The organism is Nocardioides carbamazepini (assembly GCF_024614185.1).
GTDB classification, from domain to species: Bacteria; Actinomycetota; Actinomycetes; order Propionibacteriales; family Nocardioidaceae; genus Nocardioides; species Nocardioides carbamazepini.
Window position 1 is genome coordinate 112,512 of record NZ_JAHTLF010000013.1, and the last position, 55,999, is coordinate 168,510.

Annotated in this window: 54 protein-coding genes and 1 tRNA gene (2 of these 55 only partly in view); 6 read left to right on the forward strand and 49 right to left on the reverse strand. The window is 71.1% G+C overall.

The features are described from left to right. The 7 genes in view from KVF89_RS07445 to KVF89_RS07475 are tightly spaced (at most 48 nt apart) and all read right to left on the reverse strand, a layout consistent with a single transcriptional unit that may run on beyond the window. Positions 1–491: the start of an FAD-binding oxidoreductase gene (locus KVF89_RS07445; RefSeq protein WP_257424600.1), read on the reverse strand. The gene continues 883 nt to the left of window position 1, outside the view; 491 of the gene's 1,374 nt are visible here — the first part of the coding sequence; its start codon is at positions 489–491; its stop codon lies off the left edge, out of view. Then, positions 478–1,359 (reverse strand): fumarylacetoacetate hydrolase family protein, encoded by an 882-nt coding sequence (locus KVF89_RS07450; protein ID WP_257424601.1) that lies wholly within the window; start codon positions 1,357–1,359, stop codon positions 478–480. The genes KVF89_RS07445 and KVF89_RS07450 overlap by 14 nt, the downstream gene beginning before the upstream one ends. Positions 1,360–1,397: 38 nt before the next feature. After that, positions 1,398–2,423 carry a Gfo/Idh/MocA family protein gene (locus tag KVF89_RS07455; RefSeq protein ID WP_257424602.1) on the reverse strand — a complete coding sequence of 342 codons (1,026 nt, stop codon included), beginning with the start codon at positions 2,421–2,423 and terminating at the stop codon, positions 1,398–1,400. Further along, the gene (locus KVF89_RS07460) at positions 2,416–3,174 is read right to left on the reverse strand and encodes an SDR family NAD(P)-dependent oxidoreductase (protein WP_257424603.1); all 759 of its coding nucleotides are present in this window, start codon (positions 3,172–3,174) and stop codon (positions 2,416–2,418) included. Before KVF89_RS07460 ends, KVF89_RS07455 begins: the two co-directional genes overlap by 8 nt. Next, positions 3,171–4,268 carry a cupin domain-containing protein gene (locus KVF89_RS07465; protein WP_257424604.1) on the reverse strand — a complete coding sequence of 366 codons (1,098 nt, stop codon included), beginning with the start codon at positions 4,266–4,268 and terminating at the stop codon, positions 3,171–3,173. The genes KVF89_RS07460 and KVF89_RS07465 overlap by 4 nt, the downstream gene beginning before the upstream one ends. A gap of 48 nt (positions 4,269–4,316) precedes the next feature. Next, a complete protein-coding gene (locus tag KVF89_RS07470; protein WP_257424605.1) occupies positions 4,317–5,069 on the reverse strand; it encodes a sugar isomerase domain-containing protein in 753 nt (250 codons plus the stop codon). Continuing rightward, entirely contained in the window at positions 5,069–6,532 is a 1,464-nt protein-coding gene (locus tag KVF89_RS07475) for an aldehyde dehydrogenase family protein (RefSeq protein ID WP_257424606.1), read from the reverse strand. The genes KVF89_RS07470 and KVF89_RS07475 overlap by 1 nt, the downstream gene beginning before the upstream one ends. Before the next feature lie 73 nt (positions 6,533–6,605). Here KVF89_RS07475 and KVF89_RS07480 point away from each other — a divergent pair, with 73 nt between their 5' ends. Further along, the gene (locus KVF89_RS07480; RefSeq protein WP_257424607.1) at positions 6,606–7,916 is read left to right on the forward strand and encodes an amidohydrolase; all 1,311 of its coding nucleotides are present in this window, start codon (positions 6,606–6,608) and stop codon (positions 7,914–7,916) included. On the opposite strand, the gene KVF89_RS07485 is transcribed toward KVF89_RS07480, so the two are convergent. Genes KVF89_RS07485 through KVF89_RS07500 form a run of 4 tightly spaced genes read right to left on the reverse strand, consistent with a single transcriptional unit; the run spans position 7,913 to position 12,175 of the window. Beyond that, positions 7,913–9,007 (reverse strand): serine hydrolase domain-containing protein, encoded by a 1,095-nt coding sequence (locus KVF89_RS07485; RefSeq protein WP_257424608.1) that lies wholly within the window; start codon positions 9,005–9,007, stop codon positions 7,913–7,915. The genes KVF89_RS07480 and KVF89_RS07485 overlap by 4 nt on opposite strands. 3 nt (positions 9,008–9,010) lie before the next feature. Beyond that, a complete protein-coding gene (locus tag KVF89_RS07490) occupies positions 9,011–9,835 on the reverse strand; it encodes a carbohydrate ABC transporter permease (protein WP_257424609.1) in 825 nt (274 codons plus the stop codon). 8 nt (positions 9,836–9,843) lie between these two features. Beyond that, complete coding sequence (locus KVF89_RS07495; protein WP_257424610.1) at positions 9,844–10,782, reverse strand: carbohydrate ABC transporter permease; 939 nt, start codon at positions 10,780–10,782, stop codon at positions 9,844–9,846. Positions 10,783–10,828: 46 nt separating this feature from the next. After that, positions 10,829–12,175, reverse strand: coding sequence for an ABC transporter substrate-binding protein (locus KVF89_RS07500; protein WP_257424611.1), 1,347 nt, complete (start codon positions 12,173–12,175; stop codon positions 10,829–10,831). Positions 12,176–12,295: 120 nt separating this feature from the next. On the opposite strand from KVF89_RS07500, the gene KVF89_RS07505 reads away from it, so the two are divergent. Continuing rightward, positions 12,296–13,441 (forward strand): iron-containing alcohol dehydrogenase, encoded by a 1,146-nt coding sequence (locus tag KVF89_RS07505; protein WP_257424612.1) that lies wholly within the window; start codon positions 12,296–12,298, stop codon positions 13,439–13,441. Positions 13,442–13,448: 7 nt separating this feature from the next. Here the strand turns inward: KVF89_RS07505 and KVF89_RS07510 are convergent, their stop codons facing one another. From KVF89_RS07510 to KVF89_RS07575, 14 genes are all read right to left on the reverse strand, one after another. Then, positions 13,449–14,195, reverse strand: a complete 747-nt coding sequence (locus KVF89_RS07510; protein ID WP_257424613.1) for a FadR/GntR family transcriptional regulator — start codon at positions 14,193–14,195, stop codon at positions 13,449–13,451. A gap of 62 nt (positions 14,196–14,257) precedes the next feature. Further along, positions 14,258–15,265 (reverse strand): ketopantoate reductase family protein, encoded by a 1,008-nt coding sequence (locus tag KVF89_RS07515; RefSeq protein WP_257424614.1) that lies wholly within the window; start codon positions 15,263–15,265, stop codon positions 14,258–14,260. 140 nt (positions 15,266–15,405) lie between these two features. Next, positions 15,406–16,785 carry an NAD(P)/FAD-dependent oxidoreductase gene (locus KVF89_RS07520; protein WP_257424615.1) on the reverse strand — a complete coding sequence of 460 codons (1,380 nt, stop codon included), beginning with the start codon at positions 16,783–16,785 and terminating at the stop codon, positions 15,406–15,408. Between the two features lie 17 nt (positions 16,786–16,802). Then, complete coding sequence (locus KVF89_RS07525; RefSeq protein ID WP_257425247.1) at positions 16,803–17,288, reverse strand: DUF1877 family protein; 486 nt, start codon at positions 17,286–17,288, stop codon at positions 16,803–16,805. Positions 17,289–17,355: 67 nt separating this feature from the next. Continuing rightward, entirely contained in the window at positions 17,356–17,868 is a 513-nt protein-coding gene (locus KVF89_RS07530) for an Lrp/AsnC family transcriptional regulator (protein ID WP_257424616.1), read from the reverse strand. A gap of 123 nt (positions 17,869–17,991) precedes the next feature. Then, a complete protein-coding gene (locus KVF89_RS07535) occupies positions 17,992–18,963 on the reverse strand; it encodes an ABC transporter ATP-binding protein (RefSeq protein WP_257424617.1) in 972 nt (323 codons plus the stop codon). Next, positions 18,963–19,970 carry an ABC transporter ATP-binding protein gene (locus tag KVF89_RS07540; RefSeq protein WP_257424618.1) on the reverse strand — a complete coding sequence of 336 codons (1,008 nt, stop codon included), beginning with the start codon at positions 19,968–19,970 and terminating at the stop codon, positions 18,963–18,965. The genes KVF89_RS07535 and KVF89_RS07540 overlap by 1 nt, the downstream gene beginning before the upstream one ends. Further along, the gene (locus KVF89_RS07545; protein WP_257424619.1) at positions 19,963–21,258 is read right to left on the reverse strand and encodes an amidohydrolase family protein; all 1,296 of its coding nucleotides are present in this window, start codon (positions 21,256–21,258) and stop codon (positions 19,963–19,965) included. The genes KVF89_RS07540 and KVF89_RS07545 overlap by 8 nt, the downstream gene beginning before the upstream one ends. Next, complete coding sequence (locus KVF89_RS07550) at positions 21,258–22,835, reverse strand: ABC transporter substrate-binding protein (RefSeq protein WP_257424620.1); 1,578 nt, start codon at positions 22,833–22,835, stop codon at positions 21,258–21,260. The genes KVF89_RS07545 and KVF89_RS07550 overlap by 1 nt, the downstream gene beginning before the upstream one ends. A gap of 70 nt (positions 22,836–22,905) precedes the next feature. Further along, positions 22,906–23,790: an ABC transporter permease gene (locus KVF89_RS07555; protein WP_257424621.1), complete on the reverse strand. Its 885-nt coding sequence runs from the start codon at positions 23,788–23,790 to the stop codon at positions 22,906–22,908. 8 nt (positions 23,791–23,798) lie between these two features. Then, the gene (locus KVF89_RS07560; RefSeq protein WP_257424622.1) at positions 23,799–24,728 is read right to left on the reverse strand and encodes an ABC transporter permease; all 930 of its coding nucleotides are present in this window, start codon (positions 24,726–24,728) and stop codon (positions 23,799–23,801) included. Continuing rightward, positions 24,725–25,618, reverse strand: coding sequence for a carbon-nitrogen hydrolase family protein (locus KVF89_RS07565; RefSeq protein ID WP_257424623.1), 894 nt, complete (start codon positions 25,616–25,618; stop codon positions 24,725–24,727). Before KVF89_RS07565 ends, KVF89_RS07560 begins: the two co-directional genes overlap by 4 nt. A 96-nt stretch (positions 25,619–25,714) precedes the next feature. Further along, positions 25,715–26,500: an SDR family NAD(P)-dependent oxidoreductase gene (locus KVF89_RS07570; RefSeq protein ID WP_257424624.1), complete on the reverse strand. Its 786-nt coding sequence runs from the start codon at positions 26,498–26,500 to the stop codon at positions 25,715–25,717. Further along, positions 26,491–26,916, reverse strand: a complete 426-nt coding sequence (locus KVF89_RS07575; protein WP_257424625.1) for a cupin domain-containing protein — start codon at positions 26,914–26,916, stop codon at positions 26,491–26,493. The genes KVF89_RS07570 and KVF89_RS07575 overlap by 10 nt, the downstream gene beginning before the upstream one ends. 217 nt (positions 26,917–27,133) lie before the next feature. On the opposite strand from KVF89_RS07575, the gene KVF89_RS07580 reads away from it, so the two are divergent. After that, positions 27,134–28,162 carry a Leu/Phe/Val dehydrogenase gene (locus KVF89_RS07580; RefSeq protein ID WP_257424626.1) on the forward strand — a complete coding sequence of 343 codons (1,029 nt, stop codon included), beginning with the start codon at positions 27,134–27,136 and terminating at the stop codon, positions 28,160–28,162. Between the two features lie 66 nt (positions 28,163–28,228). On the opposite strand, the gene KVF89_RS07585 is transcribed toward KVF89_RS07580, so the two are convergent. The 14 genes from KVF89_RS07585 to KVF89_RS07650 form a co-directional block, all read right to left on the reverse strand. Beyond that, positions 28,229–29,386, reverse strand: a complete 1,158-nt coding sequence (locus KVF89_RS07585) for a metal-dependent hydrolase family protein (protein ID WP_257424627.1) — start codon at positions 29,384–29,386, stop codon at positions 28,229–28,231. Positions 29,387–29,701: 315 nt separating this feature from the next. Continuing rightward, a tRNA-Ala gene (locus tag KVF89_RS07590) sits at positions 29,702–29,774 on the reverse strand. A gap of 82 nt (positions 29,775–29,856) precedes the next feature. Further along, on the reverse strand, positions 29,857–30,456 hold the full coding sequence (locus KVF89_RS07595) for a histidine phosphatase family protein (RefSeq protein ID WP_257424628.1): 600 nt from the start codon (positions 30,454–30,456) through the stop codon (positions 29,857–29,859). Positions 30,457–30,464: 8 nt separating this feature from the next. Beyond that, positions 30,465–30,857 (reverse strand): ribosome silencing factor, encoded by a 393-nt coding sequence (rsfS, locus tag KVF89_RS07600; protein WP_257424629.1) that lies wholly within the window; start codon positions 30,855–30,857, stop codon positions 30,465–30,467. After that, a complete protein-coding gene (gene nadD / locus KVF89_RS07605; protein ID WP_257424630.1) occupies positions 30,854–31,483 on the reverse strand; it encodes a nicotinate-nucleotide adenylyltransferase in 630 nt (209 codons plus the stop codon). Before nadD ends, rsfS begins: the two co-directional genes overlap by 4 nt. Before the next feature lie 25 nt (positions 31,484–31,508). Beyond that, complete coding sequence (locus tag KVF89_RS07610; protein WP_257424631.1) at positions 31,509–31,676, reverse strand: hypothetical protein; 168 nt, start codon at positions 31,674–31,676, stop codon at positions 31,509–31,511. A gap of 52 nt (positions 31,677–31,728) precedes the next feature. After that, positions 31,729–32,190, reverse strand: a complete 462-nt coding sequence (locus tag KVF89_RS07615) for a hypothetical protein (RefSeq protein ID WP_257424632.1) — start codon at positions 32,188–32,190, stop codon at positions 31,729–31,731. Beyond that, a complete protein-coding gene (locus tag KVF89_RS07620; RefSeq protein ID WP_257424633.1) occupies positions 32,187–32,834 on the reverse strand; it encodes a CDP-alcohol phosphatidyltransferase family protein in 648 nt (215 codons plus the stop codon). Before KVF89_RS07620 ends, KVF89_RS07615 begins: the two co-directional genes overlap by 4 nt. Positions 32,835–32,908: 74 nt before the next feature. Continuing rightward, positions 32,909–34,159 carry a glutamate-5-semialdehyde dehydrogenase gene (locus KVF89_RS07625; protein WP_257424634.1) on the reverse strand — a complete coding sequence of 417 codons (1,251 nt, stop codon included), beginning with the start codon at positions 34,157–34,159 and terminating at the stop codon, positions 32,909–32,911. Between the two features lie 26 nt (positions 34,160–34,185). Beyond that, a complete protein-coding gene (locus tag KVF89_RS07630) occupies positions 34,186–35,430 on the reverse strand; it encodes a phospholipase D-like domain-containing protein (protein WP_257424635.1) in 1,245 nt (414 codons plus the stop codon). 216 nt (positions 35,431–35,646) lie between these two features. After that, positions 35,647–36,609 (reverse strand): electron transfer flavoprotein subunit alpha/FixB family protein, encoded by a 963-nt coding sequence (locus KVF89_RS07635; protein ID WP_257424636.1) that lies wholly within the window; start codon positions 36,607–36,609, stop codon positions 35,647–35,649. Positions 36,610–36,621: 12 nt separating this feature from the next. Beyond that, positions 36,622–37,395, reverse strand: a complete 774-nt coding sequence (locus KVF89_RS07640) for an electron transfer flavoprotein subunit beta/FixA family protein (protein ID WP_443689995.1) — start codon at positions 37,393–37,395, stop codon at positions 36,622–36,624. 193 nt (positions 37,396–37,588) lie between these two features. After that, complete coding sequence (locus tag KVF89_RS07645) at positions 37,589–37,975, reverse strand: hypothetical protein (RefSeq protein ID WP_257424638.1); 387 nt, start codon at positions 37,973–37,975, stop codon at positions 37,589–37,591. A 6-nt stretch (positions 37,976–37,981) separates the two neighbouring features. Next, a complete protein-coding gene (locus KVF89_RS07650) occupies positions 37,982–38,767 on the reverse strand; it encodes an enoyl-CoA hydratase/isomerase family protein (protein WP_257424639.1) in 786 nt (261 codons plus the stop codon). 142 nt (positions 38,768–38,909) lie between these two features. Between KVF89_RS07650 and glgX the strand changes: the two genes are divergently transcribed. Further along, the gene (gene glgX / locus KVF89_RS07655) at positions 38,910–41,024 is read left to right on the forward strand and encodes a glycogen debranching protein GlgX (protein ID WP_257424640.1); all 2,115 of its coding nucleotides are present in this window, start codon (positions 38,910–38,912) and stop codon (positions 41,022–41,024) included. A 15-nt stretch (positions 41,025–41,039) separates the two neighbouring features. On the opposite strand, the gene KVF89_RS07660 is transcribed toward glgX, so the two are convergent. The 10 genes from KVF89_RS07660 to KVF89_RS07705 form a co-directional block, all read right to left on the reverse strand. Further along, positions 41,040–42,689, reverse strand: a complete 1,650-nt coding sequence (locus KVF89_RS07660) for a transketolase-like TK C-terminal-containing protein (RefSeq protein WP_257424641.1) — start codon at positions 42,687–42,689, stop codon at positions 41,040–41,042. Between the two features lie 6 nt (positions 42,690–42,695). After that, on the reverse strand, positions 42,696–43,394 hold the full coding sequence (locus KVF89_RS07665; protein ID WP_257424642.1) for a thiamine pyrophosphate-binding protein: 699 nt from the start codon (positions 43,392–43,394) through the stop codon (positions 42,696–42,698). Positions 43,395–43,398: 4 nt separating this feature from the next. After that, complete coding sequence (locus KVF89_RS07670) at positions 43,399–44,553, reverse strand: trans-sulfuration enzyme family protein (protein WP_257424643.1); 1,155 nt, start codon at positions 44,551–44,553, stop codon at positions 43,399–43,401. Between the two features lie 49 nt (positions 44,554–44,602). Next, positions 44,603–45,385, reverse strand: a complete 783-nt coding sequence (locus KVF89_RS07675) for an amino acid ABC transporter ATP-binding protein (protein ID WP_257424644.1) — start codon at positions 45,383–45,385, stop codon at positions 44,603–44,605. Beyond that, positions 45,382–46,338 (reverse strand): amino acid ABC transporter permease, encoded by a 957-nt coding sequence (locus KVF89_RS07680; protein ID WP_257424645.1) that lies wholly within the window; start codon positions 46,336–46,338, stop codon positions 45,382–45,384. The genes KVF89_RS07675 and KVF89_RS07680 overlap by 4 nt, the downstream gene beginning before the upstream one ends. Position 46,339: 1 nt before the next feature. Next, a complete protein-coding gene (locus KVF89_RS07685) occupies positions 46,340–47,230 on the reverse strand; it encodes an ABC transporter substrate-binding protein (protein ID WP_257424646.1) in 891 nt (296 codons plus the stop codon). Continuing rightward, on the reverse strand, positions 47,227–48,006 hold the full coding sequence (locus tag KVF89_RS07690; protein WP_257424647.1) for an IclR family transcriptional regulator: 780 nt from the start codon (positions 48,004–48,006) through the stop codon (positions 47,227–47,229). The genes KVF89_RS07685 and KVF89_RS07690 overlap by 4 nt, the downstream gene beginning before the upstream one ends. Before the next feature lie 4 nt (positions 48,007–48,010). Next, positions 48,011–48,484, reverse strand: coding sequence for a DUF3830 family protein (locus KVF89_RS07695; protein ID WP_257424648.1), 474 nt, complete (start codon positions 48,482–48,484; stop codon positions 48,011–48,013). Between the two features lie 284 nt (positions 48,485–48,768). Beyond that, positions 48,769–51,363, reverse strand: a complete 2,595-nt coding sequence (gene glgP / locus KVF89_RS07700; RefSeq protein WP_257424649.1) for an alpha-glucan family phosphorylase — start codon at positions 51,361–51,363, stop codon at positions 48,769–48,771. Between the two features lie 254 nt (positions 51,364–51,617). Next, positions 51,618–52,847: an NHL repeat-containing protein gene (locus KVF89_RS07705; protein ID WP_257424650.1), complete on the reverse strand. Its 1,230-nt coding sequence runs from the start codon at positions 52,845–52,847 to the stop codon at positions 51,618–51,620. A 175-nt stretch (positions 52,848–53,022) separates the two neighbouring features. Between KVF89_RS07705 and KVF89_RS07710 the strand changes: the two genes are divergently transcribed. Then, the gene (locus KVF89_RS07710; RefSeq protein ID WP_257424651.1) at positions 53,023–54,264 is read left to right on the forward strand and encodes a molybdopterin molybdotransferase MoeA; all 1,242 of its coding nucleotides are present in this window, start codon (positions 53,023–53,025) and stop codon (positions 54,262–54,264) included. Between the two features lie 42 nt (positions 54,265–54,306). Further along, on the forward strand, positions 54,307–55,999 hold the 5' portion of the coding sequence (locus KVF89_RS07715) for an alpha-1,4-glucan--maltose-1-phosphate maltosyltransferase (RefSeq protein ID WP_257424652.1). It continues 347 nt past the right edge of the window; 1,693 of the gene's 2,040 nt are visible here — the first part of the coding sequence; the start codon lies at positions 54,307–54,309; the stop codon falls past the right edge of the window.

Below are 55,999 nucleotides of genomic sequence, written 5' to 3' on the forward strand. Positions count from 1 at the left end.
CGCGTGACGCCGTACTTGGCGCAGCACATGCCCCCGGCGTTGGTGGCGATGTTCCCGCCGATCGTCGAGATCTCCTTGCTGCCGGGGTCGGGCGCGTAGCGCAGTCCGTGGGTTCGTGCCGCGAGGTCGAGGGCGGCGTTGAGGACGCCGGGCTCCACCACCGCCGTCCGTGCCCGCGGTTCGATACCGATGATCCGGTCCATCCCCGCGAGGTCGAGGACGATCGCGCCGTCCAGGGCGTTCGCTCCCCCGGCCAGCCCGCTGCCGGCGCCGCGGGGCACGACCGGGATCCGTAGGTGCTGGGCAATCGCGAGCGTGGTGACGACGTCATTCCGCCCGGCGGCGAGTACGACGGCAGCGGGATAGCCGGCTGTGGATCCGAGACTCTGGTCGAACCGGTAACGCTCGGTCGACTCAGGTGCGGTGAGCACCCGGCCGGCCAGCTCGCCGGACAGGACGCTCCCCACCTCCGCGGGGTCAGCCGTCAACACTGAGGATCTCCGACTCGAGGCGCCCGATCCCGCTGATCGACACCGTCACCCGGTCACCTACCTGCAAGAACTGCGGCGGGTCCTGGGTGGCCCCGACCCCGGCCGGTGTGCCGGTCAAGATGACGTCGCCGGGCAACAGCGCCATCCCCACGGACAGCTCGCTGATCAGTCGACTGACTGGGAAGATCATCGTGGCCGTGCTGGCGTGCTGCTTGGGCTCTCCGTTGACGTCGAGCGCGACCTCGAGCGCTTGGGGATCGGGCACCTCGGCCCGCGTGACGATCGTGGGGCCCATCGGACAGTGGGTGTCGAAGCTCTTGCCCTTGAACCACTGGTTGCCATGCCGTCGCTGGAAGTCACGCACCGATATGTCGTTGGCCACGGTGTAGCCGAAGACATGGTCGAGGGCCTCATCCTCGGCGATGTCGCTCCCGCCGCGACCGATCACCACGGCGAGCTCTCCCTCCCAGTCGAGTTCGGTGCTATGGGCGGGATAGCGGACCCGCGGGCCCGGCCCGACGACCGTCTCGGGCGTCTTGCTGAACAGCGCGGGGTGTGCCGGGACGGGCGGCAGCTCGACGTCACGCAGTTTGTGCCCCTCCTCGTAGTGCGGCATGTAGTTCCAGCCGACGCAGAAGAGGTTGCGTCGCGGGCGCAGAGGTGCGAGCCACTCGACGCCCGCCTCCGGCTGCGCGGCGCCGGCCGGTGACCGCTCCTCCAGCAGTGCGGCGAGCCCGGGGTCGTCGATCACGTCAAGCACAGACGAAAGCGGCCGGCCGGCCATCTCGGCGGCCGGGGTGACCGAGCCGTCCGACTCGACCACGACCACCTGCGGGGTGCCGTCCAGCAGTGCAGTGCCAATCCTCATGTCTGTGCAGTCCTTCGGGTTCTCAGGTGGGTGGGGGCTCAGCCGCCGTGAGGCAGCGGTGCGGGGAACGCGACGGACGACCGGTAGAGCAGGTCGACGAGCTGAGTCGCAGCCCACGCGTCATCGTGCGTCGGCAGGCCGGTCGGCGGGACCCCGCAGGCGGCCGAGACGAACGCCGCCACACCGGCATCGATCCGCGCCAGCGGGTCGGTGGTCGAGACGGGTGCGGCCTCGGGCTGCCGACCGGGCCGCGACAGGGTTGCCCCGGGCGGGTTCCACGAGACGTCGAAGGCCGCGCGCTCGCACTCGATGCGGAGGCTGAAGCGACGCCGCGCCGCGAGCGCGCACGACTCCAGCCGTACGACGGTGCCGGCGGCGGTCCGCAGCAGCCCGTAGCCGTCGGCCTCGACCTCGCGGCTGACCCGTGGGTCGGTCCGGGTATAGGCGACCGCGTCGACGACCGGGTCGTCGACGCAGATCTGACGAACCAGGTCGACCGCGTGGATGAGGTTGTTGAGGATGGGGCCACCGCCGGAGACGGCACGATCGGCCTGCCAGGGACGTTGGGGCTGAGGTCCGGGGTTGAAGCAGATGTCGATGCTGCGCACGGCGCCGACGTCGAGCGCCGGGTCTGCCAGCCGGCGCAGCGTCCAGGCGACCGGCTCGAGGAACCGGTTGAAGAATGCGACCATGAAGACGGAAGGTGTCTGGCGCGCGAGCTCGACGATCTCGAGTGCCGCCGCGGTCGACGGCGCCAGGGGCTTCTCGCACAGCACGTGAAGACCCAGCGCGACGGCCCGTCGAACATCGTCCAGGTGAGCGAAGGGCGGCGACGCGACCGAGACCGCGGCCGGTCCCTCCGCCTCCAGCATCGCCGCGGTGCTCGGATAGCTCCGGGCACCGGTCGCCTCTGCGAAGGCAGCCCGCGCGGCGGGTGAGGGATCCGCTCCGGCGACGACCTCGGCCCCGGCAGCCGCGTAGCCGCGCGCGTGCAGCAGGCCCATCCGGCCCAGGCCGATCACGCCGACCCGCAGGGGAGCCGGCGATGCGGGGTGCTCAGGCAAGGTGCACCCCGCCGTCGACGTTGACCGTCTGGCCGGTGATGAAGCCGGCACCCTCGGTGCACAGGAAGTGCACGAGCGCGGCGACCTCAGCCGGCCGGCCCATCCGGCCGAGCGGCACCGCGCTGGCGACGCTCTCGAGCAGGCGACCAGGCTCCAACGCCTGCTTCTCGACCCCGAACCTCCGGTCGATCGGCGCGTTGAAACCGGTGTCGATGACTCCGGGACACACGGCATTGACCCGGATGCCCCGCCCGGCGAGCTGCAACGCACTCTGGCGGCTCACCGCGATGAGCGCGGCCTTGCTCGCCGCGTAGGCGACGAACCGGCTGCCGACGCCGCGGCCGGCGATGGAGGCGATGTTGACGACTGCGGCGCCCTGCGCCGCGGTGAGCAGCGGCAGCGTCCCCTGGAGGACGAAGCAGGCTGCCCGCGCGTTGATGTCCAGGCTCCGGTCCCATCCGGCGACCGTCGCGTCGTCGAGGCCTTCCATGACGAGCAGGCCGACGCCGTTGACGAGCGCATCGAGTCGGTCGGTGATCCCGGCGACCCGTCGCAGGAGCTCCGTGACGCTGTCGGGGTCGGCGGCGTCGAACTCGACGTGATGCACCCCGCGAGCGGCGAGCCGGTCCGGCAGCGGGTCGCGGTCGGCGACGACGACCCGCCACCCGTCGTCGAGGAAGCGCTCGGTCACGGCCGCGCCGATGCCGCCGCTTCCGCCGGTCACCAGGGCCCAGCCGGTCCGGGCGCTCATCGGGAATCCCCCGTGGTCCGCTCGTCCGTCCGCTCCTCGGTGCGCTCGAGTCCGAGCTTCCGCATCGTCGCCGCGTCGGTGTAGGAGAACAGCACGGCCTCCCCGGATCCCGCGTTGTGCTGGTGCCAGGACCAGCCGGGGACGACGAAGGAGTCACCCTCCGCCCAGTCGTAGGTCTGGCCGTCGATCGTCGTGGAGCCGCGCCCTTCGGCCACGTGGTAGATCGCCGATGACACGTGGCGGTGCGCCCAGGTCCGCTGACCCGGCCTGAGCAGCTGCAGGTACGCCGAGCTGGTCGGCAGTACCGAGCCGCCGTCCGCCGGGTTGAGGTACTCGAGGATCACTCCGTCGTACGGCGACACGGGCTCGTCGCGCAGCGCGTGCAGAGTGGCACGGGCCTTCGCCCACGGGTAGCTCAGGATCGGCGAGCCGTACGCGTCGTGGGTCTGCCCCACCGGGCGCATCCCCGAGGCCCAGCGCTCCCACGACATCTGCGCGTCGGTAGTGACGGGATGGCGGACCTGCTCGTGGCGCTGATAGAAGACCGCGTTGAGCATGAGCACGAGCGGCGTGTCGAGGCAGTCGAGCCACACCACCGGCTCGCTCGTGTCGTTGCCGTGATCGTGCCAGGACCAGTTGGGGGTCAGCACGAGATCGCCGGGGCTGACCCGCATCTCGTTTCCGGCGACACCGGTGTAAGCGCCCTCGCCGGCGATGACGAACCGGAGCGCCGAGGGCGTGTGCCGGTGCGCGGGCGCGATCTCGCCGGGCAGCACCGACTGGATACCCGCGAACAGAGTGGCCGTCGTCGAGGCCGGCAGGTGTGCGAGGCCGGGGTTGATCAGCATCAGCGCGCGTCGGTCGGCCTCCTCCGCGGTGACGAGATCGCCGGCCTCGTTCACCAACGGGGCGACATCCCGCCAGCGCCACAGGTGCGGCACGGCCGGCTGGACCGGGTTCTCGGTCATCACGTCGGCCAGAACGTGCCACAGGGCACGCATCGACTGGTCCTGCAGCCGCGCGGCGAAGTCCGCCTCGCGGTCGGGGAGCAGCGCCACCGGGTCAGGTTGGGGCTGGTCGATCGGTTCCCTCATGAGGAGTGCCTCTCTCGTTGTTCCGGGCTGAGGTCGGGCTGGGACGGGCTAGAGATGGTGGATGCGGCCGGCGTAGGGCGCGAGCGTCGCGGCATTGGCAGCACGCGCCTCGGGCGACCGCGCCGCGACGATGACCTCGGGCTCGCCGCCGGCCCGAAGGATGGCGGCGACCGTCTCGACAACGAGCAACTGGCAGATCACCGCACCGGTCGCCGTCGCGGTGGCGCCCACCGCATAGGGGCCGACGGGGACGACGGCGTCGTCAGGGTCGATCGGGTTGCGTATCCAGAAGTCCGCGATCTCCTGGGCAGTGCGTCCGGCCGGGTGGGCCGTCCCGCCAGCCGGCGGGTCGGAAGCGACGACCACCGTCGTGACGCCGCGCTCCTCCGCCCAGAGACACGCGTCGACCGCCGCGACATTGGTTCCGTAGGGCGTGAACACGACGAGCACCTCGCCGGCCCGGATGTCGTGGGCGTCGAGCACCGCACGCGCGTGACCGACCTGACCGTCGTACGCGCCGATGTCGAGCGAGCCGACGTCGCCGACGCCGGTCAGCGCGAGGTCGTAGACGGCGTTGACCTGGGCGAGCCCGCCCGCGCGGTAGAACAGCTCCTTGGCGAGTACGAACGAGTGCCCCGATCCCCAGGCGTGCAACAGACCGCTGCCGCCCAGGCTCGCGGCGATCGCCTCAGCCGCGGGCACGATCTGCGCCGAGACGACCGCCTCGATCTCGCCGATCTTCGTGGCGACCCGGCCGAGGTAGGCGGACGACAGCGTGCCCGGCGATGTGTCGATGACCATCAGACATCGTCCCACCGCGGGACGGGCGTCGCGTCGTCGAAACGGACAGCCACGGCCTTCTCGCGGGTGGCTCCCTCGACCGCACCGCGCGCGTAGGCGTTGCCGACCCCACTCGATTTCGTGCCGCCGAAGGCGAGGGCCGGGTCACCGGTGCGGGGGGTGTTGCCGTAGACCGCTCCGACCTCGAGCCGTTCGGCGACGCCGAGCATCCGGCCGACGTCACGAGTCCACACCGTGGCGGACAAGCCGTAGTCCACAGCATTGGCGATAGCCACGGCCTCGTCTGCGTCGCCGAAGGTCAGCACCGTCAGCACCGGGCCGAACACCTCCTGACGAACGATCGGAGAGTCTGGGTCGACGTCAGTGAGCACCGTCGGCGCGACATAGTTGCCGCCCGACGGGGTGCCACTCTCGGCCCCGACCAGCCGACGCGCCCCGCCGTCCAGCGCATCCCGGACGTAAGCGTCGACACGCTCCTTCTGTGCCGGGAATGCCAAGGGTCCGATGTGCGTCTCCGAGGCGAACGGGTCGCCCACCCGGACCTTCTCGGCCCGTGCGGCCAGCGCCGCGACCACCTCACCGGCAACCGACTCCTGCACGAGCAGACGAGTGCCGGCGGTGCAGATCTGGCCGGCGTTGGCGAACACACCCCAGACCGACGCGCTGATCGCGCGGTCGAGGTCGGCGTCGTCGAAGACGATCGCCGGTGACTTGCCGCCGAGCTCCAAGGTCGCCTTCTTGAGGGTGCGGCCCGCTGCCTCGCCCACGGCGCGGCCGGTGCTGACGCTGCCGGTGAAGCTCACCCCGCCCACGCCAGGGTGCTCGACGAGCAGAGCACCCGTCGAGCCGTCGCCGGTCACGACGTTGACCAGGCCCGCAGGCACGCCGGCCTCGACCGCGAGCTCCGCCAGCCGCAGAGCGGACCGCGTCGCATGCTCCGACGGCTTGACGACGACGCCGTTGCCGCAGGCGATCGCTGCCACGACGCGTGCGACGAAGGTGGTCGAGGGCGCGTTCCAGGGAGTGACGACGCCCATGACGCCGAGGGGCTCGCGCACCGTGTACATCAGGTGCCCGCCCACAGCAGGGACCTGGCTGCCGCAGAGCGCGTCGACGGAATGCGCCCAGTAGCGCGTCCACTTCACGGCCGACTCGATGTCACGCTGGCTGTCGATGAAGACTCGACCGACATCGAGGGCGTCGAGCCGCGCCAGCGCGTCGCGCTCGGCCCGGATCCGATCGCCCCACGCCCAGATCCGCTCGGCCCGGTCGACCGGCGCGAGCGACCACCAGGCGAGCTGCGCCCGGGCTGCCTCCCTCACCGCGGCGTCGACCGTCACGGCGCCGGCGACGGCGACCGGCTCGAGCGGTCCGTCTCCGGTGGGGCTCGTGCGCTTCACCCACCCCTGCTCTGCGTCCTCCGCGAGCCGTCCGGCGATGAACGAGTGGATTCCTGATGACATGCGTGCTCCTATGTGGTCTGACCTCACGCCATAATGTACGAATGATCCGAGTCGAACGCAAGGAGATCACCTCGTGAACCCAAGAATTCCGTCGCGGGAACAGGCCCGCACCCGTGCCCTGGACCGTCTGATCAAGCAGCGCCGCGACCTACACCGGCACCCAGAGGTCGGCTGGACCGAGTTCCGCACGACCGCACTGGTCGTGGCCGAGCTCGTCGCCGCCGGCTTCGACGTCACCTTCGGCCGCGAGCTGTATGACGGCGCGCCGCGGATCGGCCTGCCTCCCCTCGAGTCGATCGAGGCCGCCTGGGAGGCGGCCCGTGACGACGGCGTACCGAACGCGGTGCTGGACCCGATGCGGGGCGGGTTCACCGGCGCGGTGGGCCGCCTTGACACCGGACGGCCCGGACCGGTCCTGGCGATGCGCTTCGACCTGGACGGGCTGCCCCTGCAGGAAAGCCGGGACGAGCACCACCGCCCGGCCCGGCTCGGCTTCGGCTCCGTCCACGATGGGGTGATGCACGCCTGCGGTCACGACGGTCACACCGCCGCCGGGCTCGCGGTCGCCCGGGCGGCCGAGGTGCTCGCGTCCGACCTGTGCGGCGAGCTGCGGCTGTTCTTCCAGCCGGCCGAGGAGGGGGTGCGCGGTGGTCAGGCACTTGCATCCGGCTCGGCCCTCGACGGGGTCACCCATCTCATCGCGTTCCACCTCGGCCTGACCGCACCGACCACCGGGCAGGTCGTCGCCGGCGCCACGGACCTGCTGGGCACCGAGAAGCTCCGGATCCGGTTCACCGGCGAGCGCTCACACGCCGCCCTCGCGCCCGAGGGGGGCCGCCACGCACTGCTCGCAGCGGCGACCGCGGCACTCGGCGTCCATGCGATCGGCCCCCACAGCGCCGGGCCGACACGGGCGAACGTCGGACTGCTCCGATCCGGCACGAGCGCCAATATCATCCCGGAGAAGGCGGAGATGCGGCTCGAGCTCCGCGCGTCGCACGATGCCGCGCTGGCCTGGCTGCGCGACCGGACCCGAGCCGTGCTCGAGGGCGCCGCCACGGCATACGGCTGCGAGGTCGAGCAGGAGGTGGTCGGCCGGGCCACGATCGGAAACAGCGACGCCACCCTCGCCGCCGTGGTGGCCGATGCCGCACGCCGGGTCCCCGGGCTGCGGGAGATCGTCGACGCACGCACCTTCGGCGCCAGCGACGACGCCGCCGACCTGATGACGGCCACACAGGAACGGGGCGGTCTGGCCACGATGACGTTGGTCGGCGCCGACCTCGCCGGCGCTCATCACACGGACACCTTCGACTTCGACGAGGCCGGGCTCGTCCACCTGGTCGACCTGGCGACCGAGTGCGTCATCGAGGTCCTGGGCTAGCCGGAGCTCGCCGTCGTGAGTTCGACGAAACGGCGGCGTAGCGAGGCGACGGCCGCCCGCTGCGCCGTCGTCACGGCGGTGACGCAGTTGGTCAGCAGGATCGCGATCTGACCGCTCTCGTGTGCCCAGGCGCCGGTGCCGGTGGAACCGATCTGCCCGATCATCCGTCCGCGGGCGAGCGAGCCGCCCGACCAACCGGGCGAGGCGATCTCCCAGCCCAGGCCTCGGTCCGGCGCCGGCGCGGCGGCGTCCGCCGCGGGGCCGCGCGAGCGCAGCCGGGCGAGTTCCTCGAAAGCAGGCCCGGGCCGGGCCAGCCGGGCCACCGCGGCCGCGACGCCGGACGCGGTGCCGAACAGCCCGGCATGTGGGGCGACGCCTCCCAGGCTTGCGGCGTTGCGGTCGTGCACCTCACCGACGAGGTCACGCTCGCGCCAGCCGCAATGATCCATCGGCGCGACCGCAGCGCCACCGGGCACCGCGAACGCGAGGTGCTCGTCCGCGTGGCGAGCGAGGTATGCCGCCGCGGCCTCCCTGAAGGTCGTGCCCATGGCGCGGGCGATCACTTCGCCCAGCACGATGAAGCCCAGGTCGCTGTAGGCATTGTGGTCGAACACCCCGTCGCGCGTCCTCGGCGCCGGCGAACCGGCCGGCAGGTGCAGGACCCGGTACAGCGCGGTGCGCTCGTCCACGCCCCAGGTGTAGAGCGGTGTGGTCGGCGCTGCCCCCGAGGCGTGGCACAGCAGGGACATCGGGGTCGCCCGGGCCAGGGTGCCCGTGGGCGGCATCCAGGTCCAGCCGACGTCGGGCAACAGGTCCTCGAGCGGAGCATCCGGGTCCAGTAGCCCCTGGCGCATGCACCCGAGCACGAGCGGAACGGTGACCAGCACCTTGGTCAGCGATGCCAGGTCGAACCACGTGTCGACGGAGGCGGGCGCTCCTGCCGCGTCCTCACCGACGGCGACCACGACCTGGTCCCCTGGCTCAGGAGATCCCGGCCGGAGCACGATCGCAACGGCGGCGCTCGCACCCGTCCCGGCGCTACGCAGCAACCCCTCGATACCCGCCGCCAGGTCAGCGCTCCAGCGTTCCACCGCTCATCCCTTCATGCCGCCCACCCGCATGCCGTCCATGAAGTACCTCGACAAGGCGAAGTACAACAGCACGACCGGAAGCGCGGCAATCGTCGCGGCCGCCATCAGCAGGCCGTAGTTCGTGTTGAACTCACCTTGGATCGACGCCATGCCGATCTGCAGCGTGTACTTGTCAGAGTCGCGCAGCAGGACCAGCGGCAAAGTGAAGTCATTCCAGTGCTTCAGGAAGGTGAAGAGGCCCAGCACGGCCAGCGGCGGCTTGCAGAGCGGGAGGATGATCCGGGTGAAGATCCTCCACTCCGAGGCACCGTCCAGCCGCGCGGCCTGGATCAGGTCGGTCGGGATGGTGGAGATGAACTGGCGCATCAGGAAGACGCCGAACACGTCTGCCAGGCCGGCCAGCACCACCCCGCCGAGGCTGTTGGCGAGCCGGAGGTCGTTGAGGATCAGAAACAGCGGGATCAGCGTCACCTGCGCGGGCAGCGCCATGGTGGCGAGGATGACAGCGAAAGCTGCCCGCTTGCCGCGGAACTCGAACTTCGCGAAGACATAGCCCGCCATGCTGTCGATCAGCAGGTGACCCAGCGTGATCGCCGTGGCAACGATGAGCGTGTTGACCACCCAACGCATGACCTGGGTCCGCTCGAAGAGCAGACGGAAGTTCTCCAGGGTCGCGTGCGCCGGATAGAGGTCCGGGGGCGTCTTGATCACGAATTGCCCGGGCGTGAGCGCCGTGGTCACCATCCAGTACAGAGGGAACAGCGAGATCAGCCCGGCGAGCGCGACGACGCAGACGCTCGCCGATCGGAGCACTCGGTCCTTGGTCACCAGTTCTCCTAGTACTCGTGGTCCGACTTGAGCAGCCGGAACTGAAGGGCCGTGAAGGTCGCCGCGAGGGCGAAGAGGACCATGGCGATGGCGCTCGCCTTGCCGTACTCGCGGTACTGCAGGCCGGCGACGTAGGTGTACTGGGCGAGGGTCATCGTGGCGTACCCCGGACCACCACCGTTGGTCATGATGTAGACGCGCTCGAATAGCTGGAACGCCTGGATGGTGTAGATCACCGACAGGTAGAGAGTGACCGGCTTCAGCAGCGGCCAAGTGACCGCGAAGAAGGTGCGTATCGGCCCGGCTCCGTCGACCGACGCCGCCTCGTAGAGTTCCTGAGGAAGCCCGGACATGGCGGCGCTGTACATGACGACTCCCCCGCCGGGCAGTACCAGGATGGTGCTGAGGATCAGCGTCGCCATTGCCTGTGACGGCGACGCGAGCCAGTCTTGACGGTCGATCCCGAGCCCCGACAGAACGCTGTTGGCGAAACCGTAGGCGTTCGGGTTGAAGATCCACTTCCAGACCATTGCCTGGATGATCACCGACACGACCAGCGGCAGGTAGTAGATCGCCCGGAGCGGAGCGGCCACGCGCGCGGACAGCGGCCGCAGCATGGCGGCGATCACGAGCGCCAGCGTGATCTGGAAGGTGACGACGACGACAGTGAAGAGGACGGTGTTGGTCAGCGCCTTGCGGAAGATCGGATCACCGGCGAGTGTCCGGTAGTTGTCCAGCCCGACCCAGGTCCTACTGCCGGGGGCGGCGTCGAAGAAGCTCAGCCACACGGCCTGCAGCACCGGCAGCACGACGAAGAAGACGAACATGACCACCGTCGGCGCCAGCATGAGCAGGACGAAGTACGGCGGTCGCCAGCTCCGCCGCGGCCGGGTCTGCAATTCGTCCTCGCCCGGCGACCGATCCGGTGCGTCCGCGACGCCGCTCATCATCCTGCCTCCCTCGGACGCAGCGCTCTTTTCTCGAGTCAAGGCGCTACCCCAGCAGCCCTTGTACAGGCGCCGCGATCTCCCGTAGGGCCGCCGACGCCGACTTCTCACCGGTCAGCGCGCTGTCGCGGGCCGGCCCGAGGTACTGCCCGTCGATCTGGCTCCATTTCTCGATGTTGGGCTGGACGTAGACACTGTCGAGGAACGAGGCGATCTTCGCCTTCGCCGGGTGGTACGCCGCGAAGTCCCCCCGCGCGCTCGCCCGCGCCGCGGGCGCCTGCCACCACTGCAGCTTCTCGCCCGCCAGGTCAGCGCCGACCTCGGGGCCGGTGATGTAGGAGGCGAAGAGCTGCGCCGCGCCGACCCGGTCCTCGTCGTCCTGCTGGAGGACGCCGACGTAGCCCAGCGCCGTCCAGGTGGTCGGGTCCCCCGCACCCCGCGGACTGGGGACGACGTCCCAGTCGGTCCCGTAGCGCCACGACGGGTCCGAGGACAGCTGCGTGGCGAGGGCCGCGGGGTTCTGCAGGACGCTGACCCCTCGGTTGACGAACAGGTTGACCGAGTCGTCGTACGCGAACGAGACGACCCCCGGGGCGGCCGACCCGTCCGCCACAACCTCCGCCCACTTCGTCAGTGCCGACGCCGCCTCCTTCGACGAGTACGTCCACCGGGACTGATCCTTGTCGAGCGGTCGAGCCCCGTCGAGGAGCATGAAGGAGTAGTCCCCTGAGTAGAACGCCCACCCCGCCCTGTTCTCCGCCACGCCCGACAGCCGCTCGAGCGACGAGCGGAAGGTGTCATAGGTCCAGCCGTCCGTGGGCACAGGCACACTCGCCTCGCGGAAGTGCTGCACGTTGACGAACTGGAACCACGGCACGATCCAGAGCGGATACCCCGCCAGCTCGCCCTCGACCCGCGATGCGGCCAGCGCACTGGCGTCGTAGTCGGCGAGATCCGCGCTCCCCAGGTCGGGGATCGCCAGCGCGCCGGCCGCGGCGTACTTCAGCAGCTCGGGACCGGTACTGGAAAAGACGTCCGGGCCCGCACCCTGTTGGAGGATCGCGATGTCGTACTTCTGGTTGGTCGCGTCGCCGGCCGGATCGCCGATCGGCTTGACCGTGATCGTGGGATACCGCTTCTGGAATGCCTTGATCGCCGCGTCCGTCGTCACCGAGTCGGAGTTGGCCCCGCCGGGGCTGTAGTTGCGGCGCCAGAACTCGATCGTGGTCGCCTGCTTCGGCGCCCGCGCCGGGACCTTCGTTCGCGCGGCAGCACCCCCGCCCGATGTACCGCCGAGGCCGCATGCCGCGAAGGAGGTGGCGAGACCGAGGCCCCCGGCCATCTGCAGGAATCCGCGCCGGGTGCTTCCCGGCGCGACAACGGTTCGAACCATGCGACGCTCCAATGCTCAAGGTGTAGGCGTACTGTGGTCCAACCACAGGCCACTGTCAATAGCCTGTCTGTGCAGACTTGAATTGTGGCCTGTGGTCGGACCTCATGCTAGGTTCCGGGCATGCGAACAGGCGTGTATCGGCACCTCAATCCCCTGGCGATCCACTACGGCGCGGGCGTGACCGCCGAGCACCTCGACAGCGAGCTCACCGCGCTCGGCGCGTCCCGGGCCGTGATCGTTACCGCCGACGCCCTGCTCGGTTCCCCGGCCATGGCCTACCTGGTGGCCTCGTCCCCCGCACTCGTCGCTGAGCGGCTGGTGACGGTCCGCGCCCACGCCCCGTTCCAGGACGTCCTCGCGATCGCCCGCCTCGTCCGTGCGTCGTCTGCCGACGCCGTCGTCGCCCTCGGCGGTGGCAGCGCGATCGACGCCGCCAAGCTCGGCTCCCTGGCGGCCAGCGGCGCTGACGAGGTCCTCCACCCGGGCGACCTCTCCGCCCTGGCCGCCCGGCCGCCGGCCGCCGTCGTCGCGAGCCTCGCCGTCCCCACCACGCTCTCCGCCGCCGAGCTCTGCGGCGCGGCCGGGTACGCCGACCCCGATTCACGCACCAAGGTCGGCATGTTCGTGGACGCGATGAACCCGGCGGCGGTGTTCTATGACCCGGTCGTCACGGAGGACACCCCAGAGCAGCTCTGGACCAGTACCGGCATCAGGGCGCTCGACCATGCGGTCGAAGGGCTGCTGGCCGGCACCAACCCCATGAGCGACGAGCTCGCGGCGGCCGCCGTACCCGCGCTCGTCAACGGGCTGCGGCGCTACGGCAGGGGCGACCGGTCCTCCCAGGTCCGTCTCGAGCTTCAGATCGGCGCGTGGAAGGCCTACAACGCGCCTCGCGAGTCGGGCGCCGGTCTCAGTCATGTCATGGGCAAGGCGATCGGATCGGTCCACGGCATTCCGCACGGCATGACGTCGTGCGTACTGCTCCCGTCAGTTCTGCGCCACTACGCCGCCCACCCGGCCGGCTTGTCCGGCATCGAGCGACTCCGTGCCGGACTCGCCATCGACGCGCTCGGCCCCCGGGACATCCTCGACGCGGCCGCCGATCACATCGAGCAACTGGTCGGCGAGCTGGCGCTGCCCACGTCGCTGCGCACCTTCGGCGTACTGCCGGAGGCGCTGGCCGCGGCCTCCGCGGCGGTCGCGGAGCGAACCGGCGTCGCAGCGAACGACGTCCTGCGGATCTATCAGGCAGCGGCGGATAGGTGAATCCGGCCTAACGAGCGGTCGGGAAGCCCTTCGGCCCGGTGACGTGGGCGAGGAGAGCCGCAGAGGCGCGCGCCGGGTCACCGGAGCGAACCGCGTCCAGGATCTCGCGATGCTGCGCGACGAAGAGCGACCGCGCCGCGTCCCACTCCCCGAGTTCACCGAAGCCTTCGAGCATCCGTGACTCCAGCAGACCGCGGCACGTCTGGACGACGTGGGCCGCGAAGCGGTTGCCGCTGACCTTCACCAGCTCGAGGTGGAACTCCATGTCTAGTCGGGCGAACTCCCGCGCGTCGGCGACGGTCTGGGACTCGCTGACCAGCTCCAGCGCACGCGCGAACGTCTGATCTGTCGTCTCGTCGCCGGCGAGCTTGACGACGGCGAGGTTCTCGACAGAGCGGCGGAACTCGATCACCTCGTCCAGCCCGAAGTACTGCAGTCCCACCTGCAGGGACATGATCACGTTCATCGCGTCGGCCGGCTCAGACTGCACGAACGTACCCGCGAGCGGGCCCGACCCGGTTCGGCTGCGGACGATCCCGACGGCCTCCAGCACCGCGAGGCCCTCGCGCAACGAGGTGCGACTTACATTCAGCATCTGGGCGAGCTGGCGCTCGGGAGGGAGCCGGTCCCCCGCGGCGAGCCGCCCAGCCAGCACCTCGTCATTGAGGCGGTCGAGCACCTCGAGGTGGGCAGGGATGCGCTCCAGGGGAACAGGCCGCAGGGCGGCGACAGGCACGTCCTGGTTGCGGGGCATCAGGGCTCCATCCGTGGTCGGACATCAGACCGCACAAGTGTGACGAGCCCTCTCCGTGTTAGTCAATCGGCGCTCTGCCGGCCCGGGTGCTCCTCCTCGGACGCAACCGGTCCCAGGAGCTCCGACAGGGGACGCGCCCCAAGCTCGTCCAGACCGGCCGCCAGCCGCTGGGCGCGCACGTTCAGCGGCGCGGCGACACCCACCTGACGCGCGATGAGCACTATCTCCCCGTTCAGGAAGTCGACCTCACTGCTCGCACCCCGGGCGAAGCTCTGCCAGGTGGAGAATCCGGTGGCGTCGAAGTCCTCGACCTCGCCGAGGGTCAGGCGGGCGCCCCGCGGGTCGAGCCGATCGCCCGGCGGGAGAGACGTTCCCGCCGCCCGCAGCACCGAGAGCGCCTCGGTGCGCAACCGATCGCGCATCGCGGACCGGAGTGCGCCCGTCCCGTCGAAGAGCTCGACGACGTTCCCCACACTCCCGAGCAGCTTCGCCGCCTTGTGGGCCGACGAATCGACGACCGGGATGCACAGCAGGCCGGCCTTGGTCAGGTCAGCGGCGATCGCGTCCTGCTCGACATCCACTCCGGACGGATAGCGCCCGATCCAGACGATTCCCGCCACCGGCGGAGTCGATCGTAGGACCACCTCACCCGGTGACAGGTGGCTCGCACCGATCACGATCGTCGCGCCGATCACCCGCTCGAACCGCCGCAGCGCGGAGCGCTCACCCACCAGGCCGTTCTGGAAGGTGACTATGGGCAGGTCGGCGGCGAACGCCTGACGCCGGGACCCGCCGCTCACGGGCCGCCACGCCCATGCCGCCAGCGCCGCTTCGACATCCTGGGCCTTGACCGTCATCAGGAGCACGTCCGACCAGGTCAGATCCACCGCGTCGGCGGAGTCGACGACGTCGAGGCGCACCTGCCGCGTGCCCTGCGGCGTGCGCAGTCTCAGACCGGACTCAGCGATGCGGCGAGCGTTCTCGCCGCGACCGACCAGGACGACCGGCACACCTGCCTCCGCCAGCAGGCTGGCGAGCGAGCCGCCGACGGCCCCGGCTCCGATCACCACGTACCGACGGTCTGGTCCCCCCAACGGTCCTCTCCTCACCGCACGTCGGCACCGGTCTCGACCGGCGCCAGGATGTCCACGCTCATCGTCTCAGATCTCCCCGTCCGCGCGTCGGCGAGGAACCGGCCACTCGAGACGGATCATCGACCGCTGACCCGGTCGGCCACGGTCGCGATCCACGACGTACGACGAGCGCCCCGGGCCTCCAGCCGGTCCGCGATCCCGTAGGCCCGGTAGAGCCCATGGATGCCCAGCCAGCGCAGCGGCTCCGGCTCCCAGGCACGGGCCCGTTGGTCGACCCACGGCAGCGTGGTGCGGTCGGTCCGCTCCCCCGCGACCAGGTCGGCGAGGGTGCGCCCGGCGAGGTTCGTCGCGGTCACCCCGGTGCCGACGTACCCGCCGGCCCAGCCCATCCCGCTGGCGGCGTCGTACCCGACGGTCGCGCGCCAGTTGCGCGGCACACCGAGCACGCCACTCCAGGCGTGGGCGACGCCGATGTTGCGCAGCTGCGGGAACCACGCGCGGAGGACCTCGCGCAGGTGCTGGACCGTGCGGTCGGGGATGTCGCCGTCGAGGTCGGTGCGCGAGGCGAACCGGTAGGGGTGGCCCCGGCCACCGATGGCGATCCGGCCGTCGGCGGTGCGCTGGGCGTAGGAGTAGACGTGGGCGAAGTCCTCGAGCGTGTCGTGGTGCTGCCACCCGATGGCCGCCCAGGCGTCGGCGGGCAGCGGGTCGGTGACGATCATCGAGGAGTTCATCGGCACCCAGGTACGCCGCTCACCGGCCAGACTCGCCGTGAACCCCTCGGTCGCCCGGATCACGTGACGCGCCCGGAGGGTGCCGCGATCGGTCTCGACCCGGCCGGGCGCGATCACGCGGACCGTCGTCCCCTCGTGGATCCGGACGCCGCGCTCGCGCACGGTCCGGGCCAGGCCCCGGGCGAGCTTCGCCGGGTGGATGCGCGCACAGTGCGGCTCCCACACCGCCGCCTGCGTGCCGGCCACCCGGATCCGAGCGTCCGCCTCGGGGGCGCTTAGCAGCCGGGCCCCGGTCTCCGGCCACCGCCGCGCGGTCTCCGCCGCTTGGCGGGCCCGGGCGGCCTGGGCGGCGTTGCGGGCGACCAGCAGGGTGCCGCCGCGGCGTACCTCGGCATCGATGCCGTGCCGCTCCGCGACCCGGATCACCTCGTCGACGGCGTCGTTCATGGCGAGCTGGAAGCGCGCCACCTCCGCCCGCGGGTGCGTGCGCGCGTAGCCGTCCAGCCCGCCCGTCACCGACGCCGAGAGCCAGCCGCCGTTGCGCCCCGACGCGCCGTACCCGGCGAACTGCTGCTCGACCACCCGGATGTCGAGATCGGGCCGCAGCTCGCGCAGGTAGTACGCCGTCCACAGCCCGGTGTAGCCCGCGCCGACCACGACAACGTCGACCTCCTCGTCCCCGGCGAGCTGGTCCTGCGGTGCCGGCAGGCCGATGTCGGCCCACCAGTACGACACCCCACCGGTCCTGCGTGCGCTGGTCACCCGGAAACCCTAGGCCGTCAGAGGATGCTGACGACCACGTGCTGCCCGGCGGTCCATGCGGCGCGGTGCAGGTCGAGGAGGGCACCGAACGCCTCGGCCAGCTCGGCACGCAGGGTGGCGGCGTCGCCGGACCAGATCCGCGGGTAGACGTCCGCCGCGGCGAACGACGCGAAGCGCGCATCCGCCAGGAGCGTGGGGAGATCGACGGCCTCCAGCGCCGCCACCACCGCCGGCAGCTCGTCGTGCTCCGTGCAGCCCACGTAGTCCTCGGCCTCGAAGACGTGCACGCCGACCACCGCCTCGCTCAGCGGGTCCCCCTCGATCGGCGCCGCCGCGGTCGCCCCCGTCAGCAGGAAGTGCAGACCGTCCCACAGCTTGTCGAGGTAGACCGTGGGGGCTCCGTCGGCCTCCAGTGCCTCCAGGGCGGCACCGAGCTCTCCCGGGTCCGAGGCCACCAGGCGGTCGAGCGTCGCCTCGTCGACCAGCGTGTACGCCGCCTGCATGCCCACGGCGTCGAGGGTACGAGACGACCGTCCCCGGCCGCGCCGGCGGACGGAGACGGTCCGCCACTCAGTCCTCGTGGTCGCGCTGGAGCACCCCGATCATGCCCTGCAGGAAGTCCTTCGGCTTGGTCTCCGCGAGGCTCACCAGGGTCTCGACCCGAGTCACTCCCGGGATCTCCCAGATCGCCTCCAGCAGGACCTTTCTCAGGTGCGTCGAGTCCCGGACCCGGAGCCGCGCCAGCAGGTCCATCGACCCGGTGACGACCAGCACCTGCTCCACCTCACTGATCTCGTGCAGCGCCCGGAGCACCGAGGCCTGGTTGGACGCGGCGATGATCGAGGCGTAGACCTGCATCGGGAAGCCCAGGGCGCCCCAGTCGACGTCAGCGCGGTAGCCCCGGATCACGCCCTCCCGCTCGAGGCGGGCGATGCGCTCGCCCACGGTCGGCGCGGAGATGCTGAGCTCCCGGGCGATCTTGCGCTGGCTGGCCCGGGCGTCGCTGACGAGCAGGCTGAGCAGCCGCAGGTCGGTGGCGTCAAGGTCGGCCTTCTGGGAGTCCCCGAGGACGAACTCGCTCATGTCGTTCTGCTCTCGGTCCGCCGCAGACTCAGGACGTGCCATCTCCGCATCTCCTTCAACTCGCGCCAGGCAGCACACACGGCCGCACCGGTCCGCGGTCGAGTATGCACGTCCAGCTCGGCCTCACGCGTCAACAAGGTGACACGCGGCCCAGTGGCCCGGTCGCACCTCGCGCAGGACCGGCTCTTCCATCGCACACACATCCTGGGCCTTCCAGCATCGGGTTCGGAACCTGCACCCGCTGGGCGGGGCAAGCGGGGTCGGCAGATCACCGGACAGGACGATCCGCTCACGGTCTCCCGCGGCGACGCCGGCCGACGGGATAGCCGAGAGGAGAGCCTCGGTATAGGGCATCAGCGGCTCGGCGTACAGGGCCTCGGCGTCGGCCAGCTCGACCAGCTTCCCGAGATACATCACGCCGACGCGGTCGCTCACGTGCTCGACGACGGCGAGGTCGTGCGAGATGAAGAGGTACGCCAGGCCCAGCTCCTGCTGCAGCTCGCGCATCAGGTTGAGCACCTGGGCCTGGACCGAGACGTCGAGCGCCGAGACAGCTTCGTCGGCGATGACCAGGTCGGGGTTCATCACCAGCGCCCGGGCGATCCCGATCCGCTGCCGCTGTCCGCCGCTGAACTGGTGCGGGTACCGCCGCGCGAGATCCCTGCGCAGCCCGACCCGCTCCAGCGCCTCGGCGACCCGCTCCGCGCGCTCGGCCCGCGGGACCCGCTGGACGGCCAGGCCCTCGCCGACGATCCGCTCCACCCGCATCCGCGGGTCGAGGGAGCTCAGCGGGTCCTGGAAGATCATCTGCACCTTGCCGCGGGTACGCCGCAGGGCGCTCCCGCTCAGCTGCGAGATCTCCTGGCCGGCCAAGGTGACGGAGCCCGACGTGGCGCGCTCCAGGTTCATGATCGTCCGGCCGAGCGTGCTCTTCCCGCAGCCGGACTCCCCGACCAGACCCAGGGTCCGGCCGGCCGGGATGTCGAAGGACACGCCGTCGACGGCCTGCACCACCGCGTGGACCCGGCCTCCGGGGCCCTTGACGGGGAAGTGTGTGTGCAGGTCGCGTACCTCGAGCAACGAGGACTCGGTCATCAGGCCGCTCCTGTCGTGGGCGTCCGGGCCGGCGCGGGCTCGACGTGCAGCCAGCACGCGACCGAGCGGCCGTCGGGGTGCCGGACCACCGGCGGGCGCTCTTCGCACCGCGCCATCGCGTGGTCGCAGCGGTTGGAGAACGGACAACCGGGCGGCATGGCGTCCGGCGACGGGACCGAGCCGCGGATCGTCGCGAGCGTCTCGGCCCGCTCACCGATCGTCGGGACGGATCCGAGCAGCCCGACCGTGTAGGGATGCAGGGGTTCGGCCAACAGCAGCCCGACCGGCGCCTGCTCCATGATCCGCCCGCCGTACATGACGACGACCTCGTCACAGACCTCCGCCACCACACCGATGTCGTGCGTGATCATGACGATGGCAGTGCCGATCCGGCGGCGCAGCTCCTTGACCAGGTCGAGGAACTGCGCCTGCACCGTCACATCCAGGGCGGTGGTCGGCTCGTCGAGTACCAGCAGGCTCGGGTCGTTGGCGAGGGCGATCGCGAGAACCACGCGCTGCCGCATGCCGCCGCTGAGCCGGTGCGGGTACTCCTGGAAGCGCTGCTCGGGCGAGGGGATGCCGAGCGACCGGAGCAGCTCGACGGCCCGGGTCGCCGCCTTCTCCTTGCTCATCCGCTGGTGCGCGCGGATCGCCTCGACGATCTGCGGCCCGACCCGCTGGACAGGGTTGAGCGCGGTCATCGGGTCCTGCAACACGAGCCCGATGTCCTTGCCCCGGCGGCGGCGCATGGCCTTCGCCGACGCCTTCGTGATGTCCTCACCCTGGAACCGCACCGTGCCGCCGGCAACCCGCCCCGGGGCGGGGATCATCCCGATCACCGACATCGCAGTGACGCTCTTGCCCGAGCCGGACTCCCCCACCAGACCCACGCTCGCGCCGGCGCCGACGGAGAAGCTCACTCCGTCGACGACGGTGATCCGGCGGTCGCCCGCCGGGAACTCCGCAGACAGGTCGGTCACCTCCAGCACGGGTACGACGTCAGCCATCGCCGTCCTCCGGGAGCCAGGCGGGGGCGGCCCCGTGGTCGTGGCGGTGGAGTCGGCCGGCCTGCATCACCATCACCGGCTCACGCAGCCGCCGCAGGTCGGCGAGAGGGTCGCCGGCCACGGCGACGAGGTCGGCCGCCAGTCCCGGAACCACCGTCCCAGCCTCGTCCGCGAAGCCGAGTACCTCGGCCGCCTGACCCGTCGACGCGTGGATCGCCTCGACGCCGGACATGCCGCCTTCCGTCATGAGCCACAGCTCGTCAGGCAGGCTGTCGAAGTCGGTGAAGCGCCAGCCGGCGTCGGTACCCGAGATGAAGGCGATGCCGAGCGCGCGCATCTTGGCGAACTGCTCGAGCGTGTCGCCCAACATCCGCTCCCAGCGGTCGCGCTGGATCCGCTGCTCCTGGTCGGGCTTGTCGAGCGCGTCGACCGACCTCACCACGTCGTAGCCGACGACGAGGGTCGAGGTGACCGGGATGCCCGCCGCGGCGAGCTGCTCGGCGACCTGCGGCGAGTACTCCTGGTGCTCGAAGTCCACCAGGAACAGGCCGTGCTCGATCCCGTCGACGCCGGCGGCGATCGCGTCCTCGAGCGACTCGGCGCAGACGGTGTGCGTGGTCACCTTGAGCTCCAGCCGGTGCGCCTCCTCGGCGATCGCCGTCAGCTCGGCGCGGGTGAAGGCCGGTCGGTGGACCAGCGTGCCCTTGGTGCCGCCGCCGGAGCCGATCACCTTGATCCAGTCGGCTCCGGCCTTGTTCAGCTCACGCACCGCGCGGCGCAGGTCCTGCTCGCCGTCGACCTCGCCGCCGAGCGGGTGGCCGTGCCCCCCGGTGATCGTCAGCGGATGCCCGCTCACCAGCAGCCGAGGAGCGACGCCGCGCCCGAGGTCGGCCGCACGCCTGAGGTCGAAGACCGTCGACCCGCGCGACCCGACGTCGCGCAGCGTCGTGATCCCCACATCCAGCGCGGTGCGGGCGCCGTGTGCGGCCGCGGCGACGAAGACGCCGTCCGGCTCACGCGACCAGGTCTCGAACTCACTCCCGTCGGCGGGGAGGTTGAGATGCACGTGCGCGTCCGTGAGACCCGGCAGGAGGGTGTGCCCGGTCAGGTCCAGGAGCCGGGCGCGCGGCACCGGGAGCCCCTCGGGCAGCGCTCCCTGGTGCACGGCCGTGATCCGGCCGTCCTCGACGAGCACCACCGGGTCCTCGAGCACCGGCCCACCGGTGCCGTCGACGAGACGGTCGGCCCGCACCACCCAGGAGGTGCTCCCCGAATCGGCGTGCGCCATCACGAGACACCCGCGAAGTGCAGGTTCCCGGCCCCCGAGAGGACGAGGCCGTCGAGGCCCTTGTCCATCAGGATCAGGTCCTGGTCGGGCCGCACGGGCAGGAGCAGGCCGAGGTCGAGGATCCGCTTCTGCGCGTCGACGTAGAGGCTCTTGCGCTGCTCCAGGTCGCTGGTGACAGCCGCGTCCTCCAGCAGCGTGTCGAGCTGCTCGTCGTCGACCTTGCTCCAGTTGAAGAAGGCACCGCCGACGAACCACTGGTTGAGGATCACCGGGTCGAGGGAGACGAAGGAGGACGGGGTGATGTTGTTCTTGCCCTGGTCGCCGGCCTCGAGGTACGCCGCACGCCCCTGCAGCTCGATCTCGGCGTCGATGCCGCCCTCGCGCAGCTGGGCCTGGATGGCCTCGGCGATGTTCACGTACTGCGGGACGTCCGAGAAGGTGCCGATCGTCAGCGTGAGCGGCTTGCCGCCCTTGGTCCAGCGGTCGCCGTCCCGGGTCCATCCGGCGCCCTCGAGGAGCTCGGCCGCCTTGTCGGGGTCGTGCGGGAACAGGCTCTCGAGCGACTCGTCGTAGCCGAAGGTCCCCGGCTGGAGGACCGTGTTGCTCGGCTTGAAGGCGCCGGCCTCGGCGAGATCCATCACGGCCTGCCGGTCCACGGTGTAGAGGATGGCCTGCCGCACGGCGACGTCGTCGGTCGGGAACAGCGAGGTGTTGACGGAGGCGAAGTAGCCCATCCCGGGCGCGCCCTTCTCCAGCACCTGGTACTTGTCGCGCAGCGACTTGAAGATCGCGCCCGGCACCTTCTGCACGAGCTGGGCCTGGCCGGACTGCAGGGCCGCGACCCGTGCCTGGGGGTTGGGGGCGATCTTGAAGTCGATCCGCTTCGGTCCCTTGTCGCCGAAGCCGGCTGCCTCGGGTGCCCAGTCGTAGTCTTCATAGGCCTTCAGCACGACGCTCTCGTTGGGCGTGAAGCTCTCCAGCTCGAACGGGCCGGTGCCGACCATCTCGGAGGACATCTCTGCACCGTGCTCGGCGATCGCCGCGGGCGACTGCATGCCGAGATAGGGCGAGCTGAGGTTGGCGAGAAGGGGGACGAACGGCTCGTCGCAGTCCAGGCGGACCACCAGCTCCGATTCGGCCGTCGCCTTCGTGCAGGTCCCCAGTTGCTGGACCGCGATCGTCGACTTCGTCGCTGGGTCGGCGATGTACTCGACGTTCTTCACCACGGCTTCGGCGTCGAACGGCGTGCCGTCGTGGAAGGTGACGCCTTCGCGCAGGGTGAAGGTGTAGCTCTTCTCGTCCGGCGCGACCTCCCACTCCGTGGCGAGCCAGGGCGTCACCTCCGCGTCCGGCGTGAGCCAGACGAGGCGATCGAAGATGTTGGCGATGATCGTGCCGGTGTTGTCCTGGCTCGTCACCGCCGGGTTGAGGGGCGAGGGATTGTCGGCCCACGCGATCGAGAGGGTCGTGAGGTCGCCGCCCTCGGACGAGGACGACGAGCCGCCGCAACCGGCCGCGACGACGGCCAGGATGCCCGCACCCACGGTCGTGATGAGTCGATGGCGCTTGCTGTACATGGAAACTCCCAACAGGTTGATGGTGAGGCTGCAGCCGGCGCGGGAGGCGTCGCTGAGCCGTTGCTTCGGGTCAGTGCCGAGAGAGGGCGGGGTCGAGGGCGTCGCGCAGGCCGTCACCGATCAGGTTGACCGCGACGACGTACGAGGCGAGGAAGACGCCGGGGAAGACGGTGAGCCACCAGGCGAAGGAGATGTAGTCCTGCCCGCCGCTGAGCAGGACGCCCCACTCGGGGCTCGGCGGAGAGACACCCATCCCGAGGAAGCCGAGTGCGGCGATCCACAGGGCCGCGAATCCCGTCCAGGTCGTGGTCATCACCAGGATCCCCGAGCGCACGTTGGGGAGCACGTGGGTCCAGGCGATCCACGCCCGACTGGCCCCGAGGGCGATCGCGGCGTCGACGTACGGACGCTGGCGGATCTCCAGGGTCGCCCCCTCGACCATGCGTGCGTAGGCCGGGACCGCGACCAGTGCGATGGCGAGGACGCCGTTGCGCAGGCCGGGGCCGAGCACCGCACCCGCCGCGAGGGCGAGCAGGATCCCTGGGAAAGCCAGGAGCAGGTCCACGATCCGCATCAGGACGAAGCCGACCGGACCGCCGTACAGACCGGCGACGACTCCCATCGCCGTGCCGACGATCCCACCCAGCACCACGATCACGACGCTCGCGGCGATGGTCGTGCGCCCGCCGTACGCGACCCGGGACAGGAGGTCGCGGCCGAAGGAGTCGGTGCCGAAGGGATGGTGGCCCGACGGCGCGAGGAAGGTCGAGGCGGGGTTGCTCTGCTCCGGGTCCGCGAGCCCGAAGAGCGGGGCGAGCAGGACGAACGACAGGACGCCCAGGAGCAGGAGGAGCCCGAGCGACAGGCTCCGGTGCGCGAGCAGCGCCCGCAGGCGCTGCGAGCGGTGCGTCGACACCGAGCGCGGCGCGTCGGTGGCAAGCGACTGGTTCTTCATCGGTGCCCTCATCGCCTTCCTCGCAGGACGCGGGGGTCGACGACCGGATAGAGCAGGTCGACGACCAGGTTGATCAGTGCGTAGAGGAGGCAGGTGAGCAGCACGACCGCCTGGACGACCAGGTAGTCGCGCGCCAGGATCGAGTCGACCAGGAGGCGCCCGAGCCCCGGACGCGAGAAGACGATCTCGATCATCACCGCCCCGGAGAGCACGCTTCCGACCTGCAGGCCGGTGATGGTGAGCACCGGCAGGATGGCGTTGCGCGCCGTATGCCTCGCCAGCACCCGTCGTTCGCTGATGCCTTTGGCCCGCGCCGTGACCACGAAGTTCTGGCGATTGGACTCGATCATGCTGGACCTCACGAATCGACCGATGTAGCCGACGCCCGCCAATCCGAGCGTGATCCCGGGGAGGATCGCACCGGCGAGGCTCGTCCCCCCGAGCACGTCGAAGATCGGGATCTTCACGGCGAACAGCAGCAGCAGGAGAAGCCCCAGCCAGAACGACGGGATCGACAGGAGCAGCACCGACGAGCCCATGAGGACGGTGTCGAGGAGCGAGCCACGGCGCAGCGCGGCGACGGTGCCGACCACGATCCCCCCGGCCAGCGAGACGACCATCGCGATCGCCGTGATCTGCAGCGTCGGCATGGCGTTCGCCACGATCAGCTCGGACACCGGCTTCTGCTGGCTGAACGAGCGGCCGAAATCGCCCTGGAAGATCTGGCCCAGCCAACGGAAGTACTGCACCGGCGCCGGGTCGTCGAGCCCGAGCTCGTCGCGGATGCCGGCCAGCATCTCGGCGTCGCCACCACTGGCCCCCAGCAGCACGCGGGCCGGATCGCCGGGGATCAGCCGGATCATCGCGAAGACGACGACCGACACCCCGACGAGGAGGCCAGCCACCGCGGCGAGCCGGCGTAGTGCGTACGAGATCATGGCTCGGCTCGGTAGTGGTCCTGCGCCGACACGAGCGTGTAGTGCTCGGGCCGCCGGTCCTGCAGGAGGTTGAGCCCGAAGAAGCCGGCTGTGCGCGCACGGAGGATCTCCTCGCCCAGGTTGGCCGTGTATGAGATGACGCCCTCCTCGTCGGCCAGCTCCGCGACGACCGTGCCGAAGGGATCCACGATCTGGCTGTGCCCCCAGTACTGGAGCTTCTCCTCGACCTGGCACTGGTTGGACACCAGCAGCCACGACTGGTTGAAGAAGGCGTTCGCGCGGGCGGCCAGATCCATGGACGCACCGTGGTAGTCGTCGTCGCGATCGCGGCCGCGCATCGGCCATGCCGTGGACATCAGCAGCACCGTCGCCCCCTGCAGGGCGAACACGCGGGCCAGCTCGGGGAAGGCCAGGTCGTAGCAGATCATGCTCGCGCCGGTGGCGAAGCCCAGGTCGAAGACCGGAGTGCGCTCGCCGGACCCGAAGTAGACCGACTCGGCCGGGTTGTGAACCTTGCGGTACGCCCCGACGACGCCCTCCGGGCCGACCAGCGCTGTGCTGTTGAAGACGAGGTTGCCGTGCAGAGCCCGCTCGGCGAGGCCGAACTGCACCAGCATCCCGTGCTGGGCCGCGCGCTCCTGGACGGCCAGGGTGCTCGGGCCGGGGATCGGCTCCGACTCGTGGAAGTAGTAGCGCTTCTGCTCCGCGACGCGTTCGTCCCCGAGCCCGAAGGAGAAGTCCGCGAAGCCCTGGAGACACATCTCCGGGAGCACCAGGACGTCGGCACGCTGGTCGGCGGCCTCGTCGATCAGCCGGAGGATCGTCTGCAGGTTGGTGGCCTTGTCGCGGGTCACCGTCATGTTGGCCACGGCCAAGGTCGTCTCAGTCATGGGTCTCCCCCGATCCGCTCGTGCCGGGCGCGGCCGCGAGCGCGGATGTCGTCGTCCGCCCGCGGCTGCCGATACGTCGGCACCTGCGCGCCGATCTCACGCCGACCGCCCCATCCCGCCGGCGACGTCGATCGTCGCGCCCGTGATGTAGGAGGCCCGGTCCCCCGCGAGGAAGGCGACCATGCCCGCGACCTCGGCCGCGGTGCCGAACCGGCCCAGGGGGATCTGGTCCTGGGCCAGCTGCCCGAGGAACTCGTCGCGGTCGGTGCCGGGTGCCTTGCGCTGCCACAGCGAGTCCCACTGGGGCGTCGAGATGAGCCCGACGTTCACCGCGTTCACCAGGATGCCGTGCGGACCGTACTCCTGCGCGAGCACCTTGGTCAGGTTGTGGCAGGCCGCCCGCGTCACCGAGCTCGCCAGGAAGGAGGCGTCGGGATTGCGGGCGTACACCGCGCCGATGTTGACCACCCGGGCCGCGCGTGACTCCCGCAGGCGTGGAATTGCCTCGCGAGTCACGTTGATCTGGGCGAACAGCTTGATCTCGATGTCGCGCTGCCACTGCTCGTTGGTGAGCTCGGCGAAGGACCCGGGGGTCGCTCCGCCGGCGTTGTTGACCACGATGTCGAGGCCGCCGTACGCCGCTGCCGCCTCCGCCACGAGTGTGCGCACCTGGGCCGGGTCGGTCACGTCGCAGGCTCCGGCCCGCACGCGCCCGCCACCGATCCGGGCAAGGCGGTCGACGGCGTCATCGAGATCGCCGGCGGTGCGGGCGCAGATGGTGACGTGGGCGCCCTCCTGCAGGAGCTCCTGGGCGACCGCGAAGCCGATGCCCTTGGTGCCGCCGGTGACCAGGGCGCACCGGCCGTCGAGCCCTAGCCGCACAGCTGGGAGGACGCGGCGATCGCCGCGTCGGCCTGCGCGACCAGGGTCTGCCGCGGCGGGTTGAAGAAGTCGACCTGGACGCAGGGGACGTCGAGCGTGTGCGCGCCGTGAGGCACCCACGCCGGGACGACGGCGACATCGCCGGGGCGCATGACGCGAGTGTGCTCGTTGAGCTGGAAGTGCAGCTCTCCCTCGAGCACCAGCACCACCTGCTCCTCCTCGTGCGTGTGGAGCGGGGCCTCGGAGTGCGGCGCGTAGGTGACGAAGTTCAGCAGGGTGTCGGTGCCGAGGACCGGCTGGAAGGACAGCCCCGGGAGGATCTCGACCGGCGTGATCGCGGTGCGATCGACGTAGCGGCCGGTTCCCGTCGGGGTGCCGCTCGCGGCGGTCGCGAAGTGGGTGGCGGGGTCGTTCATCGGTGGTGCTCCTCAGGCGTCACGAAGAAGGTCGCTGTCATGCAGGGACTGTCAACTGCATGGCGCCAGACGCTTCCATATTGGCGGACGACAGTCAACAGGTTGATCTGATTTACATCCGCTCAGCCATTCCCCTACTCTCCTTACGGATGCAATTCCGTGAGATTCGCGGGATCGGCTCTCCTCCCCTTCGACCTCTCTCGTGAAAGGACCCCCCGTGAGCGACCACCCGCCGTTGACACTCGAGACCAGCGAGCAGCTCGTGACCTGCCGGGACACCTCCACCGGCCTCCGTGCCGTGATCGCGATCGACGACACGACGCTCGGCCCCGGCCTCGGCGGCATCCGGTATCGGCCCTACCGCGACATGTGGGCCGCCGCCGAGGAGGCGCAGCGCCTGGCGTCCGCCATGACCTTGAAGAACGCGATGGCGGGCGTCCCGTTCGGCGGGGCGAAGTCCGTGGTCCTGCACGACGGCACGCCCCCACGCGGCCGGGACGCGCTCTTCGAGCAGTTCGGCAGGTTCATCGCCCGGCTCGGCGGCACCTATGTCCCCGGCGTCGACATGGGCACCAGCCCCCACGACCTGCAGACGGTCGGCTCGGCCGGGACGGAGGTGTCCTGCACCGACGTCGACCCCTCGCCGTGGACCGCGCTCGGTGTCTACCACTCGATCGTCGCCGCCGCCGGGCAGCACCTCGGCGCCGACGGTGTCGCGGGCGTCCGGGTCCTGGTGCAGGGCGTGGGCCACGTGGGCGGGCGCCTCGCGGAGCTGCTGACCGAGGCCGGCGCCCACGTGACGGTGAGCGACGTCGACGCGGCGCGGGCAACCTCGCTCGCGCAGCGGCTCGGCGCCGCGACCATCGCTCCGGACCGGGTCGTCAGTACCCCGGCCGACGTCTTCGCCCCCTGCGCCACCGCCCGGGTGATCACCCACGACAACATCGCGACCCTGCCGGTGCGCATCGTCGCCGGCGGCGCGAACGACACCCTTGAGGACGACCGATGCGCCGACGAGCTCGATGCCCGGGGGATCCTCTACGTCCCCGACTTCGTCGCCAACGGCGGCGGCGTCATCCACGTCCAGGCGATGCGGGAGGGCTGGGACGAAGCAAGAACCACCGAGGCGATCGCGCGGATCGGCGAGCGGGTGACCCAGCTCATCCTCCGCAGCCGGGCGGAGGGGACGACGCCGCTCCAGGCAGCCCTGGCGACGGCTCGCGACGTCGTCGCCGCAGCCCGGTAGGACCACCAGCACGCGCAGGCGCCGAGCTGTCGAACGACGGCTCGGCGCCTGTGGCGCACCCGGCACTCAGAGCTCGTTCTTGATCGTCCCGCCGTCTTTCATGATGACCTTCAGGTTCTCCTGCGGTCGGGTGAGCACCCGGATGTCGGAGAGCGGGTCGCCGTCGACGACCAGGAGGTCGGCCCGGGCACCCGGGGCGACCACGCCCAGCTCTCCGCTGCGGCCCAGCAGCTCGGCCCCGACGACGGTCGCGGAGCGGAGGATGGCTGCCGCCGGCTGAACCTCCGAGCGCAGCACGAACTCCTCGAGCTGTTGGTCGTGCATGTCGGCGAACAGGTCGGTGCCGTAGGCGATCTTGAGGTCCGAACGGTGCGCGAGCTCCAGCGCTCCGATGGCGCGGTCGAGCACGTCCTCGAGCTTGGCCCCGACCTCACCGTGCAGGTGTCCCTGCTCCCCCGCCCGCGCCAGCGCGTGGTAGGTGACCATCGTCGGGACGTAGAACGCGCCGTGCTCATGGAACAGCGGGATGCTGCTCTCGTCCATCAGGTTGCCGTGCTCAATGGTGCGCACACCACACTCGAGACCGCGGTTGATGGCCCTGGAGGTATAGGCGTGGCCCGCGACGTAGATGTTGGCGGCAGTGGCCTCCTCGACCATGGCACGCAACTCCTCCAGCGAGAACTGCGTCGAGTCGACGCGGTCGGAGGGTGAGTCGACGGCGCCACTCAGGTAGGCCTTGACGTGGTGCGCACCGCGGCGCACCTCCTCGCGGACAGCGCGTCGCACCTCGCTCACGCCGTCGCAGATCACGCCGATGGCCGGGGTGTGGTAGTTGGCGTCGTAGACCTGCCGGGACGGCGACCGCCAGTCCCCCGCACCACCGGTCTGGGTCAGCTGCTTCCCGCCGTAGAAGATGCGCGGCCCCGGGAAGTACCCCTCCTCGACCGCGCGCGCGAGGCCGAGCTCACCGCCGCCCACATCGCGGATGCTGGTGAAGCCGCGCCTGAGCATGCCATCGAGGGCACGCGCCGCCCGGGCGGCCACGTAGGTCGGCGACCATTCCGCCATCCCCGTGACGTCCATGTCCACGACCGCCGGATGGGTGTGGCAGTCGATCAGCCCCGGCATGAGCGTCTTCCCCTGGACGTCGATCACCGTCGCGCCCTCCGGGACGGGGGGCCGAGACGAATCGATGTCGGTGATCCAGCCGCCCTCGATCACCACGGACCGGTCCGGGATCAGCTCCCCTGCTACGGGATCAAGGATCGTGGCGTTGGCGAAGATCGTCGTGTGGATGTCGCACCTCCTGCGTTCTTGTCATCTGCTCTCATTCGAGAAGAGCATACTTGCATTTGAGCATCGGAAAGGCGTGTCCGTCTTACAAATGAGCGCGTCACGGCGGATTCCTCTTCCAGGCGAGCCTCGACACCATCGACCGCGGTTGTCGCTCGAACGCGGCTCCACCGCCGGACCGTTGCCCCGCCAACGGCAGAAGGCCGGATCCTGTCGGATCCGGCCTTCTGTCGCTGATGCCTTCGGTGGAGGTGAGGGGACTCGAACCCCTGACCCCCTGCATGCCATGCAGGTGCGCTACCAGCTGCGCCACACCCCCGGGGCCATCACTTCCGCCCGGAGGCCGAAGCAACGACCGGAATACTAGCCAACGGACCCCGGCGAGGTGAAATCGGGGTGCCTCACAGGTTGTAGGCGGCGATCGCCCAGGCGCCCGTCGAGCGCTCCTCCAGGACGACGCGGGCGCAGTTGCCGAGGGCGCGCAGGTCGTGGGCGAGTTCGAGGGGCCAGCCGAGGAAGGCGACCAGACCGGCCCGGGTCGCGGCGCCGTGGGAGACGGCGACGCCGGTCTCGCCGGGGCCGAGGGCGGCGGCCAGGTCGGTGACCGCGGCGACGAAGCGGTCCGCCACCTCGCGTGTGGTCTCGGCGCCGGGGATGGCGTCCCACTCGCCGCGTTGGAACAGCGCGAACGCCGCCGGGTCCCGGGCCTCGAGCTCGGCATGGGTGAGGCCCTGGTAGTCGCCCAGGCGGAACTCCCGCAGCCGCTCGTCGTACGACGGCTCGAGGCCGGCCTCCTTCGCGACCGTCTCGGCGGTCAGCCGGGCCCGGGCGAGGTCGCTGGACCACACGAGTGCCGGGTCGAGGGCGGCGACGAGCGGCGCGACGGCCTGTGCCTGCTCCACGCCGGTGGCGTCGAGCTCGACGTCCAGCTGGCCCTGGATGCGGCGCTCGGCGTTCCAGGCCGTCCGCCCGTGCCGGAGCAGGACGATGCGGCGACCCACTCGGCCGCTCACTCCTCGGCCGGGGGCGGGACCGGCCCGTGGATGGCCGCGGGGAGGTCGATGGTCGGGCAGTCGCGCCAGAGTCGCTCCAGGGCGTAGTACTCGCGCTCCTCGGCATGCTGGACGTGGATCACGACGTCGCCGTAGTCCAGGAGCACCCAGCGGCCGTCGCGGTGACCCTCCCGGCGGATCGGCTTGGCGTCGAGCTCGCGCAGCTTGTCCTCGACCTCCTCGACGATGGCGCGGACCTGGCGGTCGTTGGCGCCCGTGGCAAGCAGGAAGGCGTCGGTGATGGCGAGCTGCTCGCTGACGTCGAAGGCCAGCTGGTCGGTCGCCAGCTTGTCGGCTGCCGCGAGGGCGGCGGCGTGGACGAGCCGGACGGCGTGGTCGGTGGCGGTCATGGGGTTTCCGTTCCGGATGCGGCCGCGTAGAGGCCGTGCTTGGTGATGTACTGGACGACGCCGTCGGGGACGAGGTACCAGACCGGCTGGCCGGCTCGCTCTCGTTCACGGCAGTCGGTGGACGAGATCGCCAGGGCGGGGATCTCGACCATGGTGACCCGGTCGTGCGGGATCCGGGCCAGGGTGGCCGGGTCCATCTCCGCCCCCGGCCGGGTGCAGCCGACGAAGTGGGCGAGCTCGAAGAGCTCGTCGGCGTCGCGCCAGCTGAAGATGTCGGTCAGCGCGTCGGCACCGGTGATGAAGTAGAGATCCGCGTCGGGACGCTCGGCGCGCAGGTCCCGCAGCGTGTCCCCGGTGTACGTCGGCCCGGCGCGGTCGATGTCGACCCGGCTGACCGTGAACCTCGGGTTGGCGGCGGTCGCGATGACCGTCATCAGGTAACGATGCTCGGCGGGCGAGACCTTCCGGTCCACCTTCTGCCAGGGCTGGCCGGTCGGCACGAACACGACCTCGTCGAGGTCGAACCAGCCCTGGACCTCCGAGGCCGCGACGAGGTGGCCGTGGTGGATGGGGTCGAAGGTTCCGCCCATCACCCCGATCCGGGTACGGCGCTGCGCTTCCGTCACCGGCCCACGACTGTCTGCTCCGGACTCAGCTGTGATCGCGGCCGCCGCCGAACCACACCAGGCCGAGCAGCAGGAAGAGGAGGAAGGCCAGCACACCGGCACCGATGAGCCACGGGTTCACGGCGGCAGACTCGCCGTGCTCCTCCGCGGCGCGGGCGGCGGCGAGTGCGGTCTGGCTGATCTGGCTGAGCATGGCGGCATCGTATCCAACGTGCGCCCGGATCCCCGCCTCGGCTCAGCCTGACTCAGTGGACCGCGAAGTCGACGCCGAGGAAGAGCAGCGTGAAGCGCAGGGTGCGGCCGAGGAAGACGGTCGGGATGAACACCCACATCGGCATCTTGAGCAGGCCCCCGACCGCGGCCATCGCGAGGAGCGGCGGGATCCCGGCCGAGGCGGCGACGAACATGATCCCGGCGGCGTACCAGGGTCGGCCCTGCATCCGCGCGACCCACTTCTCGTACGACGCCTTCACCTTCGGCTTGGCGAGCTTCTTCTGCGCCCAGGCGGACTCGGCACCGCGACGGGCGAGCTCGTACCAGACGATCTTGCCGATGGTGGCGCCCGCGCCGGCGGCGACGCCGAGGGAGATCGCGGCCGCCGTGCCCGCCTCGGCGGCGCCGGCGCCGAGGATGTAGACCTCGATGGGCAGGAACGGGAGCAGGGCGGACGCGATGCTGAAGGCGAACGTCGTCAGCCACAGGATCATGCCGGCGGGGCCTCACGCGTCGGCACGGGCATCCCGAGCTGCAGCAGCCAGCGCAGCGAGACGCACTTGAGCACCAGCAGCCCGACCGCGATCACGGTCCCGAGCCACACCCAGCCGCTCACCAGGAGGATGACGGCGAACGCGCCCGAGTTGGCGGCCTTGCCGACGCGCGACCAGTTCCACAGGTAGATCCGCCGGTCGATCACGTGGAAGTAGTTGGGGCTGCGGATCGGCCAGGCGAGGAAGGCGAGCGAGAGATACATGTCGATGACCATGAACTCGAAGAGGTAGATCGCGATGGGGATCCCGATCCACGTCATCGGCTCCTCGCTGATCCAGCCACCCGGCTGAAGCCAGATCAGGCCGACGTACAGGACGCCGCAGCTGAGCCGGTCGCACATCATGTCGATGACCGCGCCCATCCGGGTCTCACAGTCGCGCCAGCGCGCCCACTCGCCGTCGATGCTGTCACCGACCCAGTAGGTCACCAGGCCGATGACGATCCAGGTCAGGCTCTCGTCGTACGCCGCCCACACCGCGATGGCGATCGTGATGACGGTGCGGACGAACGTGATGATCGTGGCTCCGGTGAAGAGCCGTTCGTCGGACGGATCGGCGTAGATCCGGTCCGGGGAGCCTGCCATGGGCGCAACCTATCGCGGGACCCTCGCGGATCCGGGTATCGGGAGGTGAACGGGGAGGAACGGGTGCGATGCCGCTAGCGCACGTGACCGTCGCCGATGACGACGTACTTGGTGGAGGTCATCTCGGGCAGGCCCATCGGGCCGCGGGCGTGCAGCTTCTGCGTGCTGATGCCGATCTCGGCACCGAACCCGAACTCGCCGCCGTCGGTGAACCGGGTGGAGGCGTTGACGAGCACCGCGGCCGAGTCGACCTCGGCGACGAACCGCCGCGACGCGGCCAGGTCCTCGGTCACGATGGCGTCGGAGTGACCGCTCGACCAGGTCCGGATGTGCTCCAGTGCCGTGTCCAGGTCGGGTACGACGCGCGCGGCGATGTCGAGCGAGAGGTACTCCTGCGCCCAGTCCTCGTCAGTGGCCGGCAGCACGCCGTCGTGGCCGCCGAAGGCGTCGTCACCGTGGATCGTGACGCCCTCGCCCTGCAGCGCCGCGACCACCCGCGGCAGGAACGCGTCGGCGACGTCGGCGTGCACCAGGAGCGACTCGGCGGCGTTGCACACGCTGCTGCGATGGGTCTTGGCGTTGACCACGATCGCGAGCGCCTTGTCGAGGTCGGCCGCGCGGTCGACGTACACGTGGCAGTTGCCGACCCCGGTCTCGATGACGGGGACCGTGGACTCGTCGACGACCGACTGGATCAGGCCCGCTCCCCCACGCGGGATCAGCACGTCGACCTGGCCGCGGGCGCGCATCAGCGCCTTGACGCTGTCGTGCGTGTCGCCGGGGACGAGCTGGACGACGTCGGCCTCGAGGCCGGACGCGGCGACGGCGTCCCGGAGCACCGCGACGATGGCGGCGTTGCTGGAGCGCGCGGACGAGCTGCCGCGCAGCAGGACGGCGTTGCCGGACTTGAGGCAGATCCCGGCGGCGTCGGCCGTCACATTGGGCCGGGCCTCGTAGATCATCCCGACCACCCCGAACGGGACCCGCACCTGACGCAGCTCCAGCCCGTTGGCCAGCACGCTGCCCCGCACCACCTCACCGACCGGATCGGCGAGACCGGCGACCTCGCGCAGGCCCTGGGCCATGCCCTCGAGCCGCTCGGTCGTCAGCCGCAGCCGGTCGATGATGTTGGGCGGGGTGCCGTCCGTCTCGGCCCGGGCGACGTCCTCGGCGTTGCCGGCGAGGATCTCGTCGGCGCGCGCGAGCAGGGCGTCGGCCATCGCGTGCAGGGTGGCGTCCTTCTGGGCGCGGGTGGCGAGCGCCAGCGCGCGGCTGGCGACCCGGGCGCGCTGGGCGACCTCGCGGACCTCGACCTCGGCAGTCATGGTCCCAGGATAGGGACCGCGCCAGGTCAGGCGCAGGGGCGGCTCCGGGGCTGGACGCCGGGCCGGTGCGTGATCCGGTTGCTGGCGTACATCTTCTGCCACTGCGTGTCGTACGCCGCGACCACGGCCGGGTCCCGGATCTCGAAGGTGACCTCGTCGCTGCTGCGGCCCGGCGGCGACCAGTTCTCCGACCCGGTCCAGACCACCTGGCCGGCGGCGCCCCGGAAGGTGCCGTTCACCGTGACGTACTTCAGGTGCGAGTAGCAGCGCGACCCGAACACGATGTCGTCGCCGGCGGTGGACAGCTTCTCGCCCCAGTCCCAGTCGGCGATCCGGACCGGGATCCCCGCCTTCTGGAGGATGCGCACGACCGGCCCGCTGACCACGGAGCCGACCACGGCGATGTCGCAGCCCTCGGCCCGCATCGACGCCAGCTCCCGCGCGAGCGCCTCGCCGCGCCCGGCGTACCAGGCGTACATGTTGACCCGGACCAGCGTGTGCCCCTGGCCGTCTCCGAAGCCGCCCGGCGCCGCGCACTCGACCTGGCGCAGCCGCTTCAGCTGGGGGTCCGCGGTCCCCTTCCCGCGGAGCAGAACCTGGCTGCGCTGCGCGCCTCGGAGCCGCTGGAAGTCGACCCCGACGAGCTCGCCGCGGTACTCCAGGTGCCGCGGGTTCGCGACCTTGTCGCGCTTGAGCTGCTGGAAGAGCGTCGTCCAGGCGTCGAAGAGCGCGTCGTCGCCGTACACCGTGAAGGCGTCGTTCCACTGGCCGGCCGCGGCGCCGTACCCGAGGTTGCTGGAGCTGCTGATGACGACCGATCGCGCCGCGCCGGTCTGGCTGAACGAGTAGACCTTCAGGTGCAGGTTGCCGGCGGGTGAGCCGCTGCGGCAGGAGGCCGTGCACACGTAGAGGAAGCTGCCGGCCTTGCGGTTCCCGCCGAGCTCGGCCCGGAGCCCACGGATCACCTTCCCGACGATGTTGTCGTTGACGACGACCTGGACCTGAACGCCGCGGCGGTGGGCCTTGAGCAGGAGGCGGGCGGTGTCGCGGCGGTCGATGTTGTAGGTCGCGATCCGGATGGTGGCGCCCGGCGGGGTGTGCCGGATCGCCCGGTGGACCTGCCGGACGACCTTCGTGCGCGCCTTGACCCCACCCATCGGGTTGTTGAAGACCGGACCGGCCGTCGGCAGCCAGGGGTCGTCCGCGGCGGCCGTCGTCGGGGCGACGAGGAGGGTGGCCAGCAACAGGACAGCGGTGGCGAGGGACTTCACAGAAAGAACACTAAGTCACTGCATCTAATCGCCCAAGGGGTGCCCTTTGCCCGGCCCCCGCCCCGGCTGTAACTATCTGTTGTTGCCACCACCGCACCGGTCTACAGGTAAGGCAGCATCAACTACAGGTAGTTACAGCGTCCCCGCCCACCCGCCGGAAAAGCCGCGGGACGCCGTACCGGAGTACGACGTCCCGCGGGTGGGTGAGCGAGCAGCTCAGCCCTTGCGCTTGTTGATCTCGGCGGTCACGGCCGGGAGGACGGCGTGGAGGTCGCCCACGACACCGAAGTCGACGAGCTCGAAGATCGGGGCCTCCTCGTCCTTGTTGACGGCCACGATGGTCTTCGAGGTCTGCATGCCGGCCCGGTGCTGGATGGCGCCGGAGATGCCGTTGGCGACGTACAGCTGGGGCGAGACGACCTTGCCGGTCTGGCCGACCTGGAAGGTGTGCGGCTTCCAGCCGGAGTCGACGGCGGCACGCGAGGCGCCGACGGCGGCACCGAGCGCGTCGGCGAGACCCTCGACCGCGGTGAAGTCACCGCCGGTGCCACGACCGCCGGAGACCACGATGGCGGCCTCGGTGAGCTCGGGGCGGCCGGTGGCCTGACGGGGCTGCGCGGCGACGATCTGGGCGGTCTTGGCGGCGTCGGAGATCGCGGCGGCGAACTGCTCGACCGCACCGGCGCCGTCACCCTGCTCGGGGGCGGCGGCGTTGGGCTTGACCGCGATGATCGGCGTGCCCTTGACGACCTTGGCGTCGACGGTGAAGTTGCCGGCGAAGACCGACTGGGTGGTGACGATCTCGTCACCGTTCACCTGGACGTCGACGGCGTCGGTGATCAGGCCCGAGGAGAGCTTGATCGCGAGACGGCCGGCGATCTCCTTGCCCTCGGCGGAGGCCGGGATCAGGATCGCGGCCGGAGAGGACTTCTCGGCGAGCTGCTGCAGCACCTCGGCCTTGGGGGCCACGAGGTAGCCCTTGATCTCGGCGTCGTCGACGACGTAGACCTTGTCGGCGCCGTAGCCCTTGACGGCCTCGGCCACGGCGTCGGCCTTGTCGGCACCGCCGATGAAGACGGCCGACGGGGAACCGATGCGCTTCGCGATCGCGAGCAGCTCGTAGGTGGGCTTGCGGACCGCGCCGTCGACGTGGTCGACCAGAACGAGAACTTCAGACATGGCTCAGGCTCCTCAGATGAACTTCTTCGACGCGAGGAACTCGACCAGCGCCGTGGCGCCCGATCCGTCCTCGTCCTTGACGATCTCGCCGGCGGTCCGCGGCGGGCGGGCGGTCACGTTGTCGACCTTCGTCCAGGCGGCGGCGAGGCCGACCTCGGAGGCGTCCACGCCGATGTCGGCGAGGGTCAGCGCCTCCAGCGGCTTCTTCTTCGCGGCCATGATGCCCTTGAAGGAGGGGTAGCGGGCCTCGCCGGACTGGTCGGTGACCGAGAGGACGAGCGGCAGGGTGCCGCCGACGACCTCGGTGGCGGTGTCGCCGTCACGCTTGATCCGGACCTGGTCACCCTGGGTCTCGACGACCGCGGCGAGGGTGACCTGCGGCAGGCCGAGGCGCTCGGCGAGCATCGCCGGGACGACGCTCAGGCCACCGTCGGTCGACGCGAGGCCACCGACGACGAGCTCCGGGACGCCGATCTTCTCGATCGCCTTGGCGAGAACCAGCGAGGTCGCGACGGCGTCGGAGCCGGCGATCGCGTCGTCCTGCACGTGGACGGCCTTGTCGGCACCCATCTGCAGCGCCTTGCGGACGGCGGCCTCGGCCTCGGCCGGGCCGACGGTCAGCGCGGTGACGGTGATCTCCTCGTCGGCGCGCTTCTCCTTGATCTGCAGGGCCTGCTCGACGGCGTACTCGTCGAGCTCCGAGAGGAGCCCGTCGACGCCGACGCGGTCGACGGTGTTGTCCGCCTCGAACTTCCGGTCGCCCGTGGCGTCGGGGACGTACTTCACAAGAACGACAATGTTGGAGAGAGTCATGGTGTGGCCGGACCGGCCCCTTCCTGTGCACGTGAGCCCTACCGCGTTGGCCGGGCAGGGAACAACCTGTGGTCCGCTGAGGACAGCGTCTCGCAGGCTACCGTCCGGTCACCGCGGACGGGTACCTCGTCCACGTGGCGTCGATCACGGCCCCGTCACGGCACCGTCACGGGCGCACGATCCGCTCGAGCACCCGCCCGATGACCAGATAGACGACCGAGGCGAGGCCGTAGTTGAACAGAGCGGTCTTCACCACGGCGTTCTTGCCCTCGAACGCCTTGACCGGGTTGTCGAGGTCGAAGAAGCCCAGGTCGAAGATGTCGGCGAGGTCGCGGACGAGCTTGACCAGCCCGTTGTCCTGATTGGCCTCGAGCGCGTAGGTGAATGCCGCGACGGCCAGGACCAGGGCCAGGGCCATGCAGACGATCCACACCAACCGGGCGATGTTGTCCCGCACCCGCGCCACGGTCAGCGACCGACTCGGCCGGGCCGCCGTCGGCCGGTCGGCGGCGGCCTCATCGGCCGCCGTGGACCTGTCGTCGCTGGAGCTCAACGCCGCTCACCGCCCTTCGAAGGTGGCCTTGCCCGGCCCGTTCTCGATGAAGGACTGCATGCCGGTCCGGCTGTCCTGGGTGGCGAAGATCGCCGCGAAGCTGTGCCGCTCGATCTGGAGGCCGGTCTCGAGGTCCGCCGCCAGGCCGCGGTCCACCGACTCCTTGATGGCACGCAGGGCGTACGGCGCCGCGGTGGCGAACCTCGACGCCCAGGCGAGCGCCTCGGCGTACACGTCGGCGGCGGGGACGATGCGATCGACCAGGCCGATCGCGAGCGCCTCCTCGGCCTTCACGAAGCGGCCGGTGTAGAGCAGGTCCTTGGCCTTGCTGGGCCCGACCAGGCGCGGCAGCCGCTGGGTGCCGCCGGCGCCGGGGATGATGCCGAGCAGGACCTCCGGCTGGCCGAGCACGGCGTTGTCGGCAGCGATGCGGACGTCGGCCGCCAGCGCCAGCTCGCAGCCGCCGCCGAGGGCGTATCCGTTGACGGCGGCGACGACCGGCTTCGGGATCCGGGCGATCGAGTTGACGGCGTCCTGCAGCCTCTCCACGCGGTCGACCATGTCCGGGTAGGACATGTCGGCCATCTCCTTGACGTCGTTGCCGGCGGCGAACACCTTCTCCCCGCCCCAGACGACGACGGCGCGGACGTCGCTCCGGTCGGTGGCCTCGGCCGCGGCGAGCGTGAGCTCGTCTTGGACCTGGATGCTGATCGCGTTCATCGCCTTGGCCCGGTCGAGCCGGATCGTCCCGACCCCGTCGGCAACCTCCAGGCGCACGAACTCCGCAGTCATCTGCTCCCTCTCGTCATCGGCTCCGGCCCTGTGGCCCTGGACCCCCGACCCGCATTCTGCCGCGTCCGGACCGCGCGGTCACCTGAACCCGCCAGCTGGGCGCGCCCTGGGCGTGTCGACACGCTTGGGCACAATGGGCCGGGTGACCCCCGGCCTCTGGCGCACCCTCGGAGAGCAGGCCCCGCTGTGGCCCGGCCGCAACTGGCCCCTGGGCGCCAGCTGGTCGCCGGAGTCGACCAACTTCGCGGTCCACTCCCCCGCGGCCACCGGCGTGTGGCTGTGCCTGTACGACGACGAGGCCGGCGACGGCGAGCGGCGGCTCCCTCTCACCGAGCAGTCGCTCGGCATCTGGCACGGCGCGGTGCCGGACGTCTCCCCCGGCACCCGCTACGGCTTCCGGGTCGAGGGCCCGTGGGAGCCCGACGAGGGGCTGCGCTTCGACCCGGACACGCTGCTGCTCGACCCGTACGGCCTCGCGGTCGCCGGTATCGAGGGCGCGGCGCAGAGCGTGGTCGTCGACCCGGCCTTCGACTGGGGCGACGACGCCCCGATGCGACGGCGCTGGCGCGACACCGTGATCTATGAGCTGCACGTCAAGGGCTACACGAAGCTGCACGACCGGATCCCCGAGGAGCTCCGGGGCACGTACGCCGGGCTAGGGCACCCGGTCGTGACGGAGTATCTCCAGGACCTCGGGATCACCGCCGTGGAGCTGCTCCCCGTGCAGCAGTTCTTCTCGGAGCCCGCCCTGCTGGAGCGCGGGACCGTGAACTACTGGGGCTACAACCCGATCAGCTACTTCGCCCCCGACGCGTCGTACTCCTCGGCGGGCGACCGGGGCGGTCAGGTCACCGAGTTCAAGCAGATGGTGCGCTCCCTGCACGCCGCCGGCATCGAGGTGATCCTCGACGTCGTCTACAACCACACCGCGGAGGCCGGGGCCGACGGGCCGACGTACTCCTTCCGGGGGCTGGACGACCGTGGCTTCTACCGCCGGGTGCCGTCGGCGGACGGGTACGACGACACGTACTGGGACGTGACCGGCTGCGGCAACACGGTGAACTCCGAGGACCCGTTGGCGCTGCGGCTGATCCTCGACTCGCTGCGGTACTGGGTCACCGAGATGCACGTCGACGGGTTCCGGTTCGACCTGATGTCCGCGCTGACCCGCACCGCCGGTCCCGAAGGCATCCCCGTCGACATGGCGTCCAAGCTGCTCATCGCGATCGGCCAGGACCCCGTGCTGCGCCACGTGAAGCTGATCGCCGAGCCGTGGGACGTCTCGATGGACGGCTACCTCGTCGGCGGCATGCCTCCGCCCTGGGTGGAGTGGAACGACCAGTACCGCGACACGATCCGCGACTACTGGCGCGGCCGCTCCGACGGCCTCCACGCCGTCGCGACCCGGCTCGCCGGCTCCTCGGACCTCTACGCCGACGACGGCCGCTCGGCCTACAACTCGGTCAACTTCGTCACCGCCCACGACGGGTTCACGGTCCGCGACCTGGTGTCCTACGACCACAAGCACAACGACGACAACGGCGAGGACAACCGCGACGGCACCGACAACAACCGGTCCTGGAACCACGGCGTCGAGGGCGAGACCGACGACGCGGCCGTGCTGGCGCTGCGCCGGCGGCAGGCGGCCAACCTGATGGCGACGCTGTGCCTGTCCAACGGCGTGCCCATGCTCACCGCCGGCGACGAGCGGGGACGCACCCAGCGGGGCAACAACAACGCCTACTGCCAGGACAACGAGATCTCGTGGGTCGACTGGCGAGCCGACGGCGAGCCCGGCGCCTGGCTCGACGTGTACGAGGTGACCCGGGCGGCGCTGCGGCTGCGGCGCGAGCACCACGCACTGCGGCAGCGGCACTGGTTCGAGGGCCGGCCCGCCATCGTCGGCGGGCCCAAGGACCTCGCCTGGCTGCACCCGTCGGGTCGCGAGATGACCGACGACGACTGGCACGACTCCGGGCTGCGGACGATCGGGATGTTCGTGTCGGGCAAGCCCCTGCGCGAGCCCGGCCCACGCGGCGAGCAGCAGATCGACACGTCCTTCCTGATCTGGTTCCACGCCGGAGCCGACCCGGTCGAGGTGCACCTGCCCGAGAACGACTGGGTGCACTCCGGCTCCGTCGTCCTCTCGACCGATCCGGGCCTGCCCGACGGCACCGAGGTGACCGTCGGGGCCCGGCTGAGCATCGGTGCGCGCAGCGTGGTGGTCATGCAGGAGTCGGAGCGGGCTGCGGGCTGATCGCCGGGCGCTGCCTCAGGCCCCGACCAGGGTCAACGCCGCGTCCACGATCGCGTGCGCGTCGATGCCGTGGAGCGCCTGGGCCTCGGCGAGCGCGGAGGACTGGCCGAAGTCGACCACCCCGAGGTTGCGCGTGCGGTCGCCGCGCACACCCGCGAGGAAGGCGAGGGTGTGCGGGTGCCCGTCGAGCACGGTCACCAGCGGAGCCGGGTGGGCTGCCGGCAGCAGCTCCCCGAGGATGCCGCTGTCCGGCCCCTCCTGGAACGCGCGGAAGACGAGGTCGGGGCTGGTCAGGCAGATCACCCCGGCGCGCCGGCCGAGCCGCTCGAGCGTCCGGGCGGCGTCGATGACCTCGGGCATGATCGCGCCGACTCCGACCAGGGTGACCTCGTCGCCGTCCGCATGCGGGGAACCGATCCGGTAGCCGCCCGCGATCACCTGGCGCCGCCGCCGGGCGAGCAGCGCCGGCTCCTCGGGGAGCCCTGCCAGGGCGGGGTCGAGCGGCCGCGTCGACAGCCGGAAGTACGACGATGTCCCGTCCGGACGGCCGATCCGTCCCATGGCGTGCAGCAGGCACCACTCGAGGTCCTGCGGGAACGCCGGCTCCCACGCGACGCATCCCGGCTGCTCGAGCCCGATCGACGGGGTGGTGATCGACTGGTGTGCGCCGCCCTCCGGGGCGAGCGTCACGCCGGAGGGGGTGCCGACCAGGATCGACTGGCCGCCGGAGTAGATGCCGTACGACCACGGCTCCAGGGCCCGCGCGACGAACGGGTCGTAGAGCGTCGCGATCGGGATCAATGGCCGGCCCCACCGGCTCCAGGTCGTGCCGAGCTCGGCGGCCAGGCAGACCAGGTTGACCTCCGCGATCCCGAGCTCGATGTGCTGACCGGTGTCCGCCTCCGCCCAGCGGAGCAGGCGGTCGGGGTCGTCGGAGAACCAGTCCTGGCGCTCGCGTGCCGCCCAGACGCCGCGCTTGTTGATCCAGCCGCCGAGGTTCGTGGAGGAGGCGACGTCGGGGCTGCACGTCACCACCCGCGCGGCGGTCTCCGGGGCGTCGCGGCTGAGATCGGCGAGGATCCGGCCGAGCGCCGCCTGGGTCGAGATCGGCTTGCGGAACGGACGGCCCAGCTCGACGGGGACCGGGGCCGGATCCCCCACCTCCAGCGTCGTACGACGCAGTGCGCGGCCACGCTCGAGCGCGAGTCTCCCTGCCGCCGACTCCGGCGTCGGCGCGGCCCATCGGTCCTCGACGCCGATCCCGCACGAAGCCGCCAGGGCACGCATCTGCTCGGGGGTGAGCAGCGCGGAGTGGTTGGCGGGATGGCCCTCGGTGGGCAGGCCCCGTCCCTTGATCGTGTACGCGAAGACGACCGTGGGCCGGTGGGGGTCGACCTGGGCGAAGGCGTCGATGAGCAGGCCCAGGTCGTGGCCGCCGAGGTCGCGGACGGCGGCGGCGAGCTCGTCGGGAGCGAGCGCGGTCACGAGCTCGCGCAGCTCCGGCGACGGGTCCGCCCCGGTGACCCGCTCGACCAGCTCTGCGGGCGGGACCCGGAGCAGCCGCTGGTACTCCTCGTTGGGCATGGCCTCGAGGCGGGCGCGCAGGTCGGGGCCGCCGCGCCGCTCGAACAGCGCCGAGATCCGTCGTCCCCACTTGAGCGTCATCGTCTGCTACCCGGCCGCGGCGAACATGCCCCGCAGGCGCTCGGCCTGGATGTCCGGCACCACGCGGTCCAGGGACTGCCGGTTGAGGTCGACGACCCAGAGCACCTCGCCGAGCTGGCCCACGGCGGGGTCGGCGATCGCCTCCCACACCGCTCCCTCGTCGAGCTCGGCGTCGCCGAGGAGGCTGATGAACCGGCCGGCCGGGGGTGTCGCGGGCGAGTGCGAGCGCAGGTAGCGGTGCGCCAGCGCCGCCCACAGCGGCGCGGTCGCCCCGATCCCGACCGAGCCGGTGGAGAAGTCCACCGGGTCGGGGTCCTTGAGCCGGCTCGGGTAGCTCTGCAGGCCGCCCTTGTCCCGCAACCGGGTGAGGTACGACGGGTCGAGGTGCCCGAGCAGGTAGTTGATGGCGTGCAGCACCGGAGAGGCGTGCGGCTTGACCGAGACCCGGTCGAGCGCGGTCAGCTCGTGGAACCACAGCGCGACCATGATGTCGACGATGGAGGCGGACGACGCCTGGTGGCCACCGACCTTGAGGCCGGAGGGGTCCGGCCGGTCGTGGTTGGCCGTGTCGACCATCGCCGTGGAGAGCCACAGCACCCGGCGCGCGAGCTCGCGGAGCACGGCCAGCTCGTCGGCGTTCGGAGTGCTGGCGGGCGTGTCGGCGGGGGAGTCGGCGGGGATGGCGGCGAGCGGCGAGGTGGTCATCGGCTCACCCCGCGCTCGCGTCCAGCGCCTGGGCGTAGTCGGCGATCAGGTCCACGGTGTCCTCGCACCCGATGGAGAGGCGGATCAGGTTGTCCCGCTTCGGCATCGGATAGACGAGCGTGTGCACGTCGCCGAGGCTGACGGCGATCGCGGAGAGCTCGAGCGCCGCGGCGAACCGGCCCATGGTGTCGGCGTCGCCGTGCAGCCGGATCGCCATCATCCCGCCGTAGCCGTCGGGCAGGAGCTTGCGGGCGAGATCGTGGTGCGGGTGCGAGGGCAGGCCCGGGTAGCTGACCAGGGCGACCTCGGGCCGGGACTCGAGGAACTGCGCCACGGCGAGGGCGTTCGTGCTGCTCGCGTTCATCCGCAGGCCGAGGGTCCGCATCCCGCGCAGGATCAGCCACGAGTTGAAGGGGCTGACGGCGGCGCCGAGCGCGTCGAGGTTGAACCGGACCTTGTCGACGAGGCTCTTGCGGCCGGCGACGACGCCCGCCACCGCGTCGCCGTGGCCGCCGAGCCACTTGGTCGCCGAGTGCACCACGAGGTCGGCTCCGTGCTCCAGTGGACGCAGCAGCCGCGGCGAGAGGAAGGTGTTGTCGACCACGAAGACCAGGCCATGTTCCCGCGAGAGCGCGGCGAGCGACGGCAGGTCGGCGACGTCCATGTGCGGGTTCGACAGCGACTCGATGAAGAGCGCCTTGGTGTTCGGGCGCACCGCCGCGGCCACGGCGTCGAGGTCGGTGACGTCGACGTGGGTGACCTCGATGCCGCGCGCGCTGAGCACGTCGTCGAGCAGCACCCGGGTGATGACGAACAGGTCGGCCGAGGCGATGCAGTGGTCGCCCGTCTCGAGGACCGCGAGCAGTGCCGTCGCACAGGCGGCCATTCCGGAGGCGCCGACGGCGGCGTCCTCGGCGCCCTCCAGCGCCGCGAGCTTCTGCTCCAGCGCGTACGTCGTGGGGTTGCCCGTGCGGCTGTAGAAGAAGACGCCGGGCTCCCACTCCAGCGCCCGGTCGACCGCGTCCTCCTTCTCCGCGGCGCTGTCGAAGGCGAAGGTCGCGGTCTGGTAGATCGGGGTGTTCAGCGCGTTCGTCGTCGGATCGGTCGCCTCGCCGGCGTGGATGGAGAGCGTGTTCGGACCGAAGGATGCGGTGGTCATGGAGGGACTACTTCCTAGCGTGTGAGGGGGTGTGCGGAGGGGCGCCGGGTCAGTGGACCCGGGCGAGGAACTTGGCTGCGCGCTCGGTGGCGGGGTTCGCCAGGACGTCGCGCGGCGGGCCCTGCTCGATGACCTGGCCGTCGGCCATCACGACGAGCGCATCGCCGACGTCGCGGGCGAATCCCATCTCGTGGGTGACCACGACCATGGTCATGCCGCCCTCGGCGAGACCGCGCATGACGTCGAGGACGTCGCCGACGAGCTCGGGGTCGAGCGCGCTGGTCGGTTCGTCGAAGAGCATCAACCGCGGCTCCATCGCCAGTGCGCGGGCGATGGCGACCCGTTGCTGCTGGCCGCCGGACAGCTCGGCCGGGTAGGCGTCGGCCTTGTCGGCGAGACCGACCTTACGCAACAGGTCGTGAGCGAGCTCGACTGCCTCGCGCTTCGTGAGCCCGCGCAGGTGCCGAGGCGCCTCGATGACGTTCTGGGTGACCGTCATGTGCGCGAACAGGTTGAAGTGCTGGAACACCATGCCGGTGCGGGCGCGCTGGCGGGCGACCTCCTGCGGGCGCAGCTCGTGAAGCCGGCCGCGGTGCTCGCGATAGCCGACCAGGTCGCCCTCGACGTACAGCCGTCCGCTGTCGATGCGCTCCAGGTGGTTGATGCAGCGCAGGAACGTCGACTTCCCGCTGCCGGACGGGCCGACGATGACCTGGACCTGGCCGGGGCCGACCTCGAGGTCGATCCCGCGCAGCACCTCGTTGCTGCCGTAGCTCTTGCGGATCGCCCGCGCCGAGACGGCCGGGACGCTGGCGACGGTGGGGGTGCTCATGCGACCGCCTTCCGGGGACGCCGCGGCGTTCGCGCGCGGCGGGAGCGCACGGTCGCGATGCCGCTGCGCCCGCGGGCGAGGCGCCGCTCCAGCAGGGACTGCAGGAACGAGAACAGCGTGGTCAGCGCGAGGTACCAGATGCTGGCCACGACCAGCAGCTCGAGCGTGCGCAGGTTGACCGAGTAGATCGTCTCGACCGAGCCGAGGAGCTCCTGGACCGCGATGACGCTCGCCAGGGCGGAGTACTTCAGCATGCTGACGAACTCGTTGCCCAACGGCGGTACGGCGACCGGGATCGCCTGCGGCAGGACGATGCGGCGCATGGTCCGGCGCGGTTCGAGCCCGAGCGCGGAGGCCGCCTCGACCTGGCCGCGGCTCACCGAGGTGATGCCGGCGCGCACGATCTCGGCGATATAGGCACCGGAGTTCAGGCCGAGCCCGAGGATCGCGGCGTTGAGCGGCGTGACCACGGTGTTCGACTCGACCGAGAAGAGGCTGACGTCGGTGAAGGGGATCGTGATCCCCAGGGTCGGGAAGACGATGCCGATGTTGAACCAGAACACGAGCTGGACCAGGACCGGGGTTCCCCGGAACAGCCAGATGTACGCGCCGGCGGTCCAGCGCAGCACCGGATTGTCCGAGAGCCGGCCGATCGCCGCGACGACGCCGATGACCAGCCCGAAGGCCATGGACACGACGGTCAGCACGAGGGTCAGCCGGACCCCGTCGAGGATCACCGGATCGAAGAGATAGTCGGGGATCACCCCGAAGTCGAACTCCTCGTTGCCGGCGACGGTGATCCCCAGCCAGACGATCAGCAGCACCAGCACGGCGCCGGCCACCATCCGTCCCGGGTGACGCACCGGGACGGCACGGATCTCCTCGGCCGCCTCCCCCGCGCCCCCGCCCGGCCCGCCGGGCGGCGTACCCGTCGTGCCTGTCGACGTGGTCATGTCACTGACTGCCGACGGCATTGACCACGCTCTTGTCGATCATGTTGTTGTCCAGGCCGTACGTGCTCATCACCTCGGCATAGGTGCCGTCGTCGATGAGCGACTGCAGCGCGGCCTGGACCGCGTCACGCAGCTCGGTCGAGGACTTCGGGAACGCGAGTCCGGCGAAGACCTCGTCGTAGACGCCCTCGAGCACCTCGAAGCCGTCCTGGCCCGCGGTGTTGACGGCGTAGGAGCCGGCCAGCGTGTTGACGAGGTAGGCGTCGGCCCGGCCGTTGCGCATCGCCAGCATGGCGTCGGGGTCGTCGGGGAGCTGGAGCATCTCGATCGGCTCGGAGCAGCCCGCGTTCTGGGTCTTCACCAGGGCGACCTGGGTGCTGCCCTTGGTGACCGCGACCGTCTTCCCGCACAGGCTGTCCAGGTCGCTGAGGCCCTCGGGGTTGCCCTTCTCCACCAGGATCGAGGTGCCGTCGCGGAACTGGGTGACGAAGTCGACCATCTCCTCGCGCTCGGCGGTGTCGTTGAGGTCGGTGGCGAAGTCGTACTGCTTGGACTGGATGCCGGGGATGATGGCGGCGAAGTCGATCACGTTCCAGTCGATCGTGACGCCGAGCCGCTTCGCGACCTGCTCCATCAGGTCGTGGTCGAACCCGGTGAGCGTCTTGCCGTCCTTCTCGTAGAAGTCGACGGGCGGGTAGATCGACGTGGCCACCTTGATCTGGTTCGACTTCTTCACGGCGTCCGGCAGCTTGTCGCGCAGGTCGGCTACGACCGCGGAGGGGTCGGGTTCGTCCTGCTTCGTGTCGGAGGAGCCGCAGGCGGTCGCGAGGGCGAGCAGCGACGCGACGGCGAGAGCGACGGGGAGGCGGGTGCGGGTGCGGCTTCGGTTCATTGCGGGTCTCCAGGTGAGGGGCCAACTGCTGGGTGTGGGTTGTCCGAGATCTGGGCGGCGGCCGCCCGCAGGCGGTCCGTGAGCTCGTCGAGCCGGTCGTCGAAGGCGACCGAGAAGCCGGCGAGGCCGAGCGAGGCGAGCGGGTGGCCATGGCTGTCGAAGAGCGGGACGGCCAGGGAGGACACCCCCTCGTCGAGGTCGTCACGGCCGTAGGCGACGCCGGTGCGGCGTACCTCCTCGACGAGGGCGCGCAGCGCGTCGGCGTCCGGCGTGGCGGAGGCATGGTGGGTCAGGGGTCCCGCGAGCACCTGCTCCAGGCGCTCCGGCGGACCGAAGGCGAGCAGCACGTAGCCCGACGGGCACGCGTGGTAGGGCAGGGTCGAGCCGGCGCGGCCGTACAGCTCGACGACGTTCAGGCTCGCGACGTGCTCGAGGCAGATGACGTCGGCCGCGCCGGGGACGTTGAGGAAGACCGGCAGGTTGACCGCCGCCGCCAGCTTCTCCATCGCGGGTCGCGCCTCGCGCCGCAGGTCGAAGTCGTCACTGGCGGCCCGGCCGAGAGCGGCGAGGTCGGGGCCGAGGCGGTACTTCTTGGTCTCCTCGTCCTGCCGGACCATGCCGTCGAGCTGGAGCGTGTAGAGGAGACGGAAGACCGTCGACCGCCCGAGGCCGAGCTCGCGGCCGAGGTCCGAGGCCCCGAGCGGCCGGTCCGCACGGGCCAGGGCACGCAGCAGCAGGATCGCCTTCTGGACGCCCTCGACCTCGTAGCGCGGCATGGCGTCAGCCCGCCATCCGGATCACGATGTCCTCGCGACCGTGGGCGAGGATGTGGTCGCCGGCCGCGTAGAAGTCGTCGAGCTGCTCGGGGAGCACCTCGGCGAAGAGGTTCCCGCGGATGCCGGTCTCGGTGACGATCCGCAGGTCGCCGTGCCCGTACCAGAGCGCGATCTCGGCGCCGTCCCCCTGGACACGGTCCGCGTGGACGTGCATGCCGGAGTACATGTTCTCGGGGAAGAAGTAGTAGACGATCTGGCCGCGCTTGGGCCACACCACGTGGTTCTCCAGGGGCAGGTCGACCGGCGGGCAGTACACGTAGAACTCCTGGCCGGAGTAGATCGAGTGGTAGCTCGTGCCGGTGACGGAGTCGCCCAGCATCGCCTGCATCGCCGTGCACGTCTGCGGTGCGGACTCCTCGAGCAGCGCGGCCTGGAACGTCTTGCCCTGGCCCGTGAACTCGATGTCGATCAGCGTCATGAATCCCATCCTTGTTTCACTGTGCGAAACACCTGTGCGATATGCGCACGATGTGATCTGGACCATAGACCTCGACGGCGCGCAGCGGAAGGGCCCGGAGGCAACTCGTCGGCACTCGTAAGGCAAAAGTCACGGCGCCGAAACACCGGGCGGCGCGGGCTGCCCCGAGAGGGGCGCGACCCGGCCCGGATTGAGCTCGAAAACGCGCCGACCCGGCGGAGATTGAACTGCGTTCGTTCACTCTCCGCCGGGTCGGCGGCGTACGGGATTCAGTCTGCGCCGGGTCAGGCGAGGGCGACGACCCCCAGCTCGGCGGGCGCGACGAGGAGCGGGTTCGCGGGGAGGACCCGCACGGTGTAGCCGAACGGGCCCGAGTGCCCGAGGGCGACCTCGCCGTCGAAGCGGTGCCGGCCGCCGTCGTACGACTCGACCAGGGCGAGCGGTACGACGGACGCGGCGACGATGTCGTCCTCGGCGTCGACGCGGCCGTGGACCAGCTGCACCTCGACGTCGTGCGGCGCGAGCTCCCCGAGGGCGACGTAGGAGCGGACGTGGAGGACCGCGCCGACCTCGGCGACGTCGCCGATGCCCTCGGCCTCGACGTGCTCGACCCGGACCCCGGGCCACGCGGACCGGACCCGGGCCTTCCACGCGGCGAGGTCGCGGGCACCGTTCTCGACGGCGGCCAGCGCCCGGGCGTTGCGCGCCGCGGGGGCGTAGAGCTGCTCGACGTAGTCGCGGACCATCCGGGTCGCGAGCACCTTCGGTCCCAGGCTCGCCCAGGTGTGGCGCAGCATCTCCACCCAGCCGGCCGGCACGCCCTCGTGGTCGTGGTCGTAGAAGCGCGGGGCGACCTCGTTCTCGATCAGGTCGTAGAGGGCCGCGGCCTCCAGGTCGTCGCGCTTGTCCGAGTAGTCCTCCAGGCCGTCGGCGGACGGGATCGGCCAGCCGAACTCCGGCTCGTACCACTCGTCCCACCAGCCGTCGAGGATCGACAGGTTGAGCCCGCCGTTGAGCGCGGCCTTCATGCCGGACGTGCCGCAGGCCTCGTAGGGACGCAGCGGGTTGTTGAGCCACACGTCGCAGCCCGGGTAGAGCGGCTGCGCGAGCGCGATGTCGTAGTTGGGCAGGAAGACGATCCGGTGGCGCACGTCCTCGGCGTCGGCGAACCGGACCAGCTCCTGGATCAGCCGCTTGCCGCCGTCGTCGGCCGGGTGCGCCTTGCCCGCGACGACGAGCTGGACCGGGCGCTCGGGGTGCAGCAGCAGCGCCTTGAGCCGCGCGGGATCGCGCAGCATCAGCGTCAGTCGCTTGTACGACGGCACCCGGCGCGCGAAGCCGATCGTCAGCACGTCGGGGTCGAGGGCGTCGTCGATCCAGCCCAGCTCGGCCGGCGAGGCACCGCGCTTCTCCCACGACTTGCGCAGCCGGCGCCGGGCATCGTCGACGAGCCGCTCGCGCAGCCGTCGCTTGGTGCGCCACACGTCGGTGCCGGGCACCTTGTCGAACGCCGCCCAGAACGCGGTGGCGTCGTCGCCGTGGTAGTCGGCGCCCTGCGCCTCGGCGAGCGCCACGACCTCGGGAGCCACCCAGGTGGGCGCGTGCACGCCGTTGGTGATCGAGGCGATCGGCACCTCGGCCTCGTCGAAGGCCGGCCACAGGCCGTTGAACATGCCACGGCTCACCTGGCCGTGCAGCTGCGAGACGCCGTTGGCGCGCTGCGCGAGCCGGAAGCCCATCACCGCCATGTTGAAGACGCCGGGGTCGCCGCCGTCGTAGTCCTCGGCGCCGAGGCTCAGCACCTGGTCGACCGGGACGCCGGGAGTGGCACCGTGCTCGCCGAGATACTGCTCGACGAGGGTGCGCGGGAAGCGGTCGATGCCCGCGGGCACCGGCGTGTGGGTCGTGAACACGGTCGAGGCGCGGCCTGCCTCGAGGGCGGTGGCGAAGTCCACCTGTCCCCCGTCGCCGTCGGCGGTGAGCTCGCGGATCCGCTCCACGCCGAGGAAGCCCGCGTGGCCCTCGTTGGTGTGGAAGACCTCCGGCTCGGGCGCGCCGGTGATCCGGGAGAAGGCACGCAGCGCGCGGACGCCACCGACGCCGAGGAGCAGCTCCTGGCGCAGGCGGTGCTCGGTGTTGCCGCCGTAGAGCCGGTCGGTGACGAGTCGGTAGGCCTCGGGGTTCTCCTCGACGTCGGTGTCGAGGAGCAGCAGCGGCACCCGGCCGACCGACGCCACGAAGATCCGCGCGAGCAGGTCGGGACCGTCGGGCATCCGGATGGCGATCGTGGCCCGGCTGCCGTCCTGCTCGTGCAACAGCGAGAGCGGCAGCCCGTCGGGGTCGAGGAGCGGGTAGCTCTCCTGCTGCCAGCCGTCGCGGGAGAGCGCCTGCTTGAAGTAGCCGTGGCGGTAGAGCAGACCGACGCCGACGACAGGCACGCCGAGGTCACTGGCGGCCTTGAGGTGGTCGCCGGCGAGGATGCCGAGGCCGCCGGAGTACTGCGGCAGCACGGCCGTGATGCCGTACTCGGGCGAGAAGTAGGCGATCGACTCCGGCCAGGTGCGGTCCGGCTCGGCGGCGCGGGCGCGCTGGTACCAGCGGTCCTCGGCGAGGTACGCCGCCAGGTCGGCCCGCACGTCGGCGACGCGGCGCACGTAGTCCTCGTCGGCGACCAGCTCGGCCCACCGCTCGGCAGCCACCTCGCCGAGCAGCCGCAGCGGGTCGTGTCCGACGTCCTGCCAGAGCCCGGCGTCCACCGCCTCGAACAGCGCCTGGGTCGGCGGGTGCCAGGACCAGCGCAGGTTGGCCGCGAGCTCGCCCAGCGAGGCGAGCGCGTCGGGCAGGACGGGGCGGACCGTGAATCTCCGGATCGCACGCATGGACCGACGGTAGCCAATCGGACTTGAACGATCCAAGAGCCCGGGCCCCTCGCTCCTCCTCCGCCGGTCTCCTCACCCGCGTCCTCCGCCGGATAGACGCGACCCCGGGTTTCGCGTAACGCCGACGTGCCCAGCTCCGTTGTGCCGGTACAGACGGGCGGGGTGGAGTCATGGGGGCCGCCCTGCCCGTCGTGTGTGGTCGACTCCGGGCCTCCGTGGCGAGCGATCGCCACGGAGGCCGTCCACACGGCCGGTCAGCGCCGGATCTTGACCTTCTTGGACGAGCCCGTGACGCTGACGGCCGCCTTGGTCGTGGGCTTCTTGCGGATCACCTTCAATCCCTTCTTGGTGACCGTGACCTTGACCTTCTTCGTCGCCCCCGCAGGGATTGCGTAGGCCTTGGCCTTGGTGATCGTCTTGCCCTTGGCCCGCACGCTCAACTGGCCGGCGCACGGCGCCGCGCTGACGCACTTGACGCGGAAGGTGAGCCGCTTGCGCTTCATCGCCACCCCGCTCTTGGGCGCCTTCACCTTGGCCACTCCGGTCCCGGTCCCGGCCAGGACATAGCGCGCCACGCCGTTCTCGAAGGGGTAGAGGGTGCCGGCCACGTAGAGAACGCGGCCGGGCCCGAACCCAAGACCCTGGATGTCCCGCATGGCGACGCCGGCGCGCTTCGTCGTCGCGGTCATGGTGCCGACATAGGCGCCGTCGAGCCGGAAGGCCTGGACCCGGTTCGTCACATCGGAGGCGACGACGAGCCCGTCGTCGCGCACCTCGAGGTCGCGTGGCCCACCCACGAACTGTCCCGGGCCGGAGCCGGACTGGCCGAAGCTGCGCAGGAAACCACCCTCGGCGCTGAACACCGAGATCCGATCGTTCCCGAAGTCACCGACGACCACGCTGCCATCCGGAGCCACGTCGAGTGCCCACGGACTGTCCAGCTGCCCGGGCCCGGCACCGGAGCCACCGAAAGCCTTGTACCGGGACCCGTCGGCATTGAAGATCACGACCTGGTCGGTGGTCGGACTCGCCACATAGGTGCGACCGTTGGGCGCCAGACCGATGCCTCCCGCGCTCTCGCCCGGCGCCATGCCATAGCGGCGCAGGAAGGACCCGGCCGGGCTGTACACCATGACCCCGGGTGTGCCCGACGACAGACCGGCATAGTCGGAGATGCGGAGATTGCCCGCGCCATCCACCGTCATGTCCCCGGTGGGTCCCTCCGGAATCTTCCAGGACGCCTGCAGGCCGCCACCGGCGTCGTAGGCTCGGACCACGCTGCCGTCGTCGCCGGTCCCGCCGATGAGGAACACCCGGCCGCTCGCGTCGACCGCCACCGAGTCGGGCACCTCGGACGCGTTGGTGGAGTAGAGCCACTCCCGCTCGTACGCGTACCCGATCGCTGCCGGGTCGGCCAGGGCCGCCGGCGGCACCGCCACCGGCACGACGCCCACCACGAGCCCCGCGACCACACCCATACCCATCCGTCGAGAAAATTGCATGTCTTCCCCCTGTTCCCAGGATCTTGTCCCGGGTCTGTCTGCTCGGTCGCCGTCTTCCCCCTTCTGTCCGTCGTCAACCTTCCGTCCGTCACCAGTCGCGGCCCGGGCACGCCGTTGCAACCGACGGCGTCGCCGCCACAGCACTAGGCTGGTCGCGATGAGCACGCGCACCCCCCTCCGCCCCGTGCCCGAGCACCAGCGCCACGTCGCCACCCTCCTCGCCGCCGGCCGTGGGCCCGACCGGCCCTGGCCCACGGAGACGGTGCCGCTCGACCGGGCCCGCGGGCGGGTGCTGGGCGAGCCGGTGATCGCGCCCGAGCCGCTGCCGGCGTTCGACAACTCCGGCATGGACGGGTACGCCGTCCGCGCGGCCGAGGTCGCGTCCGCGACCTCCGGCACGCCGGTCCGGCTACCGGTCGGCGAGGACATTCCCGCGGGTGCGCCCGTGGGCGAGCTGGTGCCCGGCACGGTCCGCCGGATCATGACAGGTGCCGCCGTCCCCATGGGTGCCGATGCCGTGGTCGAGGTCGAGGTGACCGACGGGGGGACGGAGACGGTCGAGATCCGGGAGGCCCGCCCGGTCGGGCGCTTCGTGCGCACCGCCGGCTCCGACGTCGCCGCCGGGGCGCAGGTGCTGGCCGCCGGGACGACGCTCGGGCCGGCCCAGCTCGGCGTGCTCGCCGCGTTCGGCATCCACGACGTCGTCGTACGACGCCGGCCACGGGTGCTGATCGTGTCGACCGGCTCCGAGCTCGCCGAGGATCCCGCTCCCGGCTCCGGCCAGATCCGCGACGCCAACGGGGCGTTGCTCGCCGCGGCGGTCGAGGAGTCCGGCGGCGTCGCGGTGCGCAAGCTGTGGGTCGAGGACGACGTCCCCACCTTCCTCGCGCTCCTCGACGGCGAGCTGGCCGCGGGCGACGTCGACCTGGTGATCACCTCGGGCGGCGTCAGCGCCGGCGCCTACGAGGTGGTCAAGGACGGGCTCGGCCCGCGGGGGATCGAGTTCGTCAAGGTCGCGATGCAGCCAGGGATGCCACAGGGCTCCGGGCTCGTCGACGGCGTCCCGGTGGTCTGCCTGCCCGGGAACCCCGTCAGCGCGCTCACCTCGTGGGAGGTCTTCGTGCGCCCGGCGCTCCGCCTGGCGTTCGGACACCCCCGGCCGCAGCGCTCGGTGGTCCGCGCGACGCTCACCGAGCCCCTGGAGCCACTGCGCGGCAAGCGGCAGCTGCGCCGGGCCCGGCTCGACCGCATCACCGGGACCGTGCGGCCGTGGGGCCCCCCGGGCTCCGGCTTCCTGGGCTGGTTCGCCGGCGCCGACGCCCTGATCGACCTGCCCGCGGACGGCGCTCTCCTCGCCGCTGGCGACACGGTGGAGGTGTGGGACCTGACGTCGGACTAGTTCCGACTAGGGCGACAGCGCCGGACTCGATAGGTTCGGGTCATGGTCGGACGCATCCCCGTGATCGACGTCGAGCCGGTCCTCGCGGCCGGCACCAGCCACCCCGGGTCGGGCGATCGCCTCCCGGTCAAGGCAAGTCTGGGTGAGCCCTTCCCGGTCAGCGCGACCGTGTTCCGCGAGGGACACGACCGCCTCGGCGCCGAGGTCGTCCTCCTCACCCCCGACGGCGTACGACGACCTCCGGTGCGGATGAGCCCGCTCCCGCCACGCGACCGGCACGCGGTCGACCGCTACGAGGCCTGGGTCGCCGCCGACGCCGAGGGCGCGTGGTCCTTCGAGATCCACGCCTGGTCCGACCCGATCGCCACGTGGGAGCACGCAGCGGGCATCAAGGTCCGCGCCGGCATGGACGTCGAGCTGATGTTCGCCGAGGGCCGGCTGCTGCTCGACCGCGTCCTCGCGGCCGGCGGTCTCGGCAAGGCCGAGAAGGCCACGCTCCGGGCCGCGATCACCGCCGCCGGCGACACGGCGCGACCGGCGGAGGCGCGGCTCGCCCAGCTCGAGTCGCCCGAGCTCGCCGCGGTGCTCACCGCCCACCCGCTGCGCGACCTGCTCACCGTCGAGGGCCCGTTCCCGGTGTTCGTCGACCGCTCGCGCGCCCTCTTCGGCAGCTGGTACGAGCTGTTCCCCCGCTCCGAGGGCGCGACCTACGACCCCGCCACCGGCGAGGTCGTCAGCGGCACCTTCCGCACGGCCGCGGAGCGCCTGCCCGCGGTCGCGGCGATGGGCTTCGACGTGGTCTACCTGCCGCCGATCCACCCGATCGGGGAGGTCAACCGCAAGGGTCCCAACAACGCCGTGCTGCCCGAGGGCGAGCCCGCGCCCCCGGACTGGAAGGGCTCCCCCTGGGCGATCGGGAGCAAGGACGGCGGCCACGACGCCGTGCACCCCGACCTCGGCACGATCAAGGACTTCGACGCCTTCGTGACCGCAGCCAAGGCACTCGACCTCGAGGTCGCGCTCGACCTCGCCCTCCAGTGCGCGCCGGACCATCCCTGGGTCGCCGCGCACCCGGAGTGGTTCACCACCCGCGCCGACGGGACGATCGCCTACGCGGAGAACCCGCCGAAGAAGTACCAGGACATCTACCCGGTCAACTTCGACAACGACCCCGCCGGCATCTCCGCCGAGGTGCTGCGTGTCGTGCGGCACTGGATGGCCCACGGCGTGCGGATCTTCCGCGTCGACAACCCGCACACCAAGCCGGTCGCGTTCTGGCAGTGGCTGCTGGCCGAGGTCCGCCGCACGGATCCCGATGTGCTCTTCCTGGCCGAGGCGTTCACCAAGCCGCCGATGCTGCAGACCCTCGGCGCGATCGGGTTCCACCAGTCCTACACGTACTTCACCTGGCGCACCGAGAAGGTCGACGTCGAGGACTACCTGCGCGAGGTGTCCCAGGAGTCCGCGCACCGGATCCGGCCGAACTTCTTCGTCAACACCCCCGACATCCTCCACGAGTTCCTCCAGTACGGCGGCCCGGCCGCCTTCCGGATCCGAGCCGTGCTCGCGTCGATGGCCTCGCCCTCGTGGGGCATGTACGCCGGCTACGAGCTCGGCGAGCACGTCGCGGTGCGCCCGGGCAGCGAGGAGTACCTCGACTCGGAGAAGTACCAGATCCGGGTCCGGGACTGGGCGAGCGCGGCCAGCACTGCCAACGGCAACGGGCTGGCGTCGT

What these genes read in the sequence shown, in the direction of transcription:
- KVF89_RS07450 (WP_257424601.1), bottom strand. Translation starts at nt 1,359, where the DNA reads ATGAGGATTGGCACTGCACTGCTGGACGGCACCCCGCAGGTGGTCGTG.
- KVF89_RS07460 (WP_257424603.1), bottom strand. Translation starts at nt 3,174, where the DNA reads ATGAGCGCCCGGACCGGCTGGGCCCTGGTGACCGGCGGAAGCGGCGGC.
- KVF89_RS07465 (WP_257424604.1), bottom strand. Translation starts at nt 4,268, where the DNA reads ATGAGGGAACCGATCGACCAGCCCCAACCTGACCCGGTGGCGCTGCTC.
- KVF89_RS07470 (WP_257424605.1), bottom strand. Translation starts at nt 5,069, where the DNA reads ATGGTCATCGACACATCGCCGGGCACGCTGTCGTCCGCCTACCTCGGC.
- KVF89_RS07475 (WP_257424606.1), bottom strand. Translation starts at nt 6,532, where the DNA reads ATGTCATCAGGAATCCACTCGTTCATCGCCGGACGGCTCGCGGAGGAC.
- KVF89_RS07495 (WP_257424610.1), bottom strand. Translation starts at nt 10,782, where the DNA reads ATGAGCGGCGTCGCGGACGCACCGGATCGGTCGCCGGGCGAGGACGAA.
- KVF89_RS07500 (WP_257424611.1), bottom strand. Translation starts at nt 12,175, where the DNA reads ATGGTTCGAACCGTTGTCGCGCCGGGAAGCACCCGGCGCGGATTCCTG.
- KVF89_RS07505 (WP_257424612.1), top strand. Translation starts at nt 12,296, where the DNA reads ATGCGAACAGGCGTGTATCGGCACCTCAATCCCCTGGCGATCCACTAC.
- KVF89_RS07510 (WP_257424613.1), bottom strand. Translation starts at nt 14,195, where the DNA reads ATGCCCCGCAACCAGGACGTGCCTGTCGCCGCCCTGCGGCCTGTTCCC.
- KVF89_RS07525 (WP_257425247.1), bottom strand. Translation starts at nt 17,288, where the DNA reads ATGCAGGCGGCGTACACGCTGGTCGACGAGGCGACGCTCGACCGCCTG.
- KVF89_RS07530 (WP_257424616.1), bottom strand. Translation starts at nt 17,868, where the DNA reads ATGAGCGAGTTCGTCCTCGGGGACTCCCAGAAGGCCGACCTTGACGCC.
- KVF89_RS07535 (WP_257424617.1), bottom strand. Translation starts at nt 18,963, where the DNA reads ATGACCGAGTCCTCGTTGCTCGAGGTACGCGACCTGCACACACACTTC.
- KVF89_RS07540 (WP_257424618.1), bottom strand. Translation starts at nt 19,970, where the DNA reads ATGGCTGACGTCGTACCCGTGCTGGAGGTGACCGACCTGTCTGCGGAG.
- KVF89_RS07545 (WP_257424619.1), bottom strand. Translation starts at nt 21,258, where the DNA reads ATGGCGCACGCCGATTCGGGGAGCACCTCCTGGGTGGTGCGGGCCGAC.
- KVF89_RS07550 (WP_257424620.1), bottom strand. Translation starts at nt 22,835, where the DNA reads ATGTACAGCAAGCGCCATCGACTCATCACGACCGTGGGTGCGGGCATC.
- KVF89_RS07555 (WP_257424621.1), bottom strand. Translation starts at nt 23,790, where the DNA reads ATGAAGAACCAGTCGCTTGCCACCGACGCGCCGCGCTCGGTGTCGACG.
- KVF89_RS07560 (WP_257424622.1), bottom strand. Translation starts at nt 24,728, where the DNA reads ATGATCTCGTACGCACTACGCCGGCTCGCCGCGGTGGCTGGCCTCCTC.
- KVF89_RS07565 (WP_257424623.1), bottom strand. Translation starts at nt 25,618, where the DNA reads ATGACTGAGACGACCTTGGCCGTGGCCAACATGACGGTGACCCGCGAC.
- KVF89_RS07575 (WP_257424625.1), bottom strand. Translation starts at nt 26,916, where the DNA reads ATGAACGACCCCGCCACCCACTTCGCGACCGCCGCGAGCGGCACCCCG.
- rsfS (WP_257424629.1), bottom strand. Translation starts at nt 30,857, where the DNA reads ATGACCGCCACCGACCACGCCGTCCGGCTCGTCCACGCCGCCGCCCTC.
- KVF89_RS07610 (WP_257424631.1), bottom strand. Translation starts at nt 31,676, where the DNA reads ATGCTCAGCCAGATCAGCCAGACCGCACTCGCCGCCGCCCGCGCCGCG.
- KVF89_RS07615 (WP_257424632.1), bottom strand. Translation starts at nt 32,190, where the DNA reads ATGATCCTGTGGCTGACGACGTTCGCCTTCAGCATCGCGTCCGCCCTG.
- KVF89_RS07620 (WP_257424633.1), bottom strand. Translation starts at nt 32,834, where the DNA reads ATGGCAGGCTCCCCGGACCGGATCTACGCCGATCCGTCCGACGAACGG.
- KVF89_RS07625 (WP_257424634.1), bottom strand. Translation starts at nt 34,159, where the DNA reads ATGACTGCCGAGGTCGAGGTCCGCGAGGTCGCCCAGCGCGCCCGGGTC.
- KVF89_RS07635 (WP_257424636.1), bottom strand. Translation starts at nt 36,609, where the DNA reads ATGTCTGAAGTTCTCGTTCTGGTCGACCACGTCGACGGCGCGGTCCGC.
- KVF89_RS07650 (WP_257424639.1), bottom strand. Translation starts at nt 38,767, where the DNA reads ATGACTGCGGAGTTCGTGCGCCTGGAGGTTGCCGACGGGGTCGGGACG.
- KVF89_RS07660 (WP_257424641.1), bottom strand. Translation starts at nt 42,689, where the DNA reads ATGACGCTCAAGTGGGGACGACGGATCTCGGCGCTGTTCGAGCGGCGC.
- KVF89_RS07665 (WP_257424642.1), bottom strand. Translation starts at nt 43,394, where the DNA reads ATGACCACCTCGCCGCTCGCCGCCATCCCCGCCGACTCCCCCGCCGAC.
- KVF89_RS07670 (WP_257424643.1), bottom strand. Translation starts at nt 44,553, where the DNA reads ATGACCACCGCATCCTTCGGTCCGAACACGCTCTCCATCCACGCCGGC.
- KVF89_RS07675 (WP_257424644.1), bottom strand. Translation starts at nt 45,385, where the DNA reads ATGAGCACCCCCACCGTCGCCAGCGTCCCGGCCGTCTCGGCGCGGGCG.
- KVF89_RS07680 (WP_257424645.1), bottom strand. Translation starts at nt 46,338, where the DNA reads ATGACCACGTCGACAGGCACGACGGGTACGCCGCCCGGCGGGCCGGGC.
- KVF89_RS07685 (WP_257424646.1), bottom strand. Translation starts at nt 47,230, where the DNA reads ATGAACCGAAGCCGCACCCGCACCCGCCTCCCCGTCGCTCTCGCCGTC.
- KVF89_RS07690 (WP_257424647.1), bottom strand. Translation starts at nt 48,006, where the DNA reads ATGCCGCGCTACGAGGTCGAGGGCGTCCAGAAGGCGATCCTGCTGCTG.
- KVF89_RS07695 (WP_257424648.1), bottom strand. Translation starts at nt 48,484, where the DNA reads ATGACGCTGATCGACATCGAGTTCACGGGCCAGGGCAAGACGTTCCAG.
- glgP (WP_257424649.1), bottom strand. Translation starts at nt 51,363, where the DNA reads ATGCGTGCGATCCGGAGATTCACGGTCCGCCCCGTCCTGCCCGACGCG.
- KVF89_RS07705 (WP_257424650.1), bottom strand. Translation starts at nt 52,847, where the DNA reads ATGGGTATGGGTGTGGTCGCGGGGCTCGTGGTGGGCGTCGTGCCGGTG.
- KVF89_RS07710 (WP_257424651.1), top strand. Translation starts at nt 53,023, where the DNA reads ATGAGCACGCGCACCCCCCTCCGCCCCGTGCCCGAGCACCAGCGCCAC.